Origin of the sequence: Streptomyces ziwulingensis (assembly GCF_039542605.1) — a bacterium.
GTDB lineage: Bacteria > Actinomycetota > Actinomycetes > Streptomycetales > Streptomycetaceae > Streptomyces > Streptomyces ziwulingensis.
The window spans coordinates 1-57031 of record NZ_BAABIG010000069.1; the positions used below are offsets into that span (position 1 = coordinate 1).

The 57031-nt window shown below is 72.4% G+C and carries 50 protein-coding genes (1 of these 50 cut by a window edge); 21 read left to right on the top strand and 29 right to left on the bottom strand.

Annotation, left to right across the window (positions count from 1 at the left end; genetic code table 11):
- Positions 1-257: 257 nt before the first annotated feature.
- The 4 genes from whiA to uvrC are packed head-to-tail and all read right to left on the bottom strand — an operon-like array spanning position 258 to position 5666.
- Positions 258-1247: a DNA-binding protein WhiA gene (whiA, locus tag ABEB00_RS28095; protein ID WP_345623215.1), complete on the bottom strand. Its 990-nt coding sequence runs from the start codon at positions 1245-1247 to the stop codon at positions 258-260.
- Complete coding sequence (locus ABEB00_RS28100) at positions 1238-2305, bottom strand: gluconeogenesis factor YvcK family protein (RefSeq protein ID WP_345623216.1); 1068 nt, start codon at positions 2303-2305, stop codon at positions 1238-1240. The genes whiA and ABEB00_RS28100 overlap by 10 nt, the downstream gene beginning before the upstream one ends.
- Positions 2302-3372 carry an RNase adapter RapZ gene (gene rapZ / locus ABEB00_RS28105; protein WP_345623217.1) on the bottom strand — a complete coding sequence of 357 codons (1071 nt, stop codon included), beginning with the start codon at positions 3370-3372 and terminating at the stop codon, positions 2302-2304. The genes ABEB00_RS28100 and rapZ overlap by 4 nt, the downstream gene beginning before the upstream one ends.
- Positions 3369-5666 carry an excinuclease ABC subunit UvrC gene (gene uvrC, locus ABEB00_RS28110; RefSeq protein WP_345623218.1) on the bottom strand — a complete coding sequence of 766 codons (2298 nt, stop codon included), beginning with the start codon at positions 5664-5666 and terminating at the stop codon, positions 3369-3371. The genes rapZ and uvrC overlap by 4 nt, the downstream gene beginning before the upstream one ends.
- 319 nt (positions 5667-5985) lie before the next feature.
- On the opposite strand from uvrC, the gene ABEB00_RS28115 reads away from it, so the two are divergent.
- From ABEB00_RS28115 to ABEB00_RS28125, 3 genes are all read left to right on the top strand, one after another.
- Positions 5986-6930, top strand: a complete 945-nt coding sequence (locus tag ABEB00_RS28115; RefSeq protein WP_345623219.1) for a hypothetical protein — start codon at positions 5986-5988, stop codon at positions 6928-6930.
- Between the two features lie 210 nt (positions 6931-7140).
- Positions 7141-8214, top strand: coding sequence for a LacI family DNA-binding transcriptional regulator (locus ABEB00_RS28120; protein WP_345623221.1), 1074 nt, complete (start codon positions 7141-7143; stop codon positions 8212-8214).
- Positions 8211-9119 (top strand): carbohydrate kinase family protein, encoded by a 909-nt coding sequence (locus tag ABEB00_RS28125; protein WP_345623222.1) that lies wholly within the window; start codon positions 8211-8213, stop codon positions 9117-9119. The genes ABEB00_RS28120 and ABEB00_RS28125 overlap by 4 nt, the downstream gene beginning before the upstream one ends.
- 251 nt (positions 9120-9370) lie before the next feature.
- On the opposite strand, the gene uvrA is transcribed toward ABEB00_RS28125, so the two are convergent.
- Positions 9371-12442 carry an excinuclease ABC subunit UvrA gene (uvrA, locus tag ABEB00_RS28130; RefSeq protein ID WP_345623223.1) on the bottom strand — a complete coding sequence of 1024 codons (3072 nt, stop codon included), beginning with the start codon at positions 12440-12442 and terminating at the stop codon, positions 9371-9373.
- 222 nt (positions 12443-12664) lie between these two features.
- Between uvrA and ABEB00_RS28135 the strand changes: the two genes are divergently transcribed.
- Positions 12665-13351 carry a maleylpyruvate isomerase family mycothiol-dependent enzyme gene (locus ABEB00_RS28135; protein ID WP_345623225.1) on the top strand — a complete coding sequence of 229 codons (687 nt, stop codon included), beginning with the start codon at positions 12665-12667 and terminating at the stop codon, positions 13349-13351.
- A 74-nt stretch (positions 13352-13425) separates the two neighbouring features.
- Positions 13426-14082, top strand: coding sequence for an MBL fold metallo-hydrolase (locus ABEB00_RS28140; RefSeq protein ID WP_345623226.1), 657 nt, complete (start codon positions 13426-13428; stop codon positions 14080-14082).
- A 34-nt stretch (positions 14083-14116) separates the two neighbouring features.
- Here ABEB00_RS28140 and aroQ read toward each other — a convergent pair whose 3' ends face one another.
- Positions 14117-14590 (bottom strand): type II 3-dehydroquinate dehydratase, encoded by a 474-nt coding sequence (aroQ, locus tag ABEB00_RS28145; RefSeq protein WP_345623227.1) that lies wholly within the window; start codon positions 14588-14590, stop codon positions 14117-14119.
- Between the two features lie 251 nt (positions 14591-14841).
- Between aroQ and ABEB00_RS28150 the strand changes: the two genes are divergently transcribed.
- Positions 14842-16149: an MFS transporter gene (locus tag ABEB00_RS28150; RefSeq protein ID WP_345623228.1), complete on the top strand. Its 1308-nt coding sequence runs from the start codon at positions 14842-14844 to the stop codon at positions 16147-16149.
- Between the two features lie 224 nt (positions 16150-16373).
- On the opposite strand, the gene ABEB00_RS28155 is transcribed toward ABEB00_RS28150, so the two are convergent.
- The 5 genes from ABEB00_RS28155 to ABEB00_RS28175 all read right to left on the bottom strand — a co-directional run bounded on the left by ABEB00_RS28155 (position 16374) and on the right by ABEB00_RS28175 (position 23533).
- Positions 16374-17375 (bottom strand): TerC/Alx family metal homeostasis membrane protein, encoded by a 1002-nt coding sequence (locus ABEB00_RS28155; protein ID WP_345623229.1) that lies wholly within the window; start codon positions 17373-17375, stop codon positions 16374-16376.
- Between the two features lie 243 nt (positions 17376-17618).
- Positions 17619-19691, bottom strand: coding sequence for a TerD family protein (locus ABEB00_RS28160; protein ID WP_345623316.1), 2073 nt, complete (start codon positions 19689-19691; stop codon positions 17619-17621).
- 68 nt (positions 19692-19759) lie between these two features.
- Positions 19760-20338 (bottom strand): TerD family protein, encoded by a 579-nt coding sequence (locus tag ABEB00_RS28165; protein ID WP_345623231.1) that lies wholly within the window; start codon positions 20336-20338, stop codon positions 19760-19762.
- Between the two features lie 140 nt (positions 20339-20478).
- Positions 20479-22608 (bottom strand): excinuclease ABC subunit UvrB, encoded by a 2130-nt coding sequence (gene uvrB / locus ABEB00_RS28170; protein ID WP_345623233.1) that lies wholly within the window; start codon positions 22606-22608, stop codon positions 20479-20481.
- Between the two features lie 40 nt (positions 22609-22648).
- Complete coding sequence (locus ABEB00_RS28175) at positions 22649-23533, bottom strand: MHYT domain-containing protein (RefSeq protein ID WP_345623234.1); 885 nt, start codon at positions 23531-23533, stop codon at positions 22649-22651.
- A 278-nt stretch (positions 23534-23811) separates the two neighbouring features.
- Here ABEB00_RS28175 and ABEB00_RS28180 point away from each other — a divergent pair, with 278 nt between their 5' ends.
- Both ABEB00_RS28180 and ABEB00_RS28185 read left to right on the top strand, forming a co-directional pair.
- Positions 23812-24699, top strand: coding sequence for a glycerophosphodiester phosphodiesterase (locus ABEB00_RS28180; protein ID WP_345623235.1), 888 nt, complete (start codon positions 23812-23814; stop codon positions 24697-24699).
- Positions 24700-24768: 69 nt separating this feature from the next.
- Positions 24769-25338: a methylated-DNA--[protein]-cysteine S-methyltransferase gene (locus ABEB00_RS28185; RefSeq protein ID WP_345623237.1), complete on the top strand. Its 570-nt coding sequence runs from the start codon at positions 24769-24771 to the stop codon at positions 25336-25338.
- 74 nt (positions 25339-25412) lie between these two features.
- Here the strand turns inward: ABEB00_RS28185 and ABEB00_RS28190 are convergent, their stop codons facing one another.
- Complete coding sequence (locus tag ABEB00_RS28190) at positions 25413-25841, bottom strand: VOC family protein (RefSeq protein WP_345623239.1); 429 nt, start codon at positions 25839-25841, stop codon at positions 25413-25415.
- Between the two features lie 121 nt (positions 25842-25962).
- Between ABEB00_RS28190 and ABEB00_RS28195 the strand changes: the two genes are divergently transcribed.
- Together ABEB00_RS28195 and ABEB00_RS28200 are read left to right on the top strand one after the other, a co-directional pair.
- A complete protein-coding gene (locus ABEB00_RS28195) occupies positions 25963-26871 on the top strand; it encodes a pseudouridine-5'-phosphate glycosidase (RefSeq protein WP_345623240.1) in 909 nt (302 codons plus the stop codon).
- A gap of 31 nt (positions 26872-26902) precedes the next feature.
- Complete coding sequence (locus tag ABEB00_RS28200; protein WP_425586582.1) at positions 26903-27838, top strand: carbohydrate kinase family protein; 936 nt, start codon at positions 26903-26905, stop codon at positions 27836-27838.
- 133 nt (positions 27839-27971) lie between these two features.
- Here ABEB00_RS28200 and ABEB00_RS28205 read toward each other — a convergent pair whose 3' ends face one another.
- A complete protein-coding gene (locus ABEB00_RS28205; protein WP_345623242.1) occupies positions 27972-28766 on the bottom strand; it encodes a methyltransferase domain-containing protein in 795 nt (264 codons plus the stop codon).
- A gap of 213 nt (positions 28767-28979) precedes the next feature.
- On the opposite strand from ABEB00_RS28205, the gene ABEB00_RS28210 reads away from it, so the two are divergent.
- Positions 28980-30107, top strand: a complete 1128-nt coding sequence (locus tag ABEB00_RS28210) for a magnesium and cobalt transport protein CorA (RefSeq protein WP_345623243.1) — start codon at positions 28980-28982, stop codon at positions 30105-30107.
- Between the two features lie 73 nt (positions 30108-30180).
- Here ABEB00_RS28210 and ABEB00_RS28215 read toward each other — a convergent pair whose 3' ends face one another.
- A complete protein-coding gene (locus ABEB00_RS28215; RefSeq protein WP_345623318.1) occupies positions 30181-30813 on the bottom strand; it encodes a nucleoside/nucleotide kinase family protein in 633 nt (210 codons plus the stop codon).
- Positions 30814-31266: 453 nt separating this feature from the next.
- Here ABEB00_RS28215 and ABEB00_RS28220 point away from each other — a divergent pair, with 453 nt between their 5' ends.
- A complete protein-coding gene (locus tag ABEB00_RS28220; protein ID WP_345623244.1) occupies positions 31267-32757 on the top strand; it encodes a glutamate synthase subunit beta in 1491 nt (496 codons plus the stop codon).
- 102 nt (positions 32758-32859) lie between these two features.
- On the opposite strand, the gene ABEB00_RS28225 is transcribed toward ABEB00_RS28220, so the two are convergent.
- Positions 32860-33471: a carboxymuconolactone decarboxylase family protein gene (locus ABEB00_RS28225; protein WP_345623245.1), complete on the bottom strand. Its 612-nt coding sequence runs from the start codon at positions 33469-33471 to the stop codon at positions 32860-32862.
- 47 nt (positions 33472-33518) lie between these two features.
- Between ABEB00_RS28225 and pdxR the strand changes: the two genes are divergently transcribed.
- A complete protein-coding gene (pdxR, locus tag ABEB00_RS28230; RefSeq protein ID WP_345623246.1) occupies positions 33519-34955 on the top strand; it encodes a MocR-like pyridoxine biosynthesis transcription factor PdxR in 1437 nt (478 codons plus the stop codon).
- 194 nt (positions 34956-35149) lie between these two features.
- Here the strand turns inward: pdxR and ABEB00_RS28235 are convergent, their stop codons facing one another.
- From ABEB00_RS28235 to ABEB00_RS28245, 3 genes are all read right to left on the bottom strand, one after another.
- Positions 35150-35953, bottom strand: a complete 804-nt coding sequence (locus ABEB00_RS28235; RefSeq protein ID WP_345623247.1) for an SAM-dependent methyltransferase — start codon at positions 35951-35953, stop codon at positions 35150-35152.
- A 212-nt stretch (positions 35954-36165) separates the two neighbouring features.
- Positions 36166-36441: a DUF397 domain-containing protein gene (locus ABEB00_RS28240; protein ID WP_345623248.1), complete on the bottom strand. Its 276-nt coding sequence runs from the start codon at positions 36439-36441 to the stop codon at positions 36166-36168.
- Positions 36441-37301 (bottom strand): helix-turn-helix domain-containing protein, encoded by an 861-nt coding sequence (locus tag ABEB00_RS28245; RefSeq protein WP_345623249.1) that lies wholly within the window; start codon positions 37299-37301, stop codon positions 36441-36443. Before ABEB00_RS28245 ends, ABEB00_RS28240 begins: the two co-directional genes overlap by 1 nt.
- Positions 37302-37589: 288 nt before the next feature.
- Here ABEB00_RS28245 and ABEB00_RS28250 point away from each other — a divergent pair, with 288 nt between their 5' ends.
- The 3 genes from ABEB00_RS28250 to ABEB00_RS28260 all read left to right on the top strand — a co-directional run bounded on the left by ABEB00_RS28250 (position 37590) and on the right by ABEB00_RS28260 (position 41159).
- Positions 37590-38591 carry an ATP-binding protein gene (locus tag ABEB00_RS28250; protein ID WP_345623250.1) on the top strand — a complete coding sequence of 334 codons (1002 nt, stop codon included), beginning with the start codon at positions 37590-37592 and terminating at the stop codon, positions 38589-38591.
- Positions 38582-39043, top strand: a complete 462-nt coding sequence (locus ABEB00_RS28255) for a hypothetical protein (RefSeq protein WP_345623252.1) — start codon at positions 38582-38584, stop codon at positions 39041-39043. The genes ABEB00_RS28250 and ABEB00_RS28255 overlap by 10 nt, the downstream gene beginning before the upstream one ends.
- A gap of 238 nt (positions 39044-39281) precedes the next feature.
- On the top strand, positions 39282-41159 hold the full coding sequence (locus ABEB00_RS28260; protein ID WP_425586584.1) for an ABC transporter ATP-binding protein: 1878 nt from the start codon (positions 39282-39284) through the stop codon (positions 41157-41159).
- Positions 41160-41250: 91 nt separating this feature from the next.
- On the opposite strand, the gene ABEB00_RS28265 is transcribed toward ABEB00_RS28260, so the two are convergent.
- From ABEB00_RS28265 to ABEB00_RS28285, 5 genes are all read right to left on the bottom strand, one after another.
- Positions 41251-41436, bottom strand: a complete 186-nt coding sequence (locus ABEB00_RS28265; RefSeq protein WP_345623255.1) for a hypothetical protein — start codon at positions 41434-41436, stop codon at positions 41251-41253.
- Between the two features lie 159 nt (positions 41437-41595).
- Positions 41596-42285, bottom strand: a complete 690-nt coding sequence (locus ABEB00_RS28270; protein ID WP_345623256.1) for a DUF899 domain-containing protein — start codon at positions 42283-42285, stop codon at positions 41596-41598.
- Between the two features lie 226 nt (positions 42286-42511).
- Entirely contained in the window at positions 42512-44380 is a 1869-nt protein-coding gene (locus ABEB00_RS28275; RefSeq protein WP_345623257.1) for an FUSC family protein, read from the bottom strand.
- Between the two features lie 295 nt (positions 44381-44675).
- The gene (gene pip, locus ABEB00_RS28280; RefSeq protein WP_345623258.1) at positions 44676-45644 is read right to left on the bottom strand and encodes a prolyl aminopeptidase; all 969 of its coding nucleotides are present in this window, start codon (positions 45642-45644) and stop codon (positions 44676-44678) included.
- Positions 45645-45653: 9 nt separating this feature from the next.
- Positions 45654-46481: a uracil-DNA glycosylase gene (locus ABEB00_RS28285; RefSeq protein ID WP_345623260.1), complete on the bottom strand. Its 828-nt coding sequence runs from the start codon at positions 46479-46481 to the stop codon at positions 45654-45656.
- A gap of 88 nt (positions 46482-46569) precedes the next feature.
- Between ABEB00_RS28285 and ABEB00_RS28290 the strand changes: the two genes are divergently transcribed.
- Positions 46570-47241 (top strand): RNA-binding S4 domain-containing protein, encoded by a 672-nt coding sequence (locus ABEB00_RS28290; protein WP_345623261.1) that lies wholly within the window; start codon positions 46570-46572, stop codon positions 47239-47241.
- Positions 47242-47625: 384 nt separating this feature from the next.
- Complete coding sequence (locus ABEB00_RS28295) at positions 47626-49521, top strand: CocE/NonD family hydrolase (protein ID WP_345623263.1); 1896 nt, start codon at positions 47626-47628, stop codon at positions 49519-49521.
- Positions 49522-49648: 127 nt separating this feature from the next.
- Here ABEB00_RS28295 and ABEB00_RS28300 read toward each other — a convergent pair whose 3' ends face one another.
- Positions 49649-50326, bottom strand: coding sequence for a class I SAM-dependent methyltransferase (locus ABEB00_RS28300; protein WP_345623264.1), 678 nt, complete (start codon positions 50324-50326; stop codon positions 49649-49651).
- A gap of 97 nt (positions 50327-50423) precedes the next feature.
- Positions 50424-51326 carry an acyltransferase domain-containing protein gene (locus ABEB00_RS28305; protein WP_345623266.1) on the bottom strand — a complete coding sequence of 301 codons (903 nt, stop codon included), beginning with the start codon at positions 51324-51326 and terminating at the stop codon, positions 50424-50426.
- A 102-nt stretch (positions 51327-51428) separates the two neighbouring features.
- Between ABEB00_RS28305 and ABEB00_RS28310 the strand changes: the two genes are divergently transcribed.
- Entirely contained in the window at positions 51429-51692 is a 264-nt protein-coding gene (locus ABEB00_RS28310; protein WP_345623267.1) for a DUF6343 family protein, read from the top strand.
- Between the two features lie 86 nt (positions 51693-51778).
- On the opposite strand, the gene ABEB00_RS28315 is transcribed toward ABEB00_RS28310, so the two are convergent.
- The 4 genes from ABEB00_RS28315 to rpsA form a co-directional block, all read right to left on the bottom strand.
- Positions 51779-52159 carry a tetratricopeptide repeat protein gene (locus ABEB00_RS28315; protein WP_345623269.1) on the bottom strand — a complete coding sequence of 127 codons (381 nt, stop codon included), beginning with the start codon at positions 52157-52159 and terminating at the stop codon, positions 51779-51781.
- Positions 52160-52221: 62 nt separating this feature from the next.
- Positions 52222-52827 (bottom strand): dephospho-CoA kinase, encoded by a 606-nt coding sequence (coaE, locus tag ABEB00_RS28320; protein ID WP_345623270.1) that lies wholly within the window; start codon positions 52825-52827, stop codon positions 52222-52224.
- A gap of 43 nt (positions 52828-52870) precedes the next feature.
- Positions 52871-53809, bottom strand: coding sequence for a proteasome assembly chaperone family protein (locus tag ABEB00_RS28325; protein ID WP_345623271.1), 939 nt, complete (start codon positions 53807-53809; stop codon positions 52871-52873).
- A 194-nt stretch (positions 53810-54003) separates the two neighbouring features.
- A complete protein-coding gene (rpsA, locus tag ABEB00_RS28330) occupies positions 54004-55518 on the bottom strand; it encodes a 30S ribosomal protein S1 (protein WP_345623272.1) in 1515 nt (504 codons plus the stop codon).
- A 394-nt stretch (positions 55519-55912) separates the two neighbouring features.
- Between rpsA and ABEB00_RS28335 the strand changes: the two genes are divergently transcribed.
- Together ABEB00_RS28335 and ABEB00_RS28340 are read left to right on the top strand one after the other, a co-directional pair.
- On the top strand, positions 55913-56725 hold the full coding sequence (locus ABEB00_RS28335) for a class I SAM-dependent methyltransferase (protein WP_345623319.1): 813 nt from the start codon (positions 55913-55915) through the stop codon (positions 56723-56725).
- A 4-nt stretch (positions 56726-56729) separates the two neighbouring features.
- Positions 56730-57031: the start of an ATP-dependent RNA helicase gene (locus ABEB00_RS28340; protein WP_345623273.1), read on the top strand. Its footprint extends 2377 nt past the window's final position; only the first 302 of its 2679 coding nucleotides appear in the window; its start codon is at positions 56730-56732; its stop codon lies off the right edge, out of view.

Consider the following 57031-nt stretch of genomic DNA (forward strand, 5'->3'; position numbering starts at 1 on the left):
CGGGGGGTCCGGGGGGTCCGGGGGGTCCGGGGGGTCCGGTCGATCGGGTGAGTCGCGTGGGGGTCGCGCGGGTCACGCGGGTCGCGCGGCGAGGCTGAGGGGGGCGCCGGCGCGGCGGAGGTCCCCCGCCGCGAGCGCGGCCGGGCGTGGGGGACGTCGGCAACCGACGGCAACGCCGCGGGCCGGCGTGGCAGACCCCGCGTCTCCGTCTCCCTCTGACGTGATCGATCCGCCGGGCCGGCCCCCGACGCTCCGGGTCAGCCCGCGAGGTTGTCGGCGAGTTCCTCGGAGAGGTTCGCCTCCGTGCCCGGGAGGCCGAGGTCCGAGGCGCGCTTGTCGGCCATGGCCAGCAGGCGCCGGATGCGGCCGGCGACGGCGTCCTTGGTCAGCGGCGGGTCGGCCAGCGCGCCCAGTTCCTCCAGGGACGCCTGCTTGTGCTCCATGCGCAGCCGGCCGGCGGCGGCGAGGTGCTCGGGGACGTCGTCGGCGAGGATCTCCAGCGCGCGCTGGACCCGGGCGCCGGCGGCGACGGCCGCGCGCGCGGAGCGGCGCAGGTTGGCGTCGTCGAAGTTGGCGAGGCGGTTGGCGGTGGCGCGGACCTCGCGGCGCATCCGCCGCTCCTCCCAGGCCAGCACCGAGTCGTGAGCGCCGAGCCGGGTGAGCAGGGCGCCGATCGCGTCGCCGTCGCGGACCACGACCCGGTCCACCCCGCGCACCTCGCGGGCCTTGGCGGCGATCGACAGCCGGCGGGCGGCGCCGACGAGGGCGAGCGCGGCCTCCGGCCCGGGGCAGGTCACCTCCAGGGAGGAGGAACGGCCGGGCTCGGTGAGCGAGCCGTGCGCCAGGAAGGCGCCCCGCCATGCGGCCTCGGCGTCGCAGGTGGCCCCCGAGACCACCTGCGGGGGCAGTCCCCGGATCGGGCGCCCCCGGCCGTCGACCAGGCCGGTCTGGCGGGCCAACTGGTCGCCGCCCGCCACGACCCGCACCACGAAGCGCGAACCGCGGCGCAGGCCGCCGGGGGCCATCACGATCAGCTCCGAGCTGTGGCCGAAGATCTCCAGAATGTCCCGCTTGAGCCGCCGGGCCGCGATCGCGGTGTCCAGCTCCGCCTCGATCACGATGCGCCCGCTGACCAGGTGAAGGCCGCCGGCGAACCGCAGAATGGCGGAGACCTCCGCCTTTCTGCAGCAGGTACGGGTGACGGGGAGCCGGGCGATCTCATCCTTCACCGCTGCCGTCATCGCCATGGGCCGATCCTTCCATGCATCCGAAAAATACGGTCGTACGCGGCGGCCAGCAGCTCCGGGTCGTGCCTCGGGGTCCCGTCGGTCCGGGCCACCGGAGCCAGCTCGACAGCGGCACCGAACCGTTTGGCGGCGTCGGTCAGCAGGTCCCGGTCGGGCACGGCGGCCTCGTCGGCCAGCACCACGTCCAGGGCGAGTTTAGGGGCGTGTCGTCCCAAAACCTCCAAATGACGCTGCGGGGAGAAGCCCTCGGTTTCTCCGGGCTGCGGAGCGAGGTTCAGCGAGAGCACCCGGCGGGCCTTCGTCTGGGTGAGCGCGTCCAGCAGTTCGGGCACGAGCAGGTGCGGGATGACCGAGGAGAACCAGGAACCGGGGCCGAGCACCACCCAGTCGGCGTCGAGGACCGCGGCGACCGCCTCGGGAACGGCGGGCGGGTCGGCCGGAACCAGGTGCACCGACTGCACCTCACCGGGGGTGAGCGCCACGGTCGCCTGGCCGCGGACGGTGTCCACGTCCTCCGGTCGGGCCGGGTCATGGCCCCTGACCAGGGCCTGAAGCTCCAGCGGTACGGCGGACATGGGCAGCACCCGCCCGTGCGCCCCGAGCAGCTTGCCGACCAGGTCCAGGGCCAGGACATGGTCGCCGAGTTGCTCCCACAGGGCGACGATCAGCAGATTGCCGACCGCGTGCTCGTGCAGGTCGCCCTTGGACTGGAAACGGTGCTGGATGACGCGGGCCCAGGTCTGGCCCCAGTCGTCGTCCCCGCACAGCGCGGCCAGCGCCTTGCGCAGGTCACCGGGTGGCAGCACGCCCAGCTCGTCGCGCAGGCGCCCGCTGGAGCCGCCGTCGTCGGCCACCGTGACCACGGCGGTCAGCGCGCCGGTGATCCGGCGCAGCGCGGCGAGCGAGGCGGACAGGCCCATGCCGCCGCCCAGGGCGACCACCTTGGGCGGCGTGCCCCGGCGGCGCGGCTTGCCGCCGCGGGCCGGCACCGGCCGGCCGCCGCGCCCCTCGGGCACGGCCCGGCGCAACCTGCTCAGCCGCGGAGTACGTCCTGTCATTCCCGGCCCATGTCCCGGTGCACGACCACCGTCTCCACGCCCTCGGCGGCGAGCCGGGCGGCGAGCTTCTCCGACATGGCGACGGAGCGGTGCTTGCCCCCGGTGCAGCCGACGGCGATGGTCACATAGCGCTTGCCCTCACGGCGGTAGCCCGCGGCGATGAGCTGGAGCAGTTCGGCGTAGCGGTCGAGGAACTCCTTGGCCCCCGGCTGGTTCAGGACGTACGTCGACACCTCCTCGTTGAGGCCGGTGAACGGGCGCAGCTCCGGGACCCAGTGCGGGTTGGGCAGGAAGCGCATGTCCACCACCAGGTCGGCGTCGACCGGCAGGCCGTACTTGAAGCCGAACGACATGACGGTGGCCCGCAGCTCGGGTTCCTCCTCGCCCGCGAACTGGGCGTCCATCTTGGCGCGCAGCTCGTGCACGTTGAGGCTGGAGGTGTCGATCACCAGGTCCGCGTCGCCACGCAGCTCGCGCAGCAGCTCGCGCTCGGCGGCGATGCCGTCGACGATGCGGCCGTCGCCCTGGAGGGGGTGCGGGCGGCGCACCGACTCGAAGCGGCGCACGAGGGCCTCGTCCGAGGACTCCAGGAAGACGATCCGCCGGGTGACGCCCCGGGAATCCAGATCGGCCAGGGATTCGCGCAGGTTGTCGAAGAAACGCCGGCCGCGGACGTCGACGACGACCGCGATCCGGGCCACGTTGCCCTGCGAGCGGGCGCCCAGCTCCACCATGGTGGGGATCAGCGCGGGCGGGAGGTTGTCGACCACGAACCAGCCGAGGTCCTCCAGACACTTGGCGGCGGTGGAGCGGCCGGCCCCGGACATGCCGGAGATGATCACCAGCTCCGGGATGGGCGTGTCGGCCCCGGACTTGTCGGCGCCCGTGTTCTCGTCGCCCGAGCCCTCCATGTCTGTGCCCTCTGTGCCCTCTGCGCCCTCCGTGCCCGGGTCCGCCCGTACTCCGTCGTCGGCGCGGTCGGGGCGGGCCTCCTGACCGGCCGCGTCCTGCGCGGACCTCGGTGTCTGTTCCTGCCCGGCCGCGGCCTGCGCGTCGTGCTCGGTCATCTCTCCTGCCCCCGTCGTTCGTCCGGGGCGCCCGCGGGTACGGGCTCCCCCGGGGCGCCCGCCGTCGTCTCGGCCACCCCGTCCGTGTCTTCTGTCTCCGCTGTGCCTGTGGTGTCTGCTGTTTCTGCTGCGCCTGCGGCGTCTGCCGTTTCCAGTCCGTCCGGTGCGTCTGGCCCGTCTGGTGCGTCTGGTGCGTCTTCCATGATTTCTCCGGTCGCCGTGTTGACGGCGGGCGCGGCCGGAGCCGCCCGGGCGAAGGCCACGAGAATGGTCTCCGCCGTCTTGCGGCCTATGCCGGGGACCTCGCAGATCTGGTCGAGCGTCGCCGACCGCAGCCTCTTCACCGAACCGAAGTGCTTGATCAGCGCCTGCTTGCGGGTCTCCCCGAGGCCCGGCACGTCGTCCAGGGGGCTGGCGCGGAAACGCTTGGCGCGCTTGGCGCGCTGGTAGGTGATCGCGAAGCGGTGGGCCTCGTCACGGACCCGCTGGAGCAGGTACAGGCCCTCGCTGGTGCGGGGCAGGACGACCGGGTCGCTCTCACCGGGCAGCCAGACCTCCTCCAGCCGCTTGGCGAGACCGCACACGGCGATGTCGTCGATGCCCAGCTCGTCCAGGGCCCGTTGGGCCGCGGCCACCTGCGGCTGTCCGCCGTCGACGACGACGAGCTGCGGCGGGTAGGCGAACCGCCTGGGGCGGCCGTCCTCGTCCTTGAGCGTGTCGCCGCCCGCGTCGAAGTCATCGGCGACGTCGGCGGCCCCGGCGGTGACGGCCCGGCTGGGGGCGGGGTCGGTGGTGACGGCCGGGGCGGCGTCCGTGACGTCGGCCGGGGTGGGGGCCGTGACGTCGGCCGGGGTGACGGCGTCCCGGTCGCCGTCCGCCCACTCCCCCGTCCGCTCCTTCTCCGCGAGGTAGCGGCGGAAGCGGCGGGTGATCACCTCATGCATGGAACGGACGTCGTCCTGTCCCCGGAATCCCTTGATCTGGAAGCGGCGGTATTCGCTCTTGCGGGCGAGCCCGTCCTCGAAGACGACCATGGAGGCCACCACGTCGTCGCCCTGGAGGTGCGAGATGTCGTAGCACTCGATGCGCAGCGGGGCGCTCTCCAGGCCGAGGGCGTCGGCGACCTCCTCCAGCGCGCGCGAGCGGGTGGTCAGGTCGGAGGCGCGCTTGGTCTTGTGCAGGACGAGCGACTGCTGGGCGTTGCGCTGCACGGTCTCCATGAGGGCCTTCTTGTCGCCGCGCTGCGGAATGCGCAGCGAGACGCCCGACCCACGGCGCTCCGCGAGCCACTCCTGCACCGGCTCCACCGGCTCGGGCAGGGCCGGGACCAGTACTTCCTTGGGGACGGCGTCGCCGGTCTCCTCACCGTAGAGCTGCTGCAGAGCGTGCTCCACCAGGGCGCCGGTGGTGATGTCCTCGACCTTGTCCGTGACCCAGCCGCGCTGGCCGCGCACACGTCCTCCGCGCACGTGGAAGATCTGGACGGCCGCCTCCAGCTCGTCCTCGGCGACCGCGATCAGGTCGGCGTCGGTGGCGTCGGTGAGCACGACCGCGCTCTTCTCCATGGCCTTGCGCAGGGCCCCGATGTCGTCGCGCAGGCGGGCCGCCCGCTCGTACTCCATGTCCTCGGCCGCCTCGGCCATCTGCCGCTCCAGGCGGCGCAGGTAGGTGCCCGTGCGGCCGGTCATGAAGTCGCAGAACTCGTCCGCCAGGTCCCAGTGGTCGTCGGTGGAGATCCGGCCGACGCAGGGCGCGGAGCACTTGCCGATGTATCCCAGCAGGCAGGGGCGGCCACTGCGGGCGGCGTTCTTGAACACTCCCGCCGAACAGGTCCGCACCGGGAAGACGCGCAGCAGCAGGTCGACCGTGTCACGGATGGCCCAGGCGTGCGTGTACGGCCCGAAGTAGCGCACGCCCTTCCTCTTGTGCCCGCGCATCACCTGCACGCGCGGGAACTCCTCGTTCATGGTCACCGCGAGGTAGGGGTAGCTCTTGTCGTCGCGGTACTTGACGTTGAACCGGGGGTCGTACTCCTTGATCCAGGAGTACTCGAGCTGCAGCGCCTCGACCTCCGTGGACACCACCGTCCACTCCACCGACGCGGCGGTGGTGACCATGGAGCGGGTCCGGGGGTGCAGGTTCGCCAAGTCCTGGAAGTAGTTCGCCAGCCGCTGGCGAAGGCTCTTCGCCTTCCCGACGTAGATCACCCGGCGGTGCTCGTCACGGAACCTGTACACCCCGGGCGAGTCCGGGATCTGTCCCGGACTGGGGCGGTAGCTGGAGGGGTCGGCCATGACTCACACCCTACTGGCGCGGACCGACACTCCGGCGGGCCTGTGGACGACGTGGCCGGCGGCCGGCCGATCACGCCGGGACGCCCTGAACGTGGGGAACCCGGGCCCGGCGGCGGCGCACGGTCTCGGCCAGGAGCGGACGGCCGTACGGCCCGAAGTGTTGTCGGGACTTGGTCAACACGCTTCAATGCGGGGGAACTCGGGGCCTGAAGCGCGGCGTACGGATGTGCACCCTCCGCACCGCTTCGGGGGGCGGGCCCCGCCGGTCCGTGCCGACCGGCCCGACCGGCCGTGGTGACCCCTCACAGGAAGGCCCCGCATGTCGCACGCCACACCGCAAACGGACGGCGCCGGCACGGAACTCGACTCCGCCCTGCGCGGAGGCCCGTTCCATGTCGCGCTGCGAGCCGCGATCGCCGCGCGGGGGCTGCCGTTGCAGCGCGTGCAGCATCACCTGACGCGCCACGGGGTGAAGGTGGGCGTCACCAGCCTGAGCTACTGGCAGCAGGGCGCCCGGCGTCCGCAGCGCCCGGAGTCGCTGCGTGCGGTGCGGGCGCTGGAGGAGATACTCCAGTTACCCCAGGAATCACTGCTCAGGCTGCTCACCGAGGCCGGCGGCCATCTGTCGGACCGTGCGGCGGGCCGCTCCCGCCGCGGCTGCGGGGCGGCGCCGGGGGTCGTGGAGCGGCTGCTGGCCGAGCTGGAGCATCCGCGGGACGCGGGGGTGCACGTCCTCGGGCTCCATGAGCGGGTGCGGATCGGGCCGCGCCGCGAGCTGGCGGGCCGCGAGGCGCACCACATCGTCCGCGCCCACCGGGACGGCGTCGACCGCTTCGCCGCCGTCCACCAGGGCGATCCGGGGTGCGCGCCGGAGCGGATGACGGTCCACGCCCTGGAGAACTGCCGCGCCGGCCGGGTCCGCCGGCACCCCGAGTCCGGTGTGCTGGTGGCCGAGCTGCTCTTCGACACCCGGCTGGCCGCCGGTGACACGCACCTCTTCCGCTACGCGGTGGAGGACGGCACGGCGGGCGTGTCCCACGAGTACGTCCGGGGGTTCGACGCGGCGGCCGGGCAGTACGCGCTGGAGGTGCGGTTCGACGCGGCGGCCCTGCCGGCGGGCTGCCACCGGTACACGCGGCCCTCGTTCGCGGCCCCGCGCGAGGGCCGGCAGGAGCTGTCGCTCAGCCGGCGGCACCACTCGGTGCACGTCGTGGAACCGCGCGTGCGAACGGGCATCGTGGGGATCGGCTGGGACTGGGACTGAACACTGTGCGCGTCACACTGCGCGCGTCGAGGCAAGGGGCGTAAACGCTTGCGCAAGCGTTTACGCCCCTCCCCGAGATGGGATACGGTCCAGCCCACGAAACCTACGAAACCTACGAAACCCACAAACCCACACACCCGCGCACCCACGAAGCCCGGCAAGCCTGTCGAGCCCGGGGCTGCCCCGGGACCGTCTCGAAGGGAGACGTCGATGGCGACGATGGCCGATGTGGCACGGCGCGCCGGCGTCTCCGTGGCGACGGTGTCGCACGTCCTCAACGACACCCGGCCCGTGCTGCCGCACACCCGGCAGGCCGTCCTGGACGCGATCGAGGAACTGGGCTATTCCCGGAACGCCCTCGCCCGCTCCCTGGTGACCTCCCGGACCCGCACGCTCGGGCTCGCCGTCTCGGCGATCAGCAACCCGTACTTCACCGAGATCCTCCAGGGCGTCGAGGCCGCCGCCGTGAAACGCGGCTACGGCCTGCTCATCGCCGACCCGCACGACGACCCCGAGCACGAACGCGCGGTGGTCCAGCTCCTGCACGAGCGCCGGGTGGACGGAGTGATCGTCGCCCCGTCCGCCGCGCCGCACGCGCTCCTCGCCTATCTGCGGCGGCACCGGGTACCGACCGTGTTCCTCGACCGGGTCGTCGACGTGCCCCCGGACGCCGCTTGGCTCTTCGACCAGGTGAGTGCCGACAGCACCGGACCGACGAGCCGGCTGGTGGCTCACCTCGCCGAACTCGGTCACCGGCGGATCGGCCTGGTGGCCGGCCGGGCCGGGTTCAGCACCACGCGTGAGCGGGTCGCCGGGTATCGCGACGGACTCACCGCGGCCGGCCTGCCGTACGACGCGCGGCTCCTCGCGCACGGCGACTCCGAGTCGGCGGGCGCCGCGCGCGCCACCGCCGGGCTGCTGTCCCTCGCGGAGCCGCCCACCGCGCTGGTCACCGCCAACAACGCGATGACCATCGGTGCGCTGCGCGCCCTGCGGGACCGGGGGCTGTCGGTACCCGGTGACCTGGCGCTGTGCTGCTTCGACGACTTCGACTGGGCGGACCTCTTCACGCCCCGGCTGACCGCCGTGGCGCAGCCCGGCAGGGAATTGGGCGGCCACGCCGTCCGGGTGCTGCTGGAACGTCTGGCCGACCCGGGCCTGCCCGCCCGGAACGTACGGCTGCACTGCACCTTCGCGCACCGCACCTCCTGCGGCTGCCCCGACCCGTCCCGTACCCCCGAGGCACCCGAGGCACCCGAGGCCATGGAAAGGACCACGCCGTGATCGTCGTAGCCGGTGAGGCACTGATCGACCTGGTACCGCGAGCCCCGGGCGCCCTGGCGGCGCTGACGCCGGCGCTCGGCGGCGGGCCGTACAACACGGCCGTGGCGCTGGGCCGCCTCGGCTCCCCCGCCGCCTTCTGCTCGCGCGTCTCCCAGGACGCCTTCGGCGAGGCACTGCTGGAATGCCTCCGCGAGACCGGCGTGGACGTCGGCGCGGTGCAGCGCGGAACCGAGCCGACGACGCTCGCCGTGGCCTCGCTCGGTGCCGACGGGTCGGCGGCGTACACCTTCTACGTGGAGGGCACCGCCGACCGGCTGTTCACCGCGCCGGAAGCGTTGCCGTCCGGTACCCGGGCGGTCTCCTTCGGCACCTGTTCGCTGGTGCTGGAACCGGGGGCGAGCGCGTACGAGGAACTGATGCGGGACGCGGCGGCGCGGGGTCTGTTCACCGCGCTGGACCCGAACATCCGGGCGGGTCTCATCGCCGACCCGGACGCGTACCGGGCCCGGTTCCGGGGCTGGCTGCCCTCGGTGTCGCTGCTGAAGCTGTCCGAGGAGGACGCCGAGTGGCTGGGCGGCACGCCGCGCGAGTGGCTGGCGGCCGGACCGGCGGCCGTCGTGGTCACCAGGGGCGGTGCGGGGCTGAGCGTCTTCACCCGTGACGGGGGTGAGTACGCGGTGCCCGGTGAGCGGGTCGACGTCGTCGACACCATCGGTGCGGGCGACACGGTGAACGCGGCGCTGCTGCACGGGCTCGCGGCCCGTGACGCGCTCGACGAGAAGGCGGTGACGGCGCTCGGCCGCGAGGGCTGGACGGAGCTGCTCCGTTTCGCGGCCCGCGCGGCGGCGGTCACCTGCTCACGCGCGGGCGCCGAGCCGCCCTGGGCCGATGAGGTGGCCCTGTGAGGGCGGGGCCTGCGGGGCGGGCCTGTTGTGGGGGGAGCGGCGCACCAGTCCGCGTGTGACTCCTTACGGCGCCGCGGTACGAGGCGGTGAGGTCCAGCTCGGCCTGGAGTCCGCGGAGCCGGCGGTCGCCTGAGCGGTGGGGAAGTGGGAGTACACGGACGCGCCGTGTCCCACGGTGGTACGTGGGACACGGCGCGTCCGTGTGTTCTCGTGCGCCCGCCGCCGGTGCGGCCTCACGGGCGTCCGGCCGGTCAGGTGGTGCCGGGCCCCGTCGTCTTGCGCGCGGCGGACTTCGTGGCCTTGGCGGTCTTGGCCGTCCTGGTCGCGGTCTTCTTCGCGGCGGTACCGGCTTCCTTGACGGCGGCCGGCTTCCTGGCCGCGGTCTTCCTCGCCGCGGTGGCCTTCGCGGGAGCGCCCTTGGCCGTGAGGGCCTTGGCCGCCGCCTTGCGTGGGGCCCGCACCGGCGCGGCGTCGCTGATCCGGTCCGCACCGAGGGTGTCCCGCAGGAACTTGCCGGTGTGGCTGGTGGGGACGGCGGCGATCTCCTCGGGGGTGCCCTCGGCGACGACCGCGCCGCCACCGGCGCCACCCTCGGGGCCCATGTCGACGACCCAGTCCGCGGTCTTGATCACGTCGAGGTTGTGCTCGATGACGATGACCGTGTTGCCCTTGTCGACCAGCCCGGACAGGACCGTCAGCAGCTTGCTGATGTCCTCGAAGTGCAGACCGGTGGTCGGCTCGTCCAGGACGTAGACGGTGCGTCCGGCGGAGCGGCGCTGCAGCTCGCTGGCGAGCTTGACGCGCTGTGCCTCGCCGCCGGAGAGCGTGGTCGCGGACTGGCCGAGCCGGACGTAGCCGAGACCGACGTCCGTCAGTGTCTTCATGTGCCGGGAGATGGCGGGGACCGCCTCGAAGAAGTCGGTCGCCTCCTCGATCGGCATGTTCAGGACGTCTGCGATGGACTTGCCCTTGTAGTGGACCTCCAGGGTCTCCCGGTTGTACCGGGCGCCGTGGCAGACCTCGCACGGGACGTAGACGTCCGGGAGGAAGTTCATCTCGATCTTGATCGTGCCGTCGCCCGAACAGTTCTCGCAGCGACCGCCCTTGACGTTGAAGGAGAACCGGCCCGGCAGGTAACCGCGGACCTTCGCCTCGGTCGTCTCCGCGAACAGCTTGCGGACATGGTCGAAGACGCCGGTGTACGTCGCCGGGTTCGACCGCGGGGTGCGGCCGATGGGCGACTGGTCGACGTGCACGACCTTGTCCACCTGGTCGTCGCCGTCCACCCGCGTGTGGCGGCCGGGGACGCTCCGGGCGCCGTTCAGCTCACGGGCCAGGTGTGTGTACAGGATGTCGTTGACCAGCGTCGACTTGCCGGAGCCGGAGACTCCGGTGACGGCCGTGAAGACACCCAGCGGGAAGGACACGTCGATGTCCTTCAGGTTGTTCTCGCGGGCGCCGTGCACGGTGAGCTGCCGGGAGGGATCGCGCGGGCGCCGGACCTCGGGCAGCGGGATGGCCTTCTTGCCGGCCAGGTACAGGCCGGTCTGCGACTCGTCGTTGGCGAGCAGTTCCTTCAGGGAGCCGCTGTGCACCACGTGGCCGCCGTGCTCACCGGCACCGGGGCCGATGTCGACGATCCAGTCGGCGACCTTGATGGTGTCCTCGTCGTGCTCGACGACGATGAGCGTGTTGCCCATGTCGCGCAGGCGGACGAGGGTCTCGATCAGCCGGTGGTTGTCGCGCTGGTGCAGACCGATGGAGGGCTCGTCCAGGACGTACAGGACGCCGACGAGACCGGAGCCGATCTGGGTGGCCAGGCGGATGCGCTGGGCCTCGCCACCGGAGAGGGTGCCCGCCGCGCGGTTCAGCGAGAGGTAGTCCAGGCCGACGTCGACCAGGAACCGCAGCCGCTCGTTGACCTCCTTCAGCACCCGCTCGGCGATCTTCTTGTCCCGGGCGTTGAGTGTCAGCTCGCCCAGGAAGTCCGCGCAGTCGCTGATGGACATCGCGGAGACCTCGGCGATGGACTTGCCCATGACCGTGACGGCGAGTATCAGCGGCTTGAGGCGGGTGCCCTCACAGGTGGGGCAGGGCACCTCGCGCATGTAGCCCTCGAAGCGCTCGCGGCTGGAGTCGCTCTCGGCCTCGCTGTGCCGGCGCTTGACGAAGGGGACGACGCCCTCGAAGGCGGTGGTGTAGCGGCGCTCCCTGCCGTACCGGTTGCGGTACCGGACCTCGACCTGGGTCTTGTGCCCGTAGAGCAGGGCCTTCTTGGCGCGCTGCGGCAGGCCCGCGAAGGGGATGTCCGTCCGGAAGCCCAGCGCGTCCGCGAGGGCGCCGATCAGGCGGCCGAAGTACTCCTTGGCGTGTCCGCCCGACCAGGGGTGGAGGGCGCCCTCGTCGAGGGACTTGTCCGGGTCCGGGACGATCAGCTCGGGGTCGACCTCCATACGGGTGCCGATGCCGGAGCAGTCGGGACAGGCGCCGAAGGGCGAGTTGAAGGAGAAGGAGCGGGGCTCCAGCTCCTCGAAGGAGAGGTCGTCGTACGTGCAGTACAGGTGCTCCGAGAACATGCGCTCGCGTTCGGGGTCGTCCTCGGGGAGGTCGACGAAGTCGAGCACGACCATGCCGCCGGAGAGGCCGAGCGCGGTCTCGACGGAGTCGGTGAGCCGGCGCTTGGCGGACTCCTTCACCGTGAGGCGGTCGACGACCACCTCGATGGTGTGCTTCTCCTGCTTCTTCAGCGTGGGCGGGGTGGCGAGCTGGATCGTCTCGCCGTCCACCCGGGCCCGGGAGAAACCCTTGGTCTGGAGGTCGGCGAAGAGGTCGACGAACTCGCCCTTGCGCTCGCGCACCAGCGGCGACAGCACCTGGAAGCGGCTGCCCTCGGGCAGCTCCAGCACCCGGTCCACGATGGCCTGCGGCGACTGGCGCGAGATCGGCCGGCCGCACTCGGGGCAGTGCGGCTTGCCGATGCGCGCGAAGAGCAGGCGCAGGTAGTCGTACACCTCGGTGATCGTGCCGACCGTGGAGCGCGGGTTGCGCGAGGTCGACTTCTGGTCGATGGAGACCGCCGGGGAGAGGCCCTCGATGAAGTCGACGTCCGGCTTGTCCATCTGGCCGAGGAACTGCCGGGCATAGGAGGAGAGCGACTCCACATAGCGCCGCTGGCCCTCGGCGAAGATCGTGTCGAAGGCCAGGGAGGACTTGCCCGACCCGGACAGACCCGTGAAGACGATGAGCGAGTCACGCGGCAGGTCGAGCGAGACGTTCTTCAGATTGTGCTCGCGCGCGCCACGGACGATGAGACGGTCGGCCACGCCGGTCCGCACCTTTCTTGAGAGAAGTGACAGGGGCGGGGCCCCCGTCTTTCTCAGACTAGGGGGAGCCACTGACAACGCCGGTCGGATTCACGGATGTCAACAAACCCCGGCTCTCCAGCATGCCCGCCACCACGAGCGACCTTATAGCACGCACATTCGAATAACGGGCCTCGGTCGCCACCTTCACCCGAAGGTGTGGCGCGGTCTAGGGTCGGCGCCATGATGGATCACGCACGTGACCTGGCATCCCTACGTGAAGCCACCGACCGGCTGCTCAGCGCGGTCGGCGAGTTGCACAACGGACATGTGACGCAGGAGTCACGGCTGCCGGGCTGGAGCCGCGGCCACGTCCTCGCCCACCTCTCCCGCAACGCGGACGCCCTGGTGAACGTCCTGGAGGGGCGGCCCATGTACGTGACCGCCCAGGCGCGGGACGCCGACATCGAGCGCGACGCCCCGCGCCCCCTGGAGGCACACCTCGCCGACCTGCGGCAGAGCGCGGAAGCCTTCCAGCGCGCCGGCGCGGTCCCCGCGGACTGGTCACGCACCGTGACACTGCGCAACGGCGTCACCGACTCGGTCTCCCGGGTGCCGTTCCGGCGCTGGGTGGAGGTCGAGCTGCACCATGTGGACCTCGGCATCGGGTACGAGCTGGAGGACCTTCCGGACGAGTTCGTCGAACGGGAGACCGAGTTCCTCGCCGAGCGGTTCACGGGTCATCCCGATGTCCCGTCCGCCGGCCTGAGCGACGGCACCCGCGCGTGGCGCACGGGACGGGAGGCGGCCCACCCCGCGATCACCGTCTCGGGCGGCCCGGCCGACCTGCTCGGCTGGCTCGCCGGGCGGCGCGACGGTTCGGGGCTGGCGGTGACCGGCGGTCCGCTCCCGGCGCTCCCGGCGCTGTAGACGGATCCCGTGGACGAGTCCTCCGGGCGGGAGTGCCTCCCGGCCCGGCCGGCGCGCCCACTAGGCTGACGGGCATGACGTACAGCGGAGAGGTGAGGGTCGGCGGTCCCGCCGACGTGCACGAGCTCAAGGACCTGATGATCACCAAGATCGCGGTCGGCCCGATGGACAACAACGCCTATCTGCTGCGTTGCAGGGCCACGGACGAGCAGTTGCTGATCGACGCCGCCGCCGACGCGCATGCCCTGCTCGGCACGGTCGGTGACGACGGCATCGCGTCCGTCGTCACCACCCACCGGCACCCCGACCACTGGCAGGCGCTGGCCGAGGTGGTCGCCGCCACCGGCGCCCGGACGTACGCCGGGCGGGAGGACGCCGAGGGCATCCCGGTGGCCACGGACGTCGCGGTCGACGACGGCGACACGGTCCGGGTGGGACAGGTACGGCTCACCGCGCGTCATCTCGTCGGGCACACCCCGGGGTCGATCGCCCTGGTCTACGACGACCCCCACGGCCACCCGCACGTCTTCACGGGCGACTGCCTCTTCCCGGGCGGCGTGGGCAACACCAGGAAGGACCCGGAGGCGTTCGCGACCCTGATCCGCGACGTCGAGACCAAGATCTTCGCCCCGCTGCCGGACGAGACCTGGGTCTACCCGGGACACGGCAACGACACGACGCTCGGCGCGGAACGGCCCCATCTGCCGGAGTGGCACGCGCGCGGCTGGTGAGGCGGGACCGGCGCCGGTCCGCCCGGCGCCGGGTTCAGGCCGGGGCCTGTCCCGGCCCGGCCAGCGCGGCGATCCGCTCCACGCCGAAGACGTACCCCTGCACGCCGCAGCCCGCGATCACGCCGTCGGCACGCTGCGAGACGTAGGAGTGGTGCCGGAACGACTCCCGCTGATGGATGTTGGAGAGGTGGACCTCCACCACCGGAAGCCCGTCACAGGTGTTGAGCGCGTCCAGGATCGCGACGGACGTGTGCGAGTAGGCGGCCGGATTGATCACGATGCCGCAGTGGTTCAGCCGGGCCTCGTGGATCCAGTCGACCAGTTCGCCCTCGTGGTTGGACTGCCGGAAGTCCACCGTGGAGCCGTGCGCGGCAGCCGCCTTGACGCAGCGGGCCTCGACGTCGGCCAGGGTGTCGGATCCGTAGATCTCCGGCTGGCGCTGACCCAGCAGGTTCAGGTTGGGGCCGTTGAGGATCATGATCGGGGCGTTGGCCAGACTGCGGGGCACGGTTCCTCCGGTCCTTCGACATGGGGCGGTCCGCCGGGACCGCTGCTCGGACCCGGTCTATCACGGTGCGCGGACCACCCGTACGGCCTACCCCTCGCACCATCCCCGCCGGCCGCGGCGGAGGTGCTCCGCACGCCGCGGGGCGCGGGCGGCGCAGACCGGCCCGCCCGGCGCATCGCCGACAGGTACTGCCCCCCACACCCCTTCGTGCGCCCCCGTAACCGGCGATCACTGAGGGTAGTTGTCGCGACATGCACGATGTACGCGCCGTGAAGGCGCCTTCCATGCCGCGGCTCGCCGCCGCCGCGCTCGCCGGCACCGCGATCGAGTTCTACGACTTCTTCGTCTACGGCACGGCGGCGGCGCTGGTCCTGGGCCCGCTGTTCTTCCCCTCGTTCTCGCCGCTGGCGGGCACGCTGGCCGCCTTCGGCACGTTCGGTGTCGGTTTCCTGGCCCGCCCCCTGGGGTCGGTGCTCTTCGGGCACATCGGGGACCGCCACGGGCGGCGGCCGGTCCTGGTCGCCTCGCTGCTGCTGACCGGGGCGTCGACGGTGGCGGTCGGGTGCGTACCGACGTACGACACGATCGGGGCGGCCGCTCCCCTGCTGCTCATCGCGTTGCGCTTCCTGCAAGGGCTGGGGCTCGGCGGGGAGTGGGGCGGTGCCGTGCTGCTGACCGCGGAGCACGCGCCGCCCGAACGGCGCGGCCTGTGGTCGAGTTTTCCGCAGATCGGCCCGGCGGTCGGCTTTCTGCTCGCCAACGGGGTGGTGCTGGCGCTCTCCTCGACGCTGACCGACGCGCAGTTCACCCAGTGGGGGTGGCGGGTGCCGTTCTGGGCGGCGGGCGTGCTGGCACTGGTCGGGCTGTGGCTGCGGGCGTCCCTGACCGAGAGTCCCCGCTTCCTGGAGATCGGCGAACCGGTGCGGGTGCCGCTCGTGGAGGTCGTGCGCGACCACTGGCGGCTGGTCCTGCTGACCGCCGGGGCGCTGGCGGTCGGTTACGCGATCTTCTACACCGTGTCGACCTGGTCCCTGTCCTACGCGACGGAACGGCTCGGGGTGGACCGGGGCGTCATGCTGACCTGCATCATGGCCGCGGTGGTGGTCAAGGGGGCGCTCACGCCACTGTTCGCGCTGCTGGGTGACCGTTACGGGCGCCGTCCGCTGTGCCTGGCCGGGTCCGCGGCGGCCGCCGTGTGGATGTTCCCGATGGTCGCGCTCCTGGCGACGGGTGAGCCGCTGCTGATGTTCCTGGGCTTCCTGGTGGCGATGCTCGCGTTCATCACGATGTTCGCGGTGATCGCGGCCTATCTGCCGGAGCTGTACGAGCCCCAGGTGCGTTGCACGGGCGCCGCCGTGGGCTACAACCTCGGCGGGGTCGTCGGCGGCGCCCTCACCCCGATCGTGGCGACGACACTTGCCGAGCAGGGGGGCAGGGTGCCGTGGGCGGTGGGCGCCTATCTCACGGCGATCGCGCTGCTCAGCCTCGGATGCTTCGCGCTGCTGCCGGAGACCCGCCCGGTGCCCGCGGCGAAGGCGGTGGAACCGGCCTCGGCGTGATCACGCCGCGCCAGGCCACGGACGTGTTCGTCACGGAGGGCCGGGCCGGGAGCCGTGCTCTTGACCGCCCGCCCCGGATGACCGCCCGCCCCGGAAACGCGCGCCGGGAGCGGTGCGCGGCGGGTGCCGTGCACCCTTCCCGTGTGCACCCCTCCCGGTGTCGGTCGGTCCCTGTCACCGGACCGGTCCCCTCTGCCGACGGGGCCGGCGCGGTGGCGACGGGGTCAGACGTCGATGCTGTTCTTCGAGGCGCCGTCGTCCTTCGACCCGGCCGCTTCGGCCGCCGCCTGCTTCTTGTTGGCCCTCAGGCTGGTGATCGTGGTGACGATCAGAACCGCGCAGATCACGCCGAGGGAGACGGGGATGCTGATCTCCGGGACGTGGACACCGGACTCGTGGAGCGCGTGCAGCACGAGTTTGACACCGATGAAGCCCAGGATGATCGACAGGCCGTAGGAGAGGTGGACCAGCTTCTTCAGCAGGCCGCCGATGAGGAAGTAGAGCTGCCTCAGTCCCATCAGGGCGAACGCGTTCGCCGTGAACACGATGTACGGGTCCTGGGTCAGGCCGAAGATCGCGGGGATCGAGTCGAGGGCGAAGAGCACGTCGGTGGTGCCGATCGCCAGCATCACGACCAGCATCGGGGTCATGACCCGCTTGCCGTTCTGCTGGATCCACAGCTTGGTGCCGTGGTAGCGGTCGGCGACACCGAAGCGGCGCTCGACGGCCTTGAGCAGCTTGTTCTCCTCGTACTCCTCGTCCTCCTCGTCGGCCCTGGCCTCCTGGATGAGCTTCCAGGCGGTGTAGATCAGGAAGGCGCCGAAGAGGTAGAAGACCCACGAGAAGCTGGCCAGGATCGCGGCGCCCGCCGCGATGAAGATCGCTCTGAGGACCAGAGCGATGAGGACACCGACGAGGAGCACCCGCTGCTGGTACTGCGAGGGCACCGCGAACTTCGCCATGATCAGGACGAAGACGAACAGGTTGTCGACGCTCAGGGACTTCTCGGTGATGAAGCCGGCGAAGAACTCACCGCCGGCCTGGCCGCCGCCGAAGAGCAGCAGGCCCAGTCCGAAGAGTCCGGCCAGGGCGATCCAGACACCCGTCCAGATGCCGGCTTCCTTGATGGACACGTCGTGGGGTTTGCGGCCGATGAAGAAATCGGCTCCGATCAGGACGGCAAGGCCCAGAACGGTCAGCACCCACAGGGTCGTTGAAACTTCCACTGCGCCTCCGGCAGTACGTAACGGCAGATGTCAGCGTCGTCGCTGCCGGAGGTCTCTTCCACCCGTGGTGTCCGGCGCGCAGAACGCGTTCGGAAGCCGCGGGCCGACGCCCCGGGATCTGGCCTGATCCGTATTGACGGGTACGCCGCAGCAGACAGGGAGTACTCCCCTCCGTACGAAAAACAGTACCTCAATCCCCAAGGGTTGGTAAAGGGAGTGGCAAAGAAAGGCCAAAGCGCCTGGTCAGGGATGCCAGCTTCGGCGGGCGGCGGCGACCTGGGTGAGCACCCGGCGAAGCACCTGGCTGCCCTCGGGCAGGAGGGAGGGCTCGTAGGTCCAGGCATGGCCGACCCAGGGGTCGGCGAGGTGGTCGTCGGCCACCGGGGTCAGGCGCAGCAGTGCGCGCCACAGGGGGTCGAGCAGCGGGCCGTAGCCGGCGGAGTCCTCACGGTCGGCGACCATCATCAGGTGGACGCCGACGGCCTGCCCCTCGTCCGCGAGGTAACGGAGCTGGTTGACGGCACGGTCGTCGAAGCCGTGCGGGAAGTCGTTGACGATCAGGAGTTGCTGCGCGGTGTCGAGGCCGGGCGGCAGCGCGTCGGCGGCTCCGCCGCGTACCGCCATCTGCACCAGGTCGACGCGCTGGGTGAGCTTGGCGAGGACGTCGGCGACGCCCGCGGCCCCGGCGGCGGGGGGCGCCTCCAGTACGCCGGTCTGCACGAGCGGCGCCAGCGCCCGGGCTCCGGATCCGGCCGGGTCGACGATGTGCACGGTGAACTCGCCCGCCGGATAGACGGCGAGCAGCCGGGCCGCGTGTGCCACGGCCGTCTCCATCGCCAGGTGCCGCAGCTCGTGGGAGTCGGCGAGGGTCCCGTCGAGGGAGGGGGTGCGTCCGCTGTCGATCCACAGGCCGCGTTCCAGCGGCAGCCGGACCAGCATCGGGATGCGCAGCCGGTCGGCCTCGGGCAGGTGGAGGTCGCCCAGGCGCAGGGCCATGGGGATCTCCATCGGCACCCGGTACCCCTGCCAGGCGGGGTTGTCCCAGCGGGCGTAGGCGGGCGGCAGGGCGGGCTCGACGACCTCGGCCTCGGCGACGAGCTGGGCGAGGTCCCGGTCGAGGACCTCGCGGGCCTGTGCGACGAGCTGTCCGTGCCGGTCGCGGGCCGCCTCGCGGGCGGCGTCACCCCGGCCGCCGATACGGCTGCGGGGATCGGAGAGGACCTGGTCGAGTTCCTTCTCCTGGCGCGAGTCGGCGAAGTCGACGGCGCTGCGGTACGCGGCCGTGCTGCGGGCCAGGTCCTCGAACATGCCCCACACCTGGTTGTAGAGCCGCTCCTCCATGGACCAGCCGGTCGCGTCACCCGCGACCGGCCGCGGGGGCTCCCCGGGGGCGGTCGGCGGAGCGGCCGGCGCGGGAGGCGGCGGAGCGGCGTTCCGCCGGCGCGGGTGGCTGTAGTCGATCGGGCCGCCCCCGCTGGGCGCGGACGGCTGGGCGACCGTCGGCTCCGCACCCGGCCCGCCGGGATACGGCGGTTGTTGCGGGGCGCTCCGGCCGGGGCCGTCGGAGGCGGAGGAGTGCGGTTCGTAGGCCGGCGCGGGTGGCGTGGGCGGTACGGGGGGTACGGGGCTCTGGGCGCCCTGGGGCGTGCTGCCGTGGGACGCGGTGCCGTGGTCGGAGCCGAGCGCCGGGGCCGCGGTCTGCCGGGAGCGGTCGGCGTCCGCCGTTCGCGGCGAGGGCGCGGGCGCGGGAACCGAGCGGGCATGGCCCCGGGCCACCGCCTCCTGGATGCGGGCGGCGAGGGGCTGGGCCCCGGCCAGCCCCTGGTCGGCGAGGAGTTCGGCGAGGCCGCCGGCGTACCCCTGGCCGATGGCGCGGACCTTCCAGGCACCCTGCCTGCGGTACAGCTCCAGGGCGATGACGGCGGTCTCGGAGTCCAGACCGGTGAGGGTGTAGCTGGCGATCTCGTCGCCGCTCAGACCGGTGACGGCGACGAAGGGAGCGGCGACCGTGCCGAAGCGGAGCGGGCCGCTGCCGTCGCGAGCGGGCAGGGCGAGCAGCACGTCCAGGCGGTGCGCGGCGTCCGGAACGGCGTCCAGGTCCACCGCGAGACGGTGGTCGGCGGCGGCCTGCCGGGAGACTTCCAGGCCGGGCAGGGTGGGCGCGCCCGGATGGGCCACCCACTCCACGCCGCGGACACGGCCGTCGGCGTCACCGAGTGAGGCCACTGCCACGACCGGTGTGCCGGCCGAGACCCGGATCTCCAGGCGGGCCTGGGGAAGCGGGTGGTTCTGCCCCCGCACCAGCTCGGCCGTCATCGCCTTCTCCCCCTGTGTCACGTGTGGTGTGTGCGTGTCACGCGTGGTGTGTGCGCCGCTCGCCCGTCCTACAGCACGGGGAGGATCGCCGGCATCAGGTCCTGGAAGGTGCGGCCGTTGGCCGGGGTGCCGATGGCGGTCATCGCCCAGCCGGCACCCGCCCGGTGCACCTTCGCCATGATCTGCGCCGTGTACGCGCCACCGCCGGCGAGCGTGTAGCGGGCGAGTTCCTGGCCGTTGGTCTCGTCGACCAGGCGGCAGAACGCGTTCTGCACCTCCTGGAAGGTCTGGCCCGTGAAGGAGTTCACGGTGAAGACGATCTGGTCGATGTGGACCGGGATCCGCTGGAGGTCGACGAGGACCGCCTCGTCGTCGCCGCCCTGGCCGACACCGCCGACGAGGTTGTCACCGGTGTGGCGCACGGAGCCGTCGTCGCTCACCAGATGGCGGAAGAAGACGACGTCGACCGGCTGCTTGTCGGCGAAGAGCACGGCGGAGGCGTCCAGGTCGATCTCCCGGGTGCGCGAGCCGAACAGGCCGCGCCGGGGGGCCGCCTGCCAGCCGAGGCCCATGCGTACCGACGTCAGGCTGCCGCCGTCGTTCTTCTGCAGACTGATGGCCTGGCCCTTGGTCATGTTGACGGTCACGCGCAGATTCCCCTCTCGGACTTCCCCTGTTGCCGCGGCACCCGCGGTTGACAAGAACCCTACGCAGGGGGACTGACAGCGCCGCGCGCCGGCCGCACTTTGTGTCGGTCTTGCAACACTGCGCGTGGCCGGGCACGCCGTCAGGCCAGACCGCCCTCCTTCATCTGGCGCAGCTCCCTCTTCATCTCGTGGACCTCGTCGCGCAGCCGGGCGGCGATCTCGAACTGCAGATCCGCCGCGGCGGCCCGCATCCGGGTGGTCATCTCCTCGATCTGCTCCGTCAGCTCGGCCGCCGGCCGGTCGGTGAGCACCGTCTCCTTGGCCTTGCCCCGGCCCTTGGCCGCCTTGCCGCCGAGAGCGGGGACGGGGGCCTTGGCGCCCTTGCCGTCCTTGGACTGGCCGCGGTACCCCGAGCCGAGAAGCTGCTCGGTGTCGACGTCCTCGCGGGCGATCTGCGCGACGATGTCGTTGATCTTCTTGCGCAGCGGCTGCGGGTCGACGCCATGCGCCTTGTTGTAGGCGACCTGCTTCTCCCGGCGGCGGTTGGTCTCGTCGATGGCCTTCGCCATCGCCGGGGTGATCTTGTCGGCGTACATGTGGACCTGGCCGGAGACGTTACGGGCCGCGCGGCCGATGGTCTGGATCAGGGAGGTCCCGGAGCGCAGGAAGCCCTCCTTGTCGGCGTCGAGGATCGCCACCAGGGAGACCTCGGGCAGGTCGAGCCCCTCCCGCAGGAGGTTGATGCCGACCAGAACGTCGTACTCACCGGCGCGCAGCTCGCGCAGCAGTTCGACGCGGCGCAGGGTGTCGACGTCGCTGTGCAGATAGCGCACCTGGATGCCGAGTTCCAGGAAGTAGTCGGTGAGGTCCTCGGCCATCTTCTTGGTGAGCGTGGTGACCAGGACGCGTTCGTCCTTCTCGGTGCGCGCGCGGATCTCGTGCACCAGGTCGTCGATCTGGCCCTCGGTGGGCTTGACTACGACCTCGGGGTCGACCAGGCCCGTGGGGCGGATGATCTGCTCCACGACGCCGTCGGAGCGGGACAGCTCGTACTGCCCCGGGGTGGCCGACAGATAGACGGCCTGCCCGATGCGCTCCTGGAACTCCTCCCACTTCAGCGGACGGTTGTCGAGCGCGGACGGCAGCCGGAAGCCGTGGTCGACGAGGGTGCGCTTGCGGGAGGCGTCGCCCTCGTACATGGCTCCGATCTGCGGCACGGTGACGTGCGACTCGTCGATGACGAGGAGGAAGTCGTCCGGGAAGTAGTCGAGCAGCGTGTTCGGCGGGGAGCCGGGTGCGCGGCCGTCGAAGTGCATCGAGTAGTTCTCGATGCCGGAGCAGGTGCCGATCTGGCGGAGCATCTCCAGGTCGTACGTCGTGCGCATCCGCAGACGCTGCGCCTCCAGGAGCTTGCCCTGCTGCTCCAGCTCGGTCAGGCGCTCCCCCAGCTCCTTCTCGATGTCGGTGACGGCCCGCTCCATGCGCTCGGGTCCGGCGACGTAGTGGGAGGCCGGGAAGACGTAGAGATGCTGGTCGTCGCTGATGATCTCGCCGGTGACGGGGTGGAGGGTGGAGAGTGCCTCGATCTCGTCGCCGAACATCTCGATGCGGACGGCCAGCTCCTCGTAGACCGGGAAGATCTCGATGGTGTCGCCGCGGACGCGGAAGGTGCCGCGGGTGAAGGCCAGGTCGTTGCGGGTGTACTGGATGTCGACGAAGCGGCGCAGCAGCTCGTCGCGGTCGAACTCCTCGCCGACGCGGAGCGGGACCATGCGGTCCACGTACTCCTGCGGGGTGCCGAGGCCGTAGATGCAGGAGACCGAGGCGACCACGACGACGTCGCGGCGGGTGAGCAGCGAGTTGGTCGCGGAGTGGCGCAGCCGCTCGACCTCCTCGTTGATCGAGGAGTCCTTCTCGATGTAGGTGTCCGACTGCGGGACGTACGCCTCGGGCTGGTAGTAGTCGTAGTACGAGACGAAGTACTCGACGGCGTTGTTCGGCAGCAGCTCCCGGAACTCGTTGGCCAACTGGGCGGCCAAAGTCTTGTTCGGCGCCATCACGAGCGTGGGGCGCTGGAGCTTCTCGATCATCCACGCGGTGGTCGCGGACTTGCCGGTGCCGGTGGCGCCGAGCAGGACGACGTCCCGCTCGCCCGCCTCGACGCGCCGGGCGAGATCGAGGATGGCCGCCGGCTGGTCGCCGCTCGGCTGGTAGGGGCTGACGACCTCGATGGGCGCCACCGTGCGTTCGATGTGAGAAACGGGCCGCATGGGATCCACCGTACGACCCCGCACTGACAAAGGGCTCGGATCAGCGGTTCTGCGGGGCGCGGGAGCGCTTGCGGTCCGAGGGGCGGCGGGCCCGCGGCGGGCGGGACCGGGCCGGGGGACGGGCCGGGTCCGGCTGGGGAGCCGCGGGGTGGGCGGGGATTCCCGGCTTCTGCTCGACCGCGCTCCAGGGAGGCCCGCCCGTCACCATGTGCGGGTCGAAGATCACGACGACGCCCGCGAGGACGAGGAAGGCGAGCGGGCCGACCAGCATGGGCGCGAGGAGGCCGGCGGGCGACTCGCCCGGGACCGGTCCGGCCGTGGTGTGGAGGTGGACGTCGAGCGCGGCCATACCCGTGTAGTGCATGCCGGCGACCGCGAGCCCCATGATCAGGCTGGCGCCCACGCTCCACAGGAACCCGCGGATCTGTCCGGCCGCCCACAGGGCGGCGGTGGCCGCGGCCATGGCGATGACGACGGACGCGGTGACGGTGAGGGTGTTGTACTCCAGCATCCCGTCCATGCGCATGCTGGCCATGCCCAGGTAGTGCATCGAGGCGATGCCCAGTCCGGTGATGGTGCCGCCGGTGAACAGGGCCGTCCCCCGGGCACCCCGGTAGCCGACGATGAAGATCCCGATCCCCACCATCACGATGGCGACGGCCAGGCTCGCGAAGGTCATCAGCCCGTCGTAGCGCACCGGTGTGCCCTCGACCCTGAAGCCCATCATCGCGACGAAGTGCATCGTCCATATGCCGGAGCCGATCGCCGCCGACCCGAGGGCCAGCCAGCCGGGCCGCCAGGATCGTGCGACCAGCATCGATCTGGTGGTGCAGCGCAGACCGAGCGCGCCGCCCAGACAGGCCATGAGGTAGGCCACCAGCGGTGTGACGAGTCCGTAGCTGAATCCATGGACCGTGCCTTGCATGCGTGGCTGCCCTTCCGCCCTCGTGCGTCGTGGAATGCCCTGATGTTCCCCCTTCCCAGAACCGCACGGGCGGTCAGGGTCCAGGCAGAGAGTATGACCCCCACCGGAATGGTCGAACGATTCTCCGGCAAAGAATCACGGCCTTGCCGCAGTTGTGCGGTCCCGGTGAGCGGAGTTGAGTCACCCCGTTCCGCATGTGGCTGTTCCCTGCCGCCCTGCCGTTCACCCCGTGCTGTCACAGTGGTGCTGTCCGTGATCGCTCGACGTGAGGAGTACGCATGCACACGCGTGCAGTTGCCGTCACGACCACCGCGCTCCTGGGGGCCGCTCTGCTCGCCCCGGTCTCCGCGGCCCGGGCCGCGCACGACGGGGACGGCCCGGTGGTCGTCGCCCACCGGGGCGCTTGCGCGTACGCGCCGGAGAACACGCTGGCCGCCGTCGACAAGGCGGCCGAACTGGGCGTCGACTGGGTGGAGAACGACGTCCAGCGCACGAAGGACGGTGCGCTCGTCGTCCTGCACGACGACAGCCTGCGGCGCACCACCGACGTCGAGGAGGTCTTCCCCGGCCGGGCTCCCTGGAAGGTGAGGGACTTCACGGCCGCCGAGATCGCCCGCCTGGACGCCGGAAGCTGGTTCGGCGCGGCGCACGCGGGCGCGCGGGTGCCGACACTGGAGCAGTACGTCGCCCGCGTCGAGCTGCACCACCAGAAGCTGCTGCTGGAGATCAAGAACCCCGAGCTGTACCCCGGCATCGAACGGCAGACCCTCGACGTGCTCGCCAACCAGGGCTGGCTGGACCGGCGGCATGTCTCCGGCCGGCTGGTGGTGCAGAGCTTCAGCGCGGACAGTGTGCGGACCGTCCACAGGACGCGGCCGTCCGTCAGGACGGGGCTCCTGGGGGCACCGGCCGTGTCGGAGCTGCCCGCGTACGCGGAGTTCACGGACCAGATCAATCCGTCGTACACCGCGCTCTCCCTGGGGTACGTCTCCGCCGTGCAGGCGTTCACCGGTCCGCACGGCAGGCCGTTGGAGGTCTTCGCCTGGACGGTCGACGACCCCGCGGAAGCCCGCAGGACGGCCGGGTACGGGGTCGACGGGATCATCACCAACAGGCCGGACACGGTCCGGGAGGCGACGCGGACCGAGCGGGCCGCCTCTCGCTGACGGCGACGGCGGCCGTCGGGCCGTCCGCCTCCCGGGGCGTTGTCAGTGGCGGGCCGTACGGTGGGGCGCATGGACAGCCGAGGGCAGGACGGGCAGCGGGCCGGGGACCGGCGGGTGGTGTGGACCGTGGTCGGTACCGGCATCGGTCCGCTGCTGCTCGCCGCGACCCGCGAGGGACTGGTCAACGTGGTCTTCCACGCCACCGGCCCGGTCCTGGACCGGGCCCTGGAGCGGCTCGCGTCCCGGCTGGGCACCGAGCCCGAGCGGGCGCCCGGCTCCCCGTTGCTGGCGGAGGCGGTGACGCAGGTCCGGACGTACTTCGAGGGTGCCCGGCACGACTTCGACCTGCCGCTGGACTGGTCCCTGATATCCGGGTTCAACCGGCGGGTCCTGCGGGAACTGGCCTCCTCCGTCCCGTACGGATCGGTCGTCGGCTACGGCGATCTCGCCGGGCGAGTGGGGCAGCGCGGGGCCGCTCAGGCGGTGGGGGCGGCGATGGGCGCCAATCCGCTGCCGGTCGTCGTGCCCTGTCACCGGGTCGTGGAGAGCGACGGCGGCATCGGGGGGTTCGGGGGCGGCCTGGACGCCAAGCGGACGCTGCTGGCCCTGGAGGGGGTGCTGCCCGAGCCGCTGTTCTGACGGCGGCCCGGACTCCCCTGCGCGCTTGCCGGGTGAGCGAGCCACCCCGGAGGGCGCGCCCTCCGGTCGGGCGGTCAGGCGTAGTGCCGCGCCTCCAGGATGTTGCCGTCGGGGTCGGTGAAGTAGAAACTGCGCCTGGCCATCCCCCGGGCGCCGAAATTGTCGTGGGACAGCCCGGAGACGGGGACCGCCTGTTCCTCCAGGCGGCTGCGCAGCGCGTCGAAGTCGTGCTCGGGCAGTGCCAGGCAGACGTGGTTGACGGGGTGTCCGGCGCTGCCGGCGGCGTCGGGCAGCATCGTCATGCACTCGGCGAGAGCGAGCGGGGCGAGGTCGAAGATGGTCTCCTCGTTGAGGCGCACGGAGGGGAAGGACACCGTGCCGGCGGCGAACTCGGTGGTCCGCAGGGGCTCCATCGCCAGGGCTTTCTCGTAGAAGCGGGCCGCGGCGAGCGGGTCGCGCACCCAGAGGACGACGTGGTCGAGGCGTGCCGTGTTCTCCGTCATGGCGCGAGGCTCGTGCCCGGCCCGGCGCGGCGCAAGGGTTTGGCCCGGCGCGGCGCAAGGGTTTGGCCCGGCGCGGCGCCCGCCAGAGATGAGGGAGGACCGGCGGACAGGAGGCGTACCCGTGGTGCTCGTGGTGTCGCAAGAGGTGCGGGAGGCGCTCGGCTCGGGCCGGCCGGTGGTGGCCCTGGAGTCGACGATCATCGCGCACGGCCTGCCCCGCCCCCGCAATCTCCAGGTGGCGCGGGAGCTGGAACGGGCGGTGCGCCAGGAGGGGGCCGTTCCGGCCACGGTCGCGGTGCTGGACGGCCGGCCGCGTGTGGGGCTCGACCAGGAGGAGCTGGAACGGGTCGCCGGCGAGGACGGTATCCGCAAACTCGGCCACCGCGACCTGCCGCTCGCGCTCGCCATCGGGGCGAGCGGGGCCACCACGGTGTCGGCGACCGCGCTGCTGGCGGCCGGGGCGGGCATCCGGGTGTTCGCGACGGGCGGGCTCGGCGGGGTGCACCGGGAGTGGACGGCCACTCAGGACGAGTCCGCGGACCTGGGGCTGCTCGCGCGTACCCGGATCACCGTGGTCTGTGCCGGGGTGAAGTCGGTCTTGGACGTACCGGCCACGTTGCAGCGCCTGGAGACCCTGGGCGTCGCGGTGGCCGGGTACGGCACGGACCGGTTCCCCGGCTTCTACCTGTCGGACTCGGGCCATCCGGTGGACTGGACACTGCGGACACCGGAGCAGGTGGCGCGGGTCATGCGGGCGCAGGACGCGCTGGGGGCGCCCGGGTCGGCACTGATCGTCGCCAACCCCGTACCCGAGGAGGAGCAGCTCGATCCCGAGCTGCACGCGCGTGTGCTCGCCGACGCGCTCCACGCGTGCGAGCGGGAGGGCGTCACGGGACAGGCTGTCACCCCCTTCCTGCTCGGTCACCTGGTCCGGCACACCGACGGGGCCTCGCTGGACGCCAACCTGGCGGCGGTGCGCGGCAACGTACGGCTGGCGGCGCGGGTGGCGGCGGCCTGGGTCCGGGCGTGACCCGGGTGCCGGGTACGGCCGGGGGCCGGGTGTGACGGTCCGGCCGGGCACCCTGACGGAGCCGGGGGGAGCGCTGCTGGTGATCGGGGACGTCGTCACCGACATCGTCGCCCGGCACAGCGGGCCGCTGGCCGCCGGCACGGACACGGCCGCCTCGATCCGGCGGCTCCCCGGCGGGGCGGGCGCCAATGTCGCCTGCTGGGCCGCGCACCGGGGGTGCGCGGACGTGCGGCTCCTCGGCCGGGTGGGCACGGACGCGGCTGCCTGGCACGAGCGTGAGCTGGTGGCGTCCGGGGTACGGCCCCTGCTGGTGGTGGACGAGGAGGCGCCGACGGGCACGGTGATCTGCCTGGTCGATTCCGGCGCCTCGGCCGAGCGCACCTTCCTGACGGACAGCGGGGCGTCGCTTCGGCTGGCGCCCGCCGACTGGTCGGACGCACTGCTCGACGGCGTCGGGCGCCTGCACCTGTCGGGCTATCTCCTGTTCTCCGCGTCGAGCCGGGCGCTGGCGCTGACGGCCCTTCGGTCGGCACGCGCGCGTGGGGTGCCGGTGAGTCTGGATCCCGCGTCGGCCGGGTTCCTCACCGAGTGGGGCACCGACCGGTTCCTCGATCTCGTCGCCGGGGTGGAGGTCCTGCTGCCCAGCCGTGCCGAGGCGTGTCTGCTGACGGGGCGGCCGGACGCGGGCGACGCCGCGGCCGAACTGAGCCGGCGGGTACCGCTGGTGGTCGCCAAGCTGGGAGCGGACGGCGCGGTGGTGGCGCGCGGTGGCACCGTACGCGCACGGATCCCCGCCGTGCCGACCGCGCCCCGGGACACCACGGGCGCCGGTGACGCCTTCACCGGCGCGTTCCTCACCGCCCTGCTGGCGGGCGCGGGAGCGCGGGAGGCGGCGGAGGAAGGGTGCCGGGCGGGTGCCCTGGCGGTCGGACGGGTGGGTGCGAGGCCCTCCGGAGGCGCCCGGTGACTGCGCCACGGGCGGACGGCTCGGGCGGACGGCTCGGGCGGCGGCCGGCCGGCCCGCGGGCGTTCCCGCCTCCGTCCGGCGGGCTCGACCGGCCGGGGTGCGGCCGCCGCGGCGCGGGTCCCGCGGGGTGCGGTTACGGCTTGCGTCCCCACGCCGAGATCATCGGGGCCGTGGCCAGGTCCATCGAGCCGGAGGCGACGTTCGCGAGGTGCCGGTCGATGTCCTGGTCCGAGGCGAGCCCGGCGGTGACCAGTTGGTCGCGGACCTGACGGACCGTGGCGGACTCCAGGGCGGCCGACGCGGGTGAGGTCACCGGGAAGTGGGCGTCGGCCTCCACCCGGTGCAGGCCGGCCTCCCTCAGCAGGCGCGGGAGCCGGCGGCCGTACGACAGGTCGACGCCGCGGCGGCTGAGCAACTGGCGGAAGGCGTGGCGAAGCCGGTTCGCCAACTGCTGCTCGGGGCCGTGCTCGTCGGGGCAGAGCAGCGGCTGCAGCGCGGGGTCGGCGTCCTCGACGAGGAGGCGTCCGCCGGGACGGAGCGACTGGACCATCGCCCGCAACGCCCGTTCCCGCTCGGACACGTGGACGAGGACGAGCCGGGCGTGCACGAGGTCGAAGCCCTCCCCCGGCGGTTCCTGGGCGCCCACGTCGTGCACCCGCACCTCCACCGGGGTGCGGGCGGCCGGGGCCAGCAGGGAGGTGTCGATGTCCGTCGCGACGACCCGTCCGGTGGGCCCCACCTTTTTGGCCAGCCACGACACCACGGACGTACCGCCGGCGCCGACCTCCCAGCAGCGCCAGCCGGGCCCGACGCCGAGGGCTGCCAGGTGCCGGAACGTCGCGGGGTCGAAGAGGGTGGCGAAGGCGTCGAAACGCTCCGCCGCCTCGGTCTGCCGATTGTCGAGGAGATACCCGTCGGTTCGCGTCATGCCGCGATCATTCCAGTTGCCCGTCTTGTCGGAAGTGGTCGACGCTCCGGCACCGCACCGGTACCTCGGTCCGAATTCCGGTTGTCCACAGCCGGGAACAAAGCGGAATCTCCCCTTTCCACAGGCTCGCACACGGCTCGCACCGGGCTGGCAGACTGGCGCGGCAGAGCGCGGGAGACACCGCGCGGCGTGATCCACACGGGAGAGATCCGGATGTCCATGGCAGGGAATCTGCGGAAGGTCACGAGCCTCGGCGGGGTCGGCGGGCTGCGCCGGGTCGCACGGCTCGCCCGGCGGCGTCCGCGCGTCGACCTGAGTCACCCCGCGCGCTCTCCGCTGGGTTCCTCGGTGGTCAACTGCGTGACGTACCGGGAAGGCGTCCGCACGCCGGAGGGGGCCGACCTGGTCGATGCCGTGAAGCGGGTGCGGCGTCGTGGGGACGGTTTCGTCTGGCTCGGGCTGCACGAGCCGACGGACCAGGAGTTCGCGGGCATCGCCGACCTCTTCGACCTGCATCCGCTGGCGGTGGAGGACGCCATCGAGGCGCATCAGCGCCCGAAGGTCGAGCGGTACGGGGACACGCTCTTCGCCGTGTTCAAGACCGTCTGCTACGTCGAGCACGAGGAGTTGACGGCGACGAGCGAGGTGGTGAGCACCGGCGAGATCATGGTCTTCGTCGGCGAGGACTTCGTGGTGACCGTGCGGCACGGACGGCACGGTTCCCTCGGCCCGCTGCGGGAGGGGCTGGAGTCCGATCCGGAGCAGCTCGCCAAGGGGCCGTCGGCGGTGCTGCACGCGATCGCGGACCATGTCGTCGACGACTTCCTGACCGTCATCGACGCGGTGCAGGTGGACGTGGACAACGTCGAGACGGCCGTGTTCGCGGAGGACGGCGCGCGGGTCGATCCGGGGCGCATCTACCAGCTCAAGCGTGAACTCCTGGAGCTGAAGCGCGCGGTGGTGCCGCTGGACCGGCCGCTGGAGGAGCTGGCCACCCGGCCGATCAGGGTGGTCGGCCCGGAGATACGGGCGTACTTCCGCGATGTCTCGGACCACCTGCTGCGGGCCACCGAACAGATCGCCGCCTTCGACGAACTGCTCAACTCCATCCTCCAGGCGCACCTCGCGCAGGTCACGGTCGCGCAGAACGCGGACATGCGGAAGATCACGGCGTGGGCGGCGATCGTCGCGGTGCCGACCATGGTCTGCGGGGTGTACGGCATGAACTTCCGCCACATGCCGGAGCTGGGCTGGCGGTACGGCTACGGCCTGGTGATGGGCGTGATAACCGTCGCCTGCCTGGCGCTGTACCGGGGCTTCCGGCGCAACGGCTGGCTCTGAGGACCGCCGGCGGACGGGCCCGGCCTGCGCGGCACGGATCAGCAGGTCGGTCGGGTGAGCAGGGTCGGTCGGGTCAGCCGCTCCAGGCGGGGTGCCGCGGGTCGTCGGCGCGTACCCGGACGTCCGCGACGCCGGCCGGGTCGCTCTCCCGCTGGTAGCGGTCGAAGGCGGGCAGCGTCCACCGCTCGGCCTCGGGCGTACGGCGCCGCAGGGCACCCGGGGAGAGGAGGAGGTGGACGCTCAGATCGAGGGGGAACCAATGGCGCAGCAGGAAAGGGCCGTGCAGGAGGAGGAAGCCACCGGGCGGGAGCCGGACGTAGGGGCTGCGGGTGGCGCGATCGGTGGCCGGGTCCCACAGGTCGGGAAGAACGCGCCCGTCACCGCCCGGATCGAGGGGGCCGAACAGCTCGCGCCACAGCGCCCCGGTGTCGTACCAGCCGTCGTAGTAGGAGTCGGCGTCCTGACGGCCGTGTTCCAGGCGGAGAGAAGCGGGGCGGAGGAACCCGGACGTGCCGACCACCAGCGAGGGTCTGCCGAGGACGCGGAGCGCCTCACCGACGTGCTCGGCGAGGTCGCCGGGGCGGGCCGCCGGGGCTCCGTCGAAGGCGATCCGCGGCCAGGTGCCGCCGTCGGCCGGCTTCAGGTCGAGCAGCCGCTCGGCGAGCTGGTCGCCGAGCCGGTCCCAGGTGATCGCTTCCCATCGCACAGAGCCCATGATGCGGCAGGCTCCGCCGGGGAGGCGCAGGGCGGGTCGGACACCGCCGGACGGGTGGACGGGGGCAGGCCGGCTGACTCGGGGAGGGGGCGAGGATGAGGAACCGATGCGGGCGGGAGCCGAAGCGAGGTGATCGACGGGCCGTACTTCGTGCTGACGGTGCCGGGTGTACCGGGTGTACCGGGTGTACCGGGTGTACCGGGTGTACCGGGAACGGGTCTGGTGGCCGGTGTCTTCTGCGGCTTCCCGGCCCTGGTCTTCGTGAGGCGGGGGCTGACCCCGTTGCCGCCGGCGCGGGGCGTGGCCGCGATGAACTCGATCACCGGGCCTGCGCCAAGGCGGTGTCCGCCGCCCTGCGCGCCTGGCCGGCCGGACGTACCGTGGGGCCAGGGAGTGCCGTCGCCGAGACACGGCCCGGCGCCCGCGCACGCAAGGAAGACGGCCATGGCCGACCCCAAGGGATTCATGACCACGCCCCGCGAGGACTGGCCCCGCCGGCCGGTACGGGAGCGGGTCCACGACTGGAACGAGGTCTACGTCCCGGGGGCCCTGCTGCCGATCATCAGCGAGCAGGCGGACCGCTGCATGGACTGCGGTATCCCCTTCTGTCACGAGGCGTGTCCGCTCGGCAACCTGATCCCCGAGTGGAACGACCTGGTCTCCCGGGAGGACTGGCGGGCGGCGAGCGACCGGCTGCACGCCACGAACAACTTCCCCGAATTCACCGGCCGGCTCTGCCCCGCGCCCTGCGAGGCGGGCTGCGTACTGGCGATCAACCAGCCGGCCGTCACCATCAAGAACGTCGAGTGCGCCATCGCCGACCGGGCCTGGGAGGAGGGTTTCACTCCCCCGCGTCCACCGGACCGGCTGTCCGCCCGGACGGTGGCGGTGATCGGGTCGGGGCCCACCGGACTGGCCGCGGCACAGCAGTTGACCAGGGCGGGGCACACGGTCGTCGTGTACGAGAAGGACGACCGGATCGGGGGGCTGATGCGGTACGGGATCCCCGAGTTCAAGATGGAGCGGCGGCATCTGGAGCGGCGGATCGACCAGATGCGGGCCGAGGGGACCCGGTTCCGGACCTCGACGGCGGCCGGGCGGGACATCGCCGCGGACGAGTTGCGGGCCCGGTACGACGCGGTCGTGCTCGCCACGGGGGCGACGGCGTGGCGGGACCTCGCGGTGCCGGGGCGCGAGTTGACCGGCGTGCATCAGGCGATGGAGTACCTGCCGCAGGCCAACCGGGTCCGCGAGGGCGACCTGGAGGTGTCCCCGCTGTCCGCCGCCGGGAAGCACGTCATCATCGTCGGTGGCGGCGACACGGGGGCGGACTGCCTGGGTACGGCGGTGCGGGAGGATGCCGCGTCGGTGACCCAGTTGGACATCTACGGACAGCCGGGTCCCGAACGCGACGAGGGTGCGGAGCCCTGGCCGACGTATCCGCGGCTGTACCGCCTGTCAGCGGCGCACGAGGAGGCGGGCGAGCTGCGGTCCGCACCGGCGGCGGACGCGGACGCACGGCTGTTCGCGGCGTCCACGCTCCGGTTCACCGGCGACGCGGACGGGCGGGTACGGGAGTTGCATCTGACCGGCGTGGACGCCGGGCGCCGCCCGCTTCCCGGCACCGAGCGGATCCTCCCCGCCGACCTGGTGCTGCTCGCGCTCGGCTTCTCGGGGCCGGACCGCGAGGACGGGCTGGTGGACCAGTTGGGCCTGGAGCTGGAGCCGCGGGGCACCATCGCGCGGGACGCGCGGTTCGCGACCAACGTCCCCGGCGTGTTCGCCGCGGGGGACGCCGCGCGGGGGCAGTCGCTCATCGTGTGGGCGATCGCGGAGGGCCGGGCGGTGGCGGCGGCCGTCGACCACCATCTGACCGGCGCCCCCTCACCTATGCCGGCACCGATCGGACCGTACGACCGGCCGATGACGGCCTGAGTCCAGGACAGGGTTCAGGGCCGGGGGGGCAGGGCTGCGGTCAGGGTCAGGGCCGGGTTCAGGACCGGGTTCAGGGCTGGGTTCAGGGCTGGGTCCAGTGCGTCAGGGAGCGGGCCGTGTGTTCTTGGCGGCCGGGCGGCGCTCATCCGTGCCCGCCACCTTCCGTGTCGCGAGGGCCACCCGGTTCCAGGTGTTGATCGCGCAGATCAGGGCGAGGAGCTGGGCCAGTTCCGGCTCGTCGAAGTGGGCGGCGGCGCGGGCGTAGACGTCGTCCGGGACTCCCGCGTCGGCCACAGAGGTGACCGCCTCGGTGAGGGCGAGCGCCGCCTGCTCCTTCGCGGTGAAGAAGTGCGGGGCCTCGCGCCACACGGCGACCATGTGCAGCCGGTCCTCGCTCTCACCGGCCTTGCGGGCGTCGTTGGTGTGCAGGTGGAGGCAGTACGCGCAGTGGTTGAGGTGCGAGGCGCGGATCTGGACCAGCTCGACGAGGGCCGGGGCGATTCCTTCGCGGGCTGCGGCGTCGAAGCCGATGAGCGCGCGGAAGACCTTGGGCGCGGACCGCGCGAAGTCCACGCGCTCCCGCCCGGCGCGGACGGCGAGAGGACCGGAGGGAGTGGGAGAGGCGGGAGAGGCGGGAGAGGTGGAAGAGGTGAGCGGAGCACGAGAAGTGGGAGGGGCGGGAGGAGCGATCGTCGCGTTGCTGTGGGTCGTCATGTCGTTCAATCTACGAGCCGGAAAGACCGGCTGTAGGGTGCATTTCCGTGACGAGATCGTGGGTCAATTCCGCGGAGCGGATCGGTGTCGACCTGCACCTGGAGCTGTCCGGGCCCGGGGGCCGACGGGCCGCGCTGATCCAGGCGCTCCGGGACGCCGTACGTGGTGGCCGGCTCGCTCCCGGGACGCGGCTGCCCCCGTACCGCTCGCTCGCCGCCGATCTGGGTGTGGCCCGCAACACGGTGGCCGACGCCTACGCGGAACTGGTCGCGGAGGGCTGGCTGACGGCACGTCAGGGTTCGGGCACCCGGGTCGCGGAGCGGACCGAGCCGGTGCCGCGCACCGCCCGCGTGCCCAGGAAGGCGCCGCTGAGCGCGCGCGGGCCGCGGCACGACCTGCGACAGGGCACGCCGGACGTGTCGTCGTTCCCGCGCGCGGACTGGCTCGCCGCCTACCGGCGCGGCACCCAGCAGGCACCCAACGAGGTGTTCGGCCCCGGCGATCCGGCCGGCCGGATCGAGCTGCGGAAGGCGCTGGCGGAGTACCTGGCACGCGCGCGTGGTGTACGGACCCGTCCGGAACGGATCGTGATCTGCTCGGGGTTCGCGCACGCCCTGCGGCTGCTCTTCGGTGCCGGGGCCGTGGGTGCGGCCGGAGGCGGGGTGCTGCGCGGCCCGCTGGCGGTGGAGGGGTACGGACTGCCGTACCACCGGCATCTGCTGTCGGCGGCCGGTGTGCGGACCGTGCCGCTGCCGCTCGACGAGCACGGGGCGCTGGTGGACCGGCTGGGGCGGGAGCGGGCGGTGCTGCTCACTCCGGCGCACCAGTTCCCGACGGGCGGCCCGCTGCACCCCGCGCGCCGGGCGGCCGTGGTCGACTGGGCACGCGCGCGGGCCGGGCTGGTCCTGGAGGACGACTACGACGGCGAGTTCCGCTACGACCGCAAGCCCGTCGGGGCGCTGCAGGGCCTCGATCCCGAGCGGGTGATCCACCTCGGGTCCGTCAGCAAGAGCCTGTCACCCGCGCTGCGGCTGGGCTGGATGGTGCTGCCGGAGCGGTATGTCGACCCGGTCCTCGCGGTCAAGGGCGACCGCGAGGCATGGGTGAGCGTCCTCGACCAGCTCAGCCTGGCCGACTTCATCGTCTCGGGGGCGTACGACCGTCATGTCCGGCGGATGCGGCAGCGCTATCGCGGGCGCCGGGACCGTCTCGTCCGGGCGCTGGCCGCGCAGGCGCCGCACGTCGTGGTCACCGGCGTGGCGGCCGGGCTGCACGCGGTGCTGCGCCTGCCGCCCGGCACCGAGCCCTCCAGCCTCAAGGCCGCCGCCTGGCAGGGCATCGCCCTGGACGGGCTCGCCGAGTTCCGGCACCCGGAGACGGACATGGCGCCGCGCGACGGGCTCGTGGTGGGGTACGCGGCTCCCTCGGAGCACGCCTACGGCGCCGCACTCGACGCGCTGCTCGGCATACTGCCGCCCGGGTGAGCGGCCCCGCTGCCGGGCCGCCCGGGTGAGCGGCCCCGCTGCCGCCACCCGCGCCGCGCACACGCCCCCAGCGCGCCGCGCACTCCCCCACGTCCCGTCCGACTCCCCCACGTCCCGTCCGACTCCCCTGCGTCCCGTCGGCACTCCCCTGCGTCCCGTCGGCACTCCCCCACGCCCGTCGGCGCACGGTCACGTCACGGCTTGCGGGCCACCGCTCCGTAGCCGGGGATGGGACCGTCGTCCTGGCCGGGAACCGGTTCGCCCAGTTCCGGGTGCCACAGGTGGGGTACCTGGATGCCGGGGTCGACGAGTTCGAGGCCGGCGAAGAAGCGGGTGAATTCCTCGCGGGAGCGCAGGGCCAGAGTGACTCCGCCGGCCTTCAGCTTGTCGGTGGCCGCCTTCGACTCCTCGGGCGTGAAGTCGGAGGTCGCGTGGGTGACCACCAGGTGGCTGCCGGAGGGCAGTTCGGCCAGCAGCCGCCGGACCAGCTCGTGCGCGCCGTCCTCGTCGGAGATGAAGTGCAGCAGGGCGATCAGCGACAGCGCCACGGGCCGGCCGAGGTCCAGGATCTTGCCGGCGCCCTCCAGGATGGCGTCCGGGTCGCGGACGTCGGCCTGGAGGTACTCGGTGGCCCCTTCGTCGGCGCCGCGCAGCAGGGCCGCCGCGTGGGCCAGCACGATGGGGTCGTTGTCGCAGTAGACGACGCGTGCGCCCGGGGCAACTGCCTGGGCGACCTGGTGGAGGTTGGGCTCGGTCGGTATGCCGGTGCCGATGTCCAGGAACTGCCGCACACCCTGGCCGGCCAGCCAGCGCGTGGTCCGCTGCATGAACGCGCGGTTGACGCGCGCCATCACCGGCACCCTCGGGTCGAGGGTGAGCATCTGGCGGCCCATCTCCTCGTCCACCGGGTAGTTGTCCTTGCCGCCGAGGTACCAGTCGTACATCCGCGCGGGGTGCGGTCTCGTCGTGTCGATCTCGACGGGCTGCTGACCGGTCATGACGGGCTCCAGAGGGTTGCGTCCATGCTGCGGTGATCAGTCAAGGCGAAGTTCGGTTCAAGGGTCGGGGGATCAGAGGTCAGGTCAGGTCAGGTCTGATCGGTCAGTACTGGTCGGTTTCGGTCCAGTTCGGTCTGGTCCAGTTCGGTCTGGTCCGGTTCGGTCTGGTCCGGCCTGCGGGTCAAGTGCTCAAAAACAAACGGGTGTACGTGTCAGGACAGCAGGAAGTCCGCCTTTCCCGCCTTGGCCCCCTGGATGAAGGCCGTCATCTCGTCGGTCGTGTAGATCAGCGCGGGACCGTCGGGGTCGGTGGACTGGCGTACGGCGATCCGGCCGTCGGCGAGTTTCATCGCCTCCAGGCAGTTGCCGCCGTTGCCACCGCTCCACGGCTTGTGCCAGCCCTCGCTGCCCAGCTCGCGCGCGGGCATGCCGTTGTAGATCCGCTCACCGCGGATCCGGGGTTTGGGCTGGGACGTGATGCGATCCATTACAGCTCCTTGCGGAAATCCCTGAGGATCTCTTTGGTGCGATGTGCAGTAGCGGCCTGCGCCGCCATGCGGTCCATGACCTCGAGGTGGGTCGCCACCTCGGCGCGCGCGTCGAGGTAGACGGCGCCGGTCAGGTACTCGCTGTAGACCATGTCCGGGAGTTCCGGCATGGCGAATCGGAACAGCACGAAGGGCCCGTAGGTGCCGGGGTGCGGCCCGTTCGCGAACGGGACCACCTGAAGGGTCACATGGGACAGCTCCGTGGCCTCCATCAGCTTGTCGATCTGCTCGCGCATCACCTCCGGGCCGCCGACCGGGCGGCGCAGCACGGTCTCGTCCATCACGACCCAGATCCTGGGCGCGTCCTCGCGGGTGAGCAGTTCCTGGCGTTGCATCCGCAGATCGACGTGGCGCTCTATGTCGTCGGGGCGGGTCTGGCCGATGGCGCCGGACTTCAGCACACCACGCGCGTACGCCTCGGTCTGGAGCAGGCCGGGGACGAAGTGCGGCTCGTACGAGCGGATCAGCGCCGCGGCGCCCTCCAGGCTGACGTACATGGAGAACCAGCCCGGCAGGATGTCGTGGAACCGCTGCCACCAGCCCGGCTTGTTGGCGTCCTCGGCGAGCAGGACGAAGGCGTCGGCCTCCGCGTCGGAGACGCCGTACGCCTTCAGCAGGAGCTGGAGGTACGGGATCTTCAGCGAGACCTCGGCCATCTCCATGCGGCGGACCGTGGCGGGGGCGACGCGCAGGATGCGGGCCGCTTCCTCGCGCTTCATCCCGGCGCGTTCCCGCAGGTCGAGCAGGCGTCGGCCGAGGACGACCTGGCCGACCGTCGGCGCGGACCGCGGTTCACTCACCGCTCCACCTCCACGAAGAGTCGCGTAGTCACGAGAAGTCTGTTGTCCGGACCAGCCCTGTTGTCACGTGCCAGCGCACCGGACCACCGGCCCAGGCGCGCGCGGACAGCCCGGCGGCGCCATCCGGGGCCCCGCGAGATCCGGTGAGACCTTCGCGCGGTCCGAAGTGGCGCCGCTCGTCGTGCTGTTGCGAGCAGTCTGCCACGCCTGTCCAGAGAGTCACACAGCACTCTGCAATTTTCAGAGTGACACTTGCCAAGTGTTCACGGCGGGGCGATAGTGGCAAGCGTGATTCCGTCCGCGCCTTTAGGAACAGAGGCCGCCGCGGGCCCCCACGGCCTGGGCGCCGCCGCCACGGGAGCCGGCCCCTCCGGGCCGGCCGCCGAGCGCCGGTTCCGCTTCGAGCTGGCCGCCCATCCGGGTTCCCCCGCCCGGGCCAGACGGCTGACGCGCGCCCGGCTGACCGGCTGGTCGGTGTGTGAGGACACCTGCGACACTGCGGCCCTGGTCGTCTCCGAGCTGGTCACCAACGCCATCGTGCACACCGCGAGCAGACACGTCGTGTGCGAGCTGCGCGACGGCGCCGATCTGGTGCGCATAGCCGTGCGGGACGAGGGGTGCGCCCCTGGCCAGTCCCACCCGTCCTCCCGCGAGCAGCCCGAGGAGGAGCACGGCAGAGGACTGCTCCTCGTCGACGCCCTGTGTCACGCCTGGGGCGCCCAGGAGCACGGCCCCGGACTGCTGGTCTGGGCCGAACTCCCGCGCCGGGCCGACGGACCGCACGACACCGCCGGACCTGACGCCGACGGACCGCACGGCACAGTCAGCCTCGACGCCGACGTGTCGCACGACTCCGCCGGCCCGGACGCCGTCCGACCGCGCGACACCGCCGAGCCGGACGACGCGTCCGTGCCGCACGACGACCTGGGCTGGGGCGCACGCCCCAAGCCCGGACCGCCCGGCGACGACGACCGCACCGGCGACGAGGGCGAGAGACACACGCGTGCGGACGAGAGCACCGCGCGTGCGGACGCGAGCCACGCGCGTACGGACGGGACCCACCCGCACCCGCAGGACGGTTCGCACAGGCGGGACGACTCCCCCAGCCGGGACGACTCCCCCAGCGAGGATGACTCCCCCAGCCGGGACGGCTCCTCCAGCGGGGACGGCTCTCCCGCCCACACCGGCGAGGCACCGGCCCCGGCGGACGCAAGAGCAGACGTACCAGCAGACACGCACGCACCGGCAGAAGCACAGGCACACGACGTGACGGGGAGCGAATGGCTGTGAGGGCGGCAACCGGCACCCGGGTACTCGGTATGGACACACTGGCCCGTCTGCAGCGCGCACGGCTCACCGGCGGCAGACCGGCCGATCCGCTCCACCGGCTCCCCGTGCCGGACGGCATGAGCGCGCCGCTCGGTTGCGACGCGGTGGCGATGCCCTCCGTTCTCGGACAGCAGGTACTGCCCCGGCTGCCACGCGTGGGATGCATCTACGCCGACGCGACGCACTGGTGGTACATGGTTCCCGCCGACTCCGACTACGCCATGGAATGGCCCGCGCCCTCGCGGTACGCCACCGGCGCGGTCGTACCGGACGCACTGGACGCCCCGGGCGCACCCGGCCTGATCCACCGCCCGGACGACACCGTTCCGTACACCCCGCCGATCCCGCTCTACCTCGCGCTGTGCCGCCTGACGGGGACAACGCCGAGCTGGTCGCGTCCGGTCAGCGCCTGAGCCCCGGCCGCGCCCCCCGGCCCCGCCGACCCGTGTGACGGGGCCCTGTCAGGCCGGGTGTGCGCCCGCGTGCCCCGTGCTGCCCCGCTCACGCCCTGCCCCGCCGGGGCGGCTCCCGCCATAGTGGCCGTCGGTCCACGACCTGGGGAGGCCGACGGTGCGGAAGAAGGGCGACGCGGAGCCTACGGGCGTGTCGGAGTCGGAACGGCTGCTGTTCGGCGGGCCGCTCCGTTACGACATGGGCTGGAGCCAGCACTCCGAAGCGTTCCTGGAGCTGAACTTCCGGGCCATGGTACGGCGGCTGCCTTCCCTGCTGACCGCCAGTCTCCGGCTCGCCCGGCAGGCCGACCCGCGGGCCGCCCGGATCGTACTGGCCTCCGAGGCCGGCCGGGGGGTGGCACAGGCGGTGAGTCTGCTCGCGGTCAACAGCGTGCTCGGCGGGCTGATGGCGGCCGGCCCGATCGAGGAACGGCTGCGCGGCGTCCTGCCGGCGCTGATCACGGTGGCCGCGGTGATGATGGTGGCGGCCCTGCTGCGCGCGGCCACGGTCTACGCCACCGGGCGGCTGGAGCCCAAGGTGGAGCGGGTGGCGACCGAGCGGTACCTGGAGCGGGCGGCGGAGGTGGAACTGGCCGCCATCGAGGACCACGCCTTCCACAAACTGCTGGACACCGCGCAGTACGGGGCCTCCTCGGCCCGCCGCATGATCTCGTACGGCACCCGCGTGATCAACGCGATGATCTCGCTGGTGGCGGCGGCCGGTGTGCTGACCGTGCTGCACCCGGCACTGCTGCCGCTGCTGGTGACCATGACGCTGCCGAGCGCCTGGAGCGCGCTGACCGTCGCGCGCCGCCGGTACGAGTCCTTCCACGTCTGGGTGCAGCACGCGCGCGCGGGGCATCTGATCGGCAATCTGCTCATCGAGCCGGAGGCGGCCCCGGAGATCCGGGTGCACGGCGTGGGCGGGTTCCTGCTGCGCCACTTCCGCGCGATGTCGGAGACGGCCGAGGCCGAGCAGGCCCGGCTGGCCCGGCTCGCGGCCCGGACCGGCCTGTTCGCGGCGGCCTGGACGGGGCTGGCGACGGCGGCGACGTACGCGACGCTCGGCGGGCTGCTGCTGGGCGGCGCGATGGCCCTGTCGGTGGCGGCCACCGCGGTGATCGCGATCCGCACCGGCTCGCAGAGCCTGGAGACCCTCGTGGTGGAGGTGAACTCCCTGCACGAGGAAGCGCTGTTCGTCGGTGACCTGGAGCGGCTGTACGTCGAGGCGGCCCGGCGGGCGATCCCGGCGGGCGGCGCCGACCTGCCGGCCGAGCCGAAGGAGATCCGCTTCGAGAACGTCACGTTCCGCTACCCGGGCGACGCGGCGCGGCCCGCGCTCGACGACGTGTCGCTCTCCTTGCCGATGGGCCGGATCATCGCGCTCGTCGGCGAGAACGGCTCGGGCAAGACCACCCTGGTCAAGCTGCTCGCCGGGCTCTACGCCCCGGACAAGGGGCAGATCCGCTGGGACGGGGTCGACGCCGCCGCGGCGGACCGGCGGGCGCTGGCCGAGCGCATCGCGATGGTGGCGCAGGACTTCAAGAGGTGGCCCTTCACCGCCCGGGTGAACATCGCCGTGGGGCGCTCGTCGGCCCCCTTGAGCGAGGAGCGGGTGGCCGACGCGGTCGCCGAGGCCGGGGCCGGGGAGGTGGTCGCGGACCTGCCGCGCGGCCTGGACACGCTGCTGGCCCGCAACTTCAGCGGCGGCCACGAGCTGTCCGGCGGGCAGTGGCAGCGGCTCGGCATCGCACGCGCGGCGTACCGGCAGGGCCGCATACTCGTGGTGGACGAACCGACGGCGGCCCTGGACGCGCGGGCCGAGCTGGAGGTCTTCGAGAAGATCAGGGCGCTGGCCGGCAGTGGCCAGACGGTCGTCCTCATCACCCACCGGCTGGCGTCCGTGCGCCACGCCGACCTCGTGCACGTCCTGGACCAGGGCCGGCTGGTGGAGTCCGGAACCCCCGACGAACTGCTCGCCTGCGGCGGCGTCTACGCCGAGTTGTACTCACTCCAGGCGGAGCAGTTCACGAAGGTGCCGGTGCCGGTGCCCGCGTCCGCGCCGAAGGCGGGGTAGCCGAGCCCACCGGCCGGAAGGACGGCGGGACGGCAGGACTCCGGGACTCCGGGACGGCAGGACTCCGGGACGGCAGGATTCCGGGACGGACTCAGGCCGTGACACCGCTCATGGCGCCGCCGGCCCGCACGATCACCAGGAACATGTCCGTCGCGAGGTCCATGACGACCTCGGCCGGCAGCCCCTCCTGGCGCCGCGCGTGTGCGAACTCCTCGGCGGGCCACGACCCGCGGGGATTTCCGGCGGAAAAGCGTTCGAGCACTGTTCGCCCGTTCACCCTGCACCTCCATGTAGCGCTGTACTCGTAGAGAGTTAAACGCCAACCATGGGGTGAACGGCTCGCGAAGTGACGGTTCTGAGACGTAGTTGTCACTCGTTCACCTCAAAGAGTGATCTCGGCCGCCGCCCCTCACGTCTCGGCCGCCGCCCTCGCGTCTCAGTCGTCGTACTCGTCGTGGTAGCGGACGCGCTCGCTCCCCGCGGGCACCCCGAGCACCGAAGCGCGGCCCGCGGGTTCCTCCCAGGCTTCCTGCCGTCCCAGCGCGGTCAGGTCCAGGAGGCTGCTGGTGGAGCCGAGGCAGTCGAGTCCGCGCTCGTACGTCGAGTAGGTGTGGAAGACGCGGTCGTGGTCGCGCAGGAAACAGCTCAGCCCCGGCCGCTCGAACAGCTCACCCTCGTGTTCGACGCTCACCTCGAAGTCCGTGTTGAAGTCGCTGACGTAGGACGAGTACCAGGGCAGCGTCCAGCCCATCCGCGCCTTGAACGGCAGGATCTTCTGGTACGGCGCCCGGGACACGGCCGCGAACGAGGTGCCGCGGGCTCTCAGGTGGGCCAGGTGCCCGATCTGGTCCAGGAACGCCGAGCAACTGCGGCAGCCGGACGCCCACTCGGGGGCGAACATGAAGTGGTGGACGACGAGTTGCCGGCGCCCCTCGAACAGGTCGAGCAGCGCCGCCTTGCCGTCGCCGCCCTCGAACACGTACTCCTTGGTCACCTCCACCATGGGCAGCCCGCGCCGCTCGGCGTTGAGGGCGTCACGCGCGCGGGTGGCCGTCTTCTCCTTGGCCAGCAGCGCCGCGCGCGCCGCGCGCCACTCCTCGCGCGAGACGATCTCGGGAAGCGACATGGGCTCCTCCTGTGCAACGGGTCCGTCGGTGTGGTGACCGACGGGAGCACCGGAACTCATCGCGGCTCGCGAAGTTTTTTTCCGGCGCGCCGCTCACCGCTCACCGCTCACCGCTCACCGCTCACCGCTCACCGCGAGAATCTGTCCGCGCAGGGGTTTGTCGGTCGCCGTACCTCTGAAGGCGCCGGCTCGTGCCTCCGAAGCCGCCGCCCGTGCCGCTCGCCCGTCATCCGGCGAGCGGCAGCTCCGGCAGGCGCAGGCCCACGCGGTCGCGGCGCTCGGCGAGTTCGCCCCGCAGCGCGGTGAGCCGCTCGACGTGGTGCGGGGTGAGCAGACCGGTGTCGTCCAGGTGCACCGCGCAGGCCGTGGTGGTGTCGGCGAGCCGTTCGAGGGTGGCGGCGACCTCGTCGGCGCCCTCGGCGTGGCGGGCGAGGGCGGGAAGCTCCGCGGCGGTCAGGGCGATCGCCGCGCGTGCCTCCGCGAGCGTGCGGTACGCCTCCCGGCGCAGCGTCCAGCGCGTCGCGCGGTCGTCGGACCCGCTCAGTACGTGGGTCAGGTAGGCGTGCCCGGCCCCGCCCGCCGCGGTCAGCCGGGCGCGGACCCCGCCGGCGCGCTGCCCCGGCATCGGCAGGTGCCCGACCACGAGCACGATCACGCAGGCCAGCAGCGTCTCGCCGAGGCGCCCCGCGGATGCCTGCGGTTCGCCGCCGATCATGACCAGGGCGAGCACGAGCACGGTGACGACGGCGGTCTGCGCCGCGAAGTGCCGGGTCGCCACGGGAATCAGCGCGCCGGCGACGGCGACGAGCGCGACGAGCCCCTCCGGCCGGGGCAGGACGACGGCGAGGCCCGCGAAGACCAGCGCGCCGAGGACCGTGCCCGCGGCCCGGCACAGCACTCGGGAGACGAGCGGCCCGAGGTCGGGCTTGACGAGGAAGACGGCGGTGGCGGGCAGCCAGTACCAGTGCGGGTGCTGCCCGTACCAGTGGGCGTGGTGCAGGGCCTGGGCGACCGCCGCGCCGGCCCCGAAACAGAGCCCGACCCGCAGCCCGTACTCCCGCCCGGCGGCACCGAACACCGTGCGGAGCACGGAACCGGGCGAGCGCCTGCGGGTGTGCAGGTCGCCACTGCGTCCGTGGTCGAAGGCGTCGGCCGCGTACAGCAGGGCGTCGTCGAGGGCGCGCAGGCCGGGCGCCGACCGGGAGGGCGCGGGCAGCGGTCCGGTGTGGGTGGCGCCGCGGACGGCCGCGGCGAGCCGCCGGGGCCCCTCGCCCGTCCGCCGCGGCACGGCCTCCCCCGTCCAGGCGAGGGCGGTCGCCGCCTCGGCGAGCGGCAGCGCGGCGGCGTACTGCGCGTGCAGCCGGCGCTCGGCCGAGGAGGAGGCGTACCGGCGCAGCCGGGGCCCGGCGAGGGCGTCCTGCGCCCGGTCCAGGGCGGCGGTGAGCGCGGCGCGGCGGGCGACGGCGTGCTCGGTGCCGGCCGCGTCGAGGAGGGCGGCGACGGCGTCGTAGACCTCGGCGACGGCCGCCCGCTCCCCGTCGAAGCGGAAGTCGCCGCTCAGGGCGCCGGGGGTGGGCAGGGCCAGGCGCAGGACGAGCAGCCAGCCGGCCCCGGCGAGGAAGGCGAGCGCCCGCTGCCATCCGGCGTCGGGCAGCGGCATTCCGGCGCCGATGGCGGCGGCGACCAGCAGTTGCGTACCGGCCCCGGACGCCACCGGCCCGACGGCGCTGACGCCTCCGGCCAGCAGACCGAGCCCGGTCAGTACGAGGGTCAGCGCGACGGCCCCGAGGTGGTCCCCGGCGTACGTCCCCGCGAACAGTCCGGCGGCACCGGCGAGCGCGGGTGCGCCGACCCGCCGCACGGAGGCCCGCCGGCTGCCGGGCCGGTCGTTGATCCCGGCCAGCATGGCGGCGATGGCGGCGACCACCCCGAGGGAGACCCGTCCGGCCGCCGTGGCGGCGAGCAGCAGGGGGCCGCCGGCGAGCGCCCCGCGTACGACCGCGCTCCACGGCACGGGCCCGCGCTGGGCACGCAGGGCGTGGGCGAGCCAGGGTGGAAGTACGAGGGCGGGGATACGGCGGACATCTCGGGACAAGTGCCTCGGCCTCCGGTCGTCTCGTCGAGGGCGGAAGTAAGCCTTCGGGCGACGGTGGCCGGGCTGGTGTGACGTAGGTCCAGGGTACGTGGTGCCATGCCGGAGAGGGGTACGGCGGTGTTGCGCGGGCGTGACATCCCCGGGCACCCTCCCCTTCCGCACGCCTCTTCTTCCGCCCGCCCCTCCGGGTCTTCTTCTGCCCGCCTCTTCTTCCGCCCGCCCCTCCGGGTCTTCTTCTGCCCGCCTCTTCTTCCGCACGCCTTCTCGGGTTCGCGCGCGGGCGGCGCTGCTCGGCTCAGCGGCCGGTGCGCGCGTACCCGTCCGTCGCCGCCACCAGCGCCTCGGCCATGTCCGGTGCCCCCGCGTTGTGGCCGACGTCGTCCACGAGCACGAGTTCGCTGCCGGGCCAGGCGTGGTGCAGGCGCCAGACCGTGCCCAGGAGGTTGCCCGGGTCGAGGGCGCCCTGGACGAGGGTGCCGGGGACGCCGGCCAGCGCAGGGGCGTCGCGCAGCACCGCGCCCTCGTCGTTGTCCGCGCCGAGGAAGTGGTCGTTGCCCCAGTAGTGCGTCACCGTGCGGGCGAAGCCCTGACGGAATACCGGGTCCTCGTACCGTTCCACCGAGCGCGGCGGGGCCGCTGCGATCGCCGTCTCCCAGTCGGTCCAGGCGCGTGCCGCCCGCTCCCGTGCCTTCGGGTCGGGCGACTCCAGCAGCCGGTTGTAGGCGGCCGCGAGGTTGCCGCCCCGCGCGTCCTCGGGAATCGGGGCGAGGAACTCCTCGAAGGCCGCCGGAAAGAGTCTGCCCAGCCCCCGGGTGAGGAGCGTGACCTCGGGGTTCGAGCCGGTACCGACCGCGGTGAGCACCAGTTCCGTCACGGCGTCGCGATGGGTCTGGGTGTAGCGCAGTGCGAGCACGGAGCCCCAGGACACCCCCCACACCAGCCATCGCGCGATGCCCAGGTGCCGTCGCAGCAGTTCCAGATCGGCGATGAGGTGGGTGGTCGTGTTGACGCTCATGTCGGTGCCGTGGGCACTCGCGTGCGGTGTCGAACGCCCGCAGCCGCGCTGGTCGAACAGGACGATCCGGTAGCGGGCCGGGTCGAAGTACCGCCGCATGCCCGGGCTCGCCCCGGACCCCGGTCCGCCGTGCAGCACCACGGCGGGTTTGCCGTGCGGGTTGCCGCAGCTCTCCCAGTGGATCAGGTTGCCGTCACCGACATCGAGCCTGCCGTGCTCGTACGGTTCGCACTCCGGATACAGGCCCATCCGGACACGCTAACCGCCGTGCGGCCCCCGCGGCACCACGTTTTCGGCGGGCAGGCCGGCGGTACGCGCCGCCGTGGTGAGCACCTCCCGCAGCATCGCGGGGGTGAGCCGGCCGGTGAAAGTGTTGCGCTGGCTGACGTGGTAGCAGCCGAAGACGGTGAGCCCGTCCAGCCCGTCCAGCCCGTCCAGCCCGTCCTGCGCGTCCTGTCCGCCCTGCCCTTCCCGTCCGTCCTGTCCGTCCCGTCCGCCCTGTCCGTCCGTGGCGTCGAGGGTGACCCGGGCGCCGTGCGTGAAGGCGGGCCGGGGCCGGGGTACCCGCCAGCCCGCCTCCGAGAACGCGGGCAGCGCGGCCTGCCAGCCGAAGGCGCCCAGGACGACGACGGCGCGCAGGGTGGGCCGCAGCAGTCCCAGTTCCCGGACCAGCCAGGGCCGGCAGGTGTTCCGTTCCTCGGGCGTGGGCTTGTTGGCGGGCGGCGCGCAGTGCACCGGCGAGGTGATCCGCACCCCGGACAGCTCCAGTCCGTCGTCGGCGGAGACCGCGGTGGGCTGCGAAGCGAGCCCGACGTCGTACAGGGCCTGGTACAGCACGTCGCCGGAGCGGTCGCCGGTGAACATCCGCCCGGTGCGGTTGCCTCCGTGGGCCGCCGGGGCGAGCCCGACGATCAGCAGCCGGGCGTCCGGCGGCCCGAAGCCGGGCACCGGGCGCCCCCAGTACGTCCAGTCGGCGAAGGCCGCCCGCTTGGTCCGGGCCACCTCCTCCCGCCAGGTGACCAGTCGCGGACAGGCCCGGCACTCCGCGATCCGCTGGTCGAGCCCGGTGAGGGCGCTGGTGTCCATGGCCCCACCGTAGGTCCCGCCCTCGCGGCAACCCCGCGGAACCCCTCGCTCCGGCCCCACACCGCAGCCGTACGGCTAAGGTCGGGACATGGCTGGCGAGCATGACGAGGACTACGAGGACAACGAGGGCTACGAGGGCGCTGCGGGCGACGCGGGCAGGGAAGCCGCCGACCCTCCGGTACCGCGCACCGGCCCGGCTGCCGATGTCAGTGCGGGTACGGGTACGAGTACGGACCGTGACGGTGATGCCGAGCCTGCCGCCACTGCCACTGCTGCCACTGCCACCGGCGGCCCGGACGATTCCGCGCCCGTCGACCCCAAGGTGGCCGCCGCGATCGCCGCCGCCGAGGCGGCCGGACCGCAGCACGGCGAGACCGTCCGCGTGGACAGTTGGATCTGGGCCGTCCGTCTCATCAAGACCCGCTCCGCCGGCGCCACCGCCTGCCGGGGCGGCCATGTGCGGGTGAACGGCGACCGGGTCAAGCCCGCCCACACCCTCCGGGTCGGCGACGAGGTGCGGCTGCGCCAAGAGGGCTGGGAACGCGTCGTCATCGTCAAGCGGCTGATCCGCAAGCGCGTCGGCGCGCCGGTCGCGGTGCAGTGCTACGTCGACAACTCCCCGCCGCCACCGCCGCGCCAGGCCCCGGCCCCGACCGGCATCCGCGACCGCGGCACCGGCCGGCCGACGAAGCGCGACCGGCGCGAGACGGAACGCCTGCGCGCGCTCAACGGCCTGAAAAGCCGCCCCGGCGGACGCTGACGCGTCGGAGACGGCGGCGTCGGACAGCGGCCATATCGCCACACCGCTCACATCAGCCGCACCTGATACAGATGTCATATCTGTCACGTCTGTCACTCCCTCGCGCACCCTCGACGTGCCTTCGACGTGCCCTCGACGCACTGGCGGAGCCACACCGGTAACCCACCGGACACGCCTCCGCGACACGACCGTCCGAAGATCAGCACGCGGTCCCGCACGAGGGCTCCGGCCCTCACCGATGCCGGAGCCGAGGTCCCGGCCGTCCAACTCCCCCGCATCGCAACGGTCATGACGGACGCCCCATCGACGCCGGCCCCCTCTCACTGCTAGACCTGCACACCGCACCACACGCACCACACGCACCCACCACCCCAGGAGGAGCATGTGAGAGCACGTCGCGCGGCCGTCCGGGCCGCCTCGGCACTGGTCGGCGCGCTCGCGCTGGCCGGTGCGCTCGCCGGGCCCGTCACCGCGGCCCCCGGCGAGGAAGCCGGTCCGGCCACCGCAGCGCAGGCCCTGACCGCGCCGGCCGTCACCGCGACCGACCCGGTCACGCACGAGGAGAACGACCGCGTCCCCGAGGGCTCGGTCTGGACCCAGCACTACTTCCCGTCCGCGGACGACTCCGGCACCGAACTCCACGCCGACGTCCTGCTGCCGGAGTCCCTGCCCCGGCACAAGAAGGTGCCGGTCATCCTGTCGATCGGCCCCTACTTCGCGCACTCGGGGCAGACCGGCCCGGAGGGCTTCACCCACACCGGGCCCTCCGCCCGCTTCCAGGACTTCGTCGAGGGCGCCGACCTCTTCGACAACGGCTACGCCTTCGTCATGGTCGACCTGCGCGGCTTCGGCGGCTCCACCGGCTGCCTGGACTGGGGCGGTCCCGGCGAACAGGCCGACGTGGCGGCGGCGGTGGAGTGGGCCGCCGAACAGCCCTGGTCCACCGGCGCGGTGGGCATGTACGGCAAGTCGTACGACGCCGTGACCGGTCTCATCGGCAACAACCTGGACCAGCGCGCGCTCAAGGCCGTCGTCGCCCAGGAGCCGGTCTGGGACATGTACCAGTACATCTACTCCAACGGCGTGCCCCGCCCCAACGTGACCGGCACCGCGGCTGCCTACAACGACATCGCCACGATGGAGCCGATGGCGGACGACGACGCCTCTTACCAGGCCAACGCCCGTTATGAGGACACCCATCCGGAGTGCCTCACCGAGAACTCGGCCGGCTACCGAATAGCCGACCAGCGGGACGAACACTGGACCTCCCGTGATCTGGCGAAAATGGCCAAGGGCAGCGACACCCCGCTCTTCGTCACCCAGGGCTTCATCGAGAACAACACCAAGCCCGAGGAGATGGAGGAGTACCTCGACAACCACCGGGGCGTCGAGCGCGGCTGGCTCGGCCAGTGGGACCACGTCCGCGGTGGCGACCGGGTCGGTGACGGCCGCCTGGCCATGGGCCGCGAGGGCTGGTACGACGAGACCCTCTCCTTCTACGACCAGTACCTCAAGGGCATCAGGCCGGCCACCCGCTACCCCGCCTACTCCGTCGAGGACTCCACCGGCGCCTGGCGTGCCCAGCGCACCTGGCCGGTCGTGGAACGGTCCGTCACCCTCCCGCTCGGCGGCGGCGCCTATGTCGACGACGGCGGCGCCTCGGCGAACGCCGCGCTGACCGCTTCCGGCGGCCCGGCGCCCAAGAGGTCCGCGCAGCCGTCCGGCAGGTGGGACATGGAGAACGCGCCGGTGACGGACCTGACGGCGCCGCGGGGCCGGGCGGAGGCGCAGACGCGGCGCCAGACTGCCGGTGAGGTCACCTCCAGCTTCTTCGTGTGGTCGAAGCCGGTCAAGAAGTCCGTGCGCGTCACCGGCACGCCGCAGGTCTCCCTGACCGCCAAGGGCGAGGGCAACATCATGCTCAAGCTCTACGATGTCGCCCCGGACGGCACCGCCGTCATGTTCGACGAGCAGGTGTCCCTGGTGGACTCGGGCCGGCTGACCGTCGATCTGAAGTCGACCGACTGGACCCTGACCGCCGGGCACGTCCTGGCCGTGGAGACCGGTTCCATCCAGACCGGCTCCTGGCGTGACACGCCCTCGGGCGAGACCGTCCAGGTCAGGGGCGCGCGGCTGAAACTGGCCCTGGACGACCCGTCCGACGACATCGCCACCCAGGGCGACCGCTCACCGTTCCTCGACACCTATCTGCGTCAGTACACGGTCGAGTTGCCCGCCGGGCCGGCCTCCTTCACCGTGGTTCCGGGCGGACGCCTCTGACCCACGGCCGACTCCGGCACACCCCGCTCCCCCGTGGCCCGGCGCCGACATGTCCGCACCCGTCGGCGCCGGCCCACGGTCCCCTCACCGGCACGGCACGGCACCTCACCGGCACGGCACCACGGCCTCACGCCGGTACGGCCCGCACCCATATCCGGTCCTCCGTCAGGTAGCGGTCCACCCGCAGGCCCGCCTCCGTGAGGGCCGCCTCGAACTGCTTCCTCGTCAGCGGCCGGGCGCGGAAGGTCTGCGTCCAGGCCGCGTCCGGGAACTCGTACTCCGCGCGTACCTCGTGGACCCCGTCTCCGATCGGTTCCGACGAGGCGATGCGGACGGTGAAGCCGCTCGGGTCCACCCGCTCGCGCGGTACCCGGTCGTGGTAGTCCTCACCCTCCCGCTGGACGAGTACGCAGCCGTCCTTCGCGACGTGCCGCGCGCAGGCGTCGAGCAGCCCGCGCCGCACCTCCAGGTCGGCGGTGTGCACCAGGAACGAGGCGAGCATCACCACGTCGAACTTCTCGCCCAGGTCGAGTTCCTCGATCGGGCCGCGTATCGTCCGCGCTCCGCGCACCCGCTCCAGCATCTCGGCCGACTCGTCCACCGCGGTGACCGTGAACCCGCGCTCCCGCAGCGGGTGGGTCATGCGCCCGACACCGCTGCCCAGTTCCAGGATGTGCGCGCCCGCGGGCACGGCGGAGGCGATGATGTCGGGCTCGGCCCCGGCCGGAAGCCGGGAGTAGAGCTCGACCGCGCAGCCGTCCGGGGTGATGACCCCGGGCCCCGTCCCTCGATGTCCCACTCGCATCTTCAGCTCCATGCCCGTCCAACGGACCGCTCCCGCACACCCGTTCCCGACCACCCCTCATTCACCCGTCCGAGTGAAGGCGAGGGCTTGCCTCCGCTCACAACGGGAACCAGCCGTGCCCGAGGTACCAGTGCCCGCCCGCCCGCAGGTGGTCACCGACGGCCCGTTCGAGGGAAGACCTCCGCGGCAGGCCGTCGACCGGCAGATCCGGGTCGCCGAAGACGAAGCGGACGGGGGTGGTGTCGCTGGGCCCCGTGTCGTCGACGGCCACCCGGAACCGTTCCTGGAAGCGGATGATGTTCGATCCGGCGGGCAGGTACCGCCGCAGTTGCGGGTCGAGCAGCCAGGAGCGGCAGACGCCGGCGGGATACGCCTCCTCGGGAAAGTGCGCGGCGAAGAACCGCCGGGCCAGTTCCAGGGAACGGTCGCAGGCGGTCGGCGTCAGCGGCCCGCGGAAGTCGGGGATGTGCAGATGCAGGCAGCGCGTGTCCGGATCGCAGGCCAGGCCGACCGTCCTCAGCAGCGGCGCCGTGCGCTCCCCGGCCCGGGCCCGTTCGAACTGCAGCCGCCCGAGCTGGTACAGCTCCCCGCGGAAATGACGGACCAGCCACTCCGGAGCGCGCACTCCCCCCGTGCCGTGCAGCCGGCGGTGGGACGCCATGTTCCGTCCCAGGTCGGCGAGGGTGCGCCGGGTGACCTCGGCGGGAACGCCCCGCTCCCGGTGGTACGCGCGGGTGTGCGGCAGCGCCGCGACGAACACGTACGCGGCGAAGTGGGCGCCCAGGGCGGGCGGGGTTCCGGTGAGGAGTTCACCGAGCCGCGACGTGCCTTGGAGCGCAGTGGCGCCGGGCGTGAGTTCCGCGACGCAGGCGTCCAGCAGCCGCATCGCACCCGCGTCCCCGGTCAGTGCCGACACGCCGGTGACCAGTGCGTTGATGTCCTCGTGGGGTACGGCGAGGTCCAGCAGGACGTCGGGCAGCTCGTCGGTGTCCGGCAGCACGGCTCGGTTCCCTCCTGCGGTCACGGGGCCGGCGGATCGCCGGAGCGCCAGGGGTGGACGTACCCCGTGGCGGGTACCCCGCATGTGGGAGCGCTGATCGGGATGCGTACAGGCAGTGAACCGGTGACCGCGCGCAGTGCGCTGCGGGCGCGCTTCTGGCTGAGCGTGTGGGGTCTGGTCTGGACGGTCTGCGGCACGGTGGCGTTCGCGCTGGCCGGGCGGCCCGGCTGGGCGGCGGCCTGCGGGGCGCTGTGGCTGATCGTCACGGTCGACCTGGCCGTGGTCCTGCGGCGGATCCGCCAGGGCCCGCACTACCAGCCCGGCCACGACATCCCGCCGTATCCGCCACCCGAGGACCGGCCCTAGGGGGTGTTTCGCCCTAGGCGTCCCGGCCCCCCTCGGCCGCGTGCTCAACGTGCTGCCCCCGCGTCAGCGGCCGGTACCGCCCGCGCTCAGTCGTCGAAGCGCGCGCATCTCAGGTACTGCGGGTTGGGGTCCAGCGCGGCGGCCAGGCGGAAGTGGCGTCTGGCCTGGTCGGGGCGGTTCTGACGCTCGTAGGTGCGGGCGAGCGCGAAGTGCGCGAAGGCGTTGTCCGGCTCGCGCTCCAGGACGACGGTGAACTCCAGCTCGGCGGGGCGCAGTTGCGCCGCGGCGAAGAAGGCCCGGGCGCGCAGCAGCCGGGCCGCCGTGTTCTCCGGGTGCGCGCCGATCACGCTGTCGAGCAGTTTCACCGCGCCCCGCGGGTCCCGCGCCGCGAGCAGTTGCTCGGCGGCACGGAAGTCGATCACGTCCGTCTCCGGTGTACGTCCGGTCGATCCACTGGTCTCGGGCACGGCAGAGTCCTTCCCTCACTGGAGGGGTTCAACGCCCGCGCACGCAGCGCTATTCCTGTGGTTCAGGGCGATCCGTGCGCCCTGCGGGCCAGCTCGGCCCAGACCTCCCGCACTCGGCGCCGCAGCTCCTCCAGCGGCACGTCGTTGTCGATGACGACGTCCGCGATCTCCCGGCGCTGCTCGCGGGTGGCCTGGGCGGCCATCCGGGCGCGGGCGTCCTCCTCGGTCATGCCGCGCAGCCGGACCAGCCGGTCGAGCTGGGTGGCGGGATCGGCGTCGACGACGACCACCAGGTCGTAGAGGGGGGCCAGGCCGTTCTCCGTCAGCAGCGGAACGTCGTGGACGACGACGGCGTCCGGGGCGGCGGCCTCCTCCAGTTCGCGGGAGCGGGCGCCCACCAGGGGGTGCACGAGGGAGTTCAGCACCCCGAGCCGTTCCTTGTCGGCGAAGACGATCGAGCCGAGCTTCGGCCGGTCGAGACCGCCGTCCCCGGCGAGCACCTCCGCGCCGAACGCCTCGACCACCGCGGCGAGCCCCGGCGTCCCCGGGGCGACCACCTCGCGCGCGATGCGGTCCGCGTCGATCAGTACGGCCCCGTACTCGACGAGCAGCCGGGACACCTCGCTCTTGCCGGCGCCGATCCCGCCGGTCAGGCCCACCTTCAGCATGACCGGAAGCTTAGGGCCTGCCCGGGACCCGGCCCGGACCGCCTCAGCCGTCGCCCTCCCGCTCGGCCAGGAACCGTTCGAACTCCAGGCCGATCTCGTCGGCCGAGGGGATCTCGACGGGCTCGGCGAGCATGTTGCCCCGGGACTCGGCGCCGGCCGCGGCGTCGTACTGGTGCTCAAGGCCCTGGACGAGCGCGGTCAGTTCCTCGTCGCCCTCGCGGACCTGCCGGTCGATCTCCGTCTGGATGCGGTGCGCCTCGGTGCGCAGGGAGTGCGCGATGCCGGGGAGGACCAGTCCGGTGGCGGCCGTGATGGCCTCCAGGACGGTCAGTGCCGCGTCGGGGTACGGGGAGCGGGCGATGTAGTGCGGCACGTGCGCGGCGACGCCCAGGACGTCGTGGCCGGCTTCCATGAGGCGGTACTCGACGAGCGCCTCGGCGCTGCCGGGCACCTGTGCCTCCTCGAAGGGACTGCGGTGGCCGGGGACCAGGTCGGAGCGGTTGCCGTGCGGGGTGAGGCCCACGGGGCGGGTGTGCGGGACGCCCATCGGGATGCCGTGGAAGTTGACCGCCAGGCGGACGCCGAGCCGCTCCACGATCTGCGCGACGGCCGCGGCGAACCGTTCCCATTCGACGTCGGGTTCGGGGCCGGACAGCAGCAGGAAGGGCGCCCCGGTGGTGTCCTGGACGAGCCGCACCTCCAGGGTGGGCTCCTCGTAGTCGGTCCAGCGGTCGCTCTTGAACGTCAGCAGCGGGCGGCGGGCCCGGTAGTCCACGAGCCGGTCGTGGTCGAAGCGGGCGACGACCTGATGGGGCAGTGAGTCGAGCACCTGGTCGACGATCTGGTCACCGGTCTCACCGGCGTCGATGTAGCCGTCGAAGTGGTAGAGCATGACAAGACCGGCCGACTCCTGGGCGAGCGCCGTGTCGACGACGGCCAGGCCCTTCGGCTCCCATGCGTACAAACCCTGCGGATCAAGCACTGTGGCGGTCCTCCCTCGTCTTCCCCCCTCTCGAACGTCCGCAAGGGCGCGGGCATTCCCGCCCGTACCCCGGCGCCGGGAAAAACCCTGGCCGGCGGCCGGGAGGAGACGCGGGAAGGCCCCGCTCCCCCAAGAGGGAGCGGGGCCTTCCGCGGTACTTCTTCAACTCCGTCCGAAGCGGGCCGGGGAGAGCGTCAGCTCTGGCCGCCGGCGAGCTTCTCGCGCAGCGCGGCCAGCGCCTCGTCCGACGCCAGGGCGCCGGAGTTGTCGGCACCCTCGGACGAGTACGACCCGCCACCGCCGCCGCCACCGCTGGAGGCGGCCGGAGCCGCACCGGCGACGTCGGTACCCTCGGCGGCGGCCTTCTCGTCCGCCTCGCGGGACTTGATGACCTGCGCCTGGTGCTGCTCGAAGCGCTGCTGCGCCTCGGCGTACTGGGTCTCCCACACCTCGCGCTGGGTCTCGTAGCCCTCGAGCCAGTCGTTGGTCTCGGGGTCGAAGCCCTCGGGGTAGATGTAGTTGCCCTGGTCGTCGTAGGACGCGGCCATGCCGTACAGGGTCGGGTCGAACTCGACCGTCGACGGGTCGGCACCGAAGGCCTCGTTGGCCTGCTTCAGCGAGAGGCTGATGCGGCGGCGCTCGAGGTCGATGTCGATGACCTTGACGAAGATCTCGTCGTTGACCTGGACGACCTGCTCCGGGATCTCCACGTGGCGCTCGGCCAGCTCGGAGATGTGGACCAGACCCTCGATGCCCTCGTCCACGCGGACGAACGCACCGAACGGAACCAGCTTCGTGACCTTTCCGGGCACGACCTGGCCGATCTGGTGGGTCCGGGCGAACTGCTGCCACGGGTCTTCCTGGGTCGCCTTCAGCGACAGGGAGACACGCTCGCGGTCCATGTCCACGTCGAGGACCTCGACGGTGACCTCCTGGCCGACCTCGACCACCTCGGACGGGTGGTCGATGTGCTTCCAGGACAGCTCGGAGACGTGCACCAGACCGTCGACGCCACCCAGGTCCACGAAGGCACCGAAGTTGACGATGGAGGACACGACGCCGGAGCGGACCTGACCCTTCTGGAGGGTCGTGAGGAACGTCTGGCGGACCTCGGACTGGGTCTGCTCGAGCCAGGCACGGCGGGACAGGACCACGTTGTTGCGGTTCTTGTCCAGCTCGATGATCTTCGCCTCGAGCTCCTTGCCCACGTAGGGCTGGAGGTCGCGGACACGGCGCATCTCGACGAGGGAGGCCGGCAGGAAGCCACGGAGGCCGATGTCGAGGATGAGTCCACCCTTGACGACCTCGATGACGGTACCGGTGACGATGCCGTCCTCTTCCTTGATCTTCTCGATGGTGCCCCAGGCACGTTCGTACTGGGCACGCTTCTTCGAGAGGATCAGGCGGCCTTCCTTGTCCTCCTTCTGGAGAACAAGGGCCTCGATCTCGTCGCCGACCTTGACGACCTCGTTCGGGTCGACGTCGTGCTTGATCGAGAGCTCGCGGCTCGGGATGACACCTTCGGTCTTGTAACCGATGTCGAGCAGGACCTCGTCCCGGTCGACCTTCACGATGACGCCGTCGACGATGTCGCCGTCGTTGAAGTACTTGATCGTCTCGTCGATCGCGGCGAGGAAAGCTTCCTCGTTACCGATGTCGTTGACCGCAACCTGCGGGGTGGTGGCGGTGGTCTCGGTGCTGCTCGTCATGTGGGAAAGGGCTCCGGTACGGACATTGAAGTCGTAGGTGCTGCTACGCCGGGAGCCCGTTTCGCTCTGCACAAGCCGGACAGCCAAGAAGCGTCACACAGAACCACTGGTGACACCTCGAGAACCGAGGGACATACATACAGATGCGAGCGCAACCTGCTACGTCTGAGGTGCGCAGGCTCGCAGCGCAACTTGTAGCATACGGGGGCAGCCGGGCAGGGTCAATGCGCGAAGCCGCACACCCGGGGCGGATCCCCGCATACCCGGCACAATTCGTGTCCCCCGAGGCCACGCGCGCCCTGTGGCGCCCCCTTGTGACACCCGTGGGACAGAGGCTGCGGCAGAGCCGCGGACCGAGCAGCACACCGAGCCGCAGACCAGTGACGAGGAGCCGATCATCCAAGAGCCCGAAGGTCACGAGCCCGAGGCCACCCGCCGGGTGGCGGACGTGACGGAGAGCGCCCGCGCCAACCGGGGCTGGTGGGACCGGAACGCGGACGAGTACCAGACCGAGCACGGCACGTTCCTCGGCGACGACCGCTTCGTGTGGGGCCCCGAGGGTCTGGACGAGGTGGAGGCCGAGCTGCTCGGTCCGCCCGAGGAGCTGAAGGGCAAGGACGTCCTGGAGATCGGCGCCGGCGCGGCCCAGTGCGCGCGCTGGCTGGCCGCCCAAGGCGCCCGCCCGGTGGCGCTGGACATCTCGCACCGGCAGTTGCAGCACGCGCTGCGCATCGGCGGGCCGTTCCCCCTGGTGTGCGCCGACGCGGGCGCGCTGCCCTTCGCGGACGCCTCCTTCGACCTGGCCTGCTCGGCGTACGGGGCGTTGCCCTTCGTCGCCGATCCGCGGCTCGTGCTGCGGGAGGTGCGCCGGGTGCTGCGCCCCGGCGGCCGGTTCGTGTTCTCGGTGACGCACCCGATCCGCTGGGCCTTCCCCGACGAGCCGGGCCCGGAGGGGCTGACCGTCTCCGCCTCCTACTTCGACCGCACGCCCTACGTCGAGCAGGACGAGGAGGGACGCGCGGTGTACGTCGAGCACCACCGCACGCTCGGCGACCGCGTCCGCGACGTGGTCGCCTCCGGCCTGACGCTGGTGGACCTGGTCGAGCCGGAGTGGCCCGCCTGGAACACCTCCGAGTGGGGCGGCTGGTCGCCGCTGCGCGGCAATCTGATCCCGGGTTCGGCGATCTTCGTCTGCGCACGGGACTGAGCGCGTGATCCGTCAGGACGCCCTGGACGCCCTGCCCGTACGCGCGGCGCTGCCGGGCCTGGCCGACGCCCTGGAGGGGCACGGCACCGCGGTGCTCGTCGCGCCGCCCGGCACCGGCAAGACGACCCTGGTGCCGCTGGTCCTGGCCGGGCTGGTGGGCGGCGGGCCGGCCCGGCGGGTGGTGGTGGCCGAGCCGCGGCGGATCGCCGCGCGTGCGGCGTCCCGGCGGATGGCGTGGCTGCTGGGCGAGCGCTCCGGCGAGAGCGTCGGCCACACCGTGCGCGGGGAGCGGGTCGTGGGGCGGCG

Bases quoted from the DNA above. Each gene is read 5' to 3' on its own strand.
- whiA (WP_345623215.1), bottom strand. From the start codon at position 1,247: ATGGCGATGACGGCAGCGGTGAAGGATGAGATCGCCCGGCTCCCCGTC.
- ABEB00_RS28100 (WP_345623216.1), bottom strand. From the start codon at position 2,305: ATGACAGGACGTACTCCGCGGCTGAGCAGGTTGCGCCGGGCCGTGCCC.
- rapZ (WP_345623217.1), bottom strand. From the start codon at position 3,372: ATGACCGAGCACGACGCGCAGGCCGCGGCCGGGCAGGAACAGACACCG.
- uvrC (WP_345623218.1), bottom strand. From the start codon at position 5,666: ATGGCCGACCCCTCCAGCTACCGCCCCAGTCCGGGACAGATCCCGGAC.
- ABEB00_RS28115 (WP_345623219.1), top strand. From the start codon at position 5,986: ATGTCGCACGCCACACCGCAAACGGACGGCGCCGGCACGGAACTCGAC.
- ABEB00_RS28120 (WP_345623221.1), top strand. From the start codon at position 7,141: ATGGCGACGATGGCCGATGTGGCACGGCGCGCCGGCGTCTCCGTGGCG.
- ABEB00_RS28135 (WP_345623225.1), top strand. From the start codon at position 12,665: ATGATGGATCACGCACGTGACCTGGCATCCCTACGTGAAGCCACCGAC.
- ABEB00_RS28140 (WP_345623226.1), top strand. From the start codon at position 13,426: ATGACGTACAGCGGAGAGGTGAGGGTCGGCGGTCCCGCCGACGTGCAC.
- ABEB00_RS28150 (WP_345623228.1), top strand. From the start codon at position 14,842: ATGCACGATGTACGCGCCGTGAAGGCGCCTTCCATGCCGCGGCTCGCC.
- ABEB00_RS28160 (WP_345623316.1), bottom strand. From the start codon at position 19,691: ATGACGGCCGAGCTGGTGCGGGGGCAGAACCACCCGCTTCCCCAGGCC.
- uvrB (WP_345623233.1), bottom strand. From the start codon at position 22,608: ATGCGGCCCGTTTCTCACATCGAACGCACGGTGGCGCCCATCGAGGTC.
- ABEB00_RS28175 (WP_345623234.1), bottom strand. From the start codon at position 23,533: ATGCAAGGCACGGTCCATGGATTCAGCTACGGACTCGTCACACCGCTG.
- ABEB00_RS28180 (WP_345623235.1), top strand. From the start codon at position 23,812: ATGCACACGCGTGCAGTTGCCGTCACGACCACCGCGCTCCTGGGGGCC.
- ABEB00_RS28185 (WP_345623237.1), top strand. From the start codon at position 24,769: ATGGACAGCCGAGGGCAGGACGGGCAGCGGGCCGGGGACCGGCGGGTG.
- ABEB00_RS28190 (WP_345623239.1), bottom strand. From the start codon at position 25,841: ATGACGGAGAACACGGCACGCCTCGACCACGTCGTCCTCTGGGTGCGC.
- ABEB00_RS28205 (WP_345623242.1), bottom strand. From the start codon at position 28,766: ATGACGCGAACCGACGGGTATCTCCTCGACAATCGGCAGACCGAGGCG.
- ABEB00_RS28210 (WP_345623243.1), top strand. From the start codon at position 28,980: ATGTCCATGGCAGGGAATCTGCGGAAGGTCACGAGCCTCGGCGGGGTC.
- ABEB00_RS28220 (WP_345623244.1), top strand. From the start codon at position 31,267: ATGGCCGACCCCAAGGGATTCATGACCACGCCCCGCGAGGACTGGCCC.
- ABEB00_RS28225 (WP_345623245.1), bottom strand. From the start codon at position 33,471: ATGACGACCCACAGCAACGCGACGATCGCTCCTCCCGCCCCTCCCACT.
- ABEB00_RS28235 (WP_345623247.1), bottom strand. From the start codon at position 35,953: ATGACCGGTCAGCAGCCCGTCGAGATCGACACGACGAGACCGCACCCC.
- ABEB00_RS28240 (WP_345623248.1), bottom strand. From the start codon at position 36,441: ATGGATCGCATCACGTCCCAGCCCAAACCCCGGATCCGCGGTGAGCGG.
- ABEB00_RS28255 (WP_345623252.1), top strand. From the start codon at position 38,582: ATGGCTGTGAGGGCGGCAACCGGCACCCGGGTACTCGGTATGGACACA.
- ABEB00_RS28260 (WP_425586584.1), top strand. From the start codon at position 39,282: ATGGGCTGGAGCCAGCACTCCGAAGCGTTCCTGGAGCTGAACTTCCGG.
- ABEB00_RS28270 (WP_345623256.1), bottom strand. From the start codon at position 42,285: ATGTCGCTTCCCGAGATCGTCTCGCGCGAGGAGTGGCGCGCGGCGCGC.
- pip (WP_345623258.1), bottom strand. From the start codon at position 45,644: ATGGGCCTGTATCCGGAGTGCGAACCGTACGAGCACGGCAGGCTCGAT.
- ABEB00_RS28285 (WP_345623260.1), bottom strand. From the start codon at position 46,481: ATGGACACCAGCGCCCTCACCGGGCTCGACCAGCGGATCGCGGAGTGC.
- ABEB00_RS28290 (WP_345623261.1), top strand. From the start codon at position 46,570: ATGGCTGGCGAGCATGACGAGGACTACGAGGACAACGAGGGCTACGAG.
- ABEB00_RS28300 (WP_345623264.1), bottom strand. From the start codon at position 50,326: ATGCGAGTGGGACATCGAGGGACGGGGCCCGGGGTCATCACCCCGGAC.
- ABEB00_RS28310 (WP_345623267.1), top strand. From the start codon at position 51,429: ATGCGTACAGGCAGTGAACCGGTGACCGCGCGCAGTGCGCTGCGGGCG.
- coaE (WP_345623270.1), bottom strand. From the start codon at position 52,827: ATGCTGAAGGTGGGCCTGACCGGCGGGATCGGCGCCGGCAAGAGCGAG.
- rpsA (WP_345623272.1), bottom strand. From the start codon at position 55,518: ATGACGAGCAGCACCGAGACCACCGCCACCACCCCGCAGGTTGCGGTC.